The sequence below is a fragment of the Andreprevotia lacus DSM 23236 genome (assembly GCF_900176275.1).
Classification (GTDB): Bacteria; Pseudomonadota; Gammaproteobacteria; order Burkholderiales; family Chitinibacteraceae; genus Andreprevotia; species Andreprevotia lacus.
Genome location: NZ_FWXD01000015.1, coordinates 1 through 56,199 on the forward strand (window position 1 = coordinate 1; position 56,199 = coordinate 56,199).

The 56,199-nt window shown below is 63.4% G+C and carries 56 protein-coding genes (1 of these 56 only partly in view); 22 read left to right on the top strand and 34 right to left on the bottom strand.

Translation table 11 applies throughout. From position 1 onward, the window contains the following. Window positions 1-83: 83 nt before the first annotated feature. Together B9A19_RS13015 and B9A19_RS13020 are read right to left on the bottom strand one after the other, a co-directional pair. Window positions 84-527, bottom strand: a complete 444-nt coding sequence (locus B9A19_RS13015) for a hypothetical protein (protein ID WP_139798826.1) — start codon at window positions 525-527, stop codon at window positions 84-86. A 7-nt stretch (window positions 528-534) separates the two neighbouring features. After that, window positions 535-1,071, bottom strand: coding sequence for a carboxymuconolactone decarboxylase family protein (locus tag B9A19_RS13020; RefSeq protein ID WP_084091239.1), 537 nt, complete (start codon window positions 1,069-1,071; stop codon window positions 535-537). Between the two features lie 113 nt (window positions 1,072-1,184). Here B9A19_RS13020 and B9A19_RS13025 point away from each other — a divergent pair, with 113 nt between their 5' ends. Next, window positions 1,185-2,081 carry a LysR family transcriptional regulator gene (locus tag B9A19_RS13025; protein ID WP_084091240.1) on the top strand — a complete coding sequence of 299 codons (897 nt, stop codon included), beginning with the start codon at window positions 1,185-1,187 and terminating at the stop codon, window positions 2,079-2,081. Between the two features lie 271 nt (window positions 2,082-2,352). On the opposite strand, the gene B9A19_RS13030 is transcribed toward B9A19_RS13025, so the two are convergent. From B9A19_RS13030 to glyQ, 6 genes are read right to left on the bottom strand one after another with little or no spacing between them, the layout of a single operon-like run. Next, entirely contained in the window at window positions 2,353-3,030 is a 678-nt protein-coding gene (locus B9A19_RS13030) for a M48 family metallopeptidase (RefSeq protein WP_176216925.1), read from the bottom strand. Next, window positions 3,014-3,757 (bottom strand): lysophospholipid acyltransferase family protein, encoded by a 744-nt coding sequence (locus B9A19_RS13035; protein WP_084091242.1) that lies wholly within the window; start codon window positions 3,755-3,757, stop codon window positions 3,014-3,016. The genes B9A19_RS13030 and B9A19_RS13035 overlap by 17 nt, the downstream gene beginning before the upstream one ends. Next, window positions 3,757-4,302 (bottom strand): D-glycero-beta-D-manno-heptose 1,7-bisphosphate 7-phosphatase, encoded by a 546-nt coding sequence (gene gmhB / locus B9A19_RS13040; protein WP_084091243.1) that lies wholly within the window; start codon window positions 4,300-4,302, stop codon window positions 3,757-3,759. Before gmhB ends, B9A19_RS13035 begins: the two co-directional genes overlap by 1 nt. Before the next feature lie 60 nt (window positions 4,303-4,362). Next, entirely contained in the window at window positions 4,363-6,423 is a 2,061-nt protein-coding gene (gene glyS / locus B9A19_RS13045) for a glycine--tRNA ligase subunit beta (RefSeq protein ID WP_084091244.1), read from the bottom strand. A 6-nt stretch (window positions 6,424-6,429) separates the two neighbouring features. Further along, window positions 6,430-6,921, bottom strand: a complete 492-nt coding sequence (locus tag B9A19_RS13050; protein WP_084091245.1) for a surface-adhesin E family protein — start codon at window positions 6,919-6,921, stop codon at window positions 6,430-6,432. A gap of 10 nt (window positions 6,922-6,931) precedes the next feature. Further along, window positions 6,932-7,828 (bottom strand): glycine--tRNA ligase subunit alpha, encoded by an 897-nt coding sequence (gene glyQ, locus B9A19_RS13055; RefSeq protein WP_084091246.1) that lies wholly within the window; start codon window positions 7,826-7,828, stop codon window positions 6,932-6,934. Window positions 7,829-8,025: 197 nt separating this feature from the next. Here glyQ and B9A19_RS13060 point away from each other — a divergent pair, with 197 nt between their 5' ends. The 8 genes from B9A19_RS13060 to yaaA all read left to right on the top strand — a co-directional run bounded on the left by B9A19_RS13060 (window position 8,026) and on the right by yaaA (window position 16,798). Then, the gene (locus B9A19_RS13060) at window positions 8,026-9,921 is read left to right on the top strand and encodes a lytic transglycosylase domain-containing protein (RefSeq protein WP_176216927.1); all 1,896 of its coding nucleotides are present in this window, start codon (window positions 8,026-8,028) and stop codon (window positions 9,919-9,921) included. 31 nt (window positions 9,922-9,952) lie between these two features. Further along, window positions 9,953-10,888 (top strand): complex I NDUFA9 subunit family protein, encoded by a 936-nt coding sequence (locus B9A19_RS13065; RefSeq protein ID WP_084091248.1) that lies wholly within the window; start codon window positions 9,953-9,955, stop codon window positions 10,886-10,888. A gap of 13 nt (window positions 10,889-10,901) precedes the next feature. Further along, entirely contained in the window at window positions 10,902-11,153 is a 252-nt protein-coding gene (locus B9A19_RS13070; RefSeq protein ID WP_084091249.1) for a hypothetical protein, read from the top strand. Window positions 11,154-11,157: 4 nt separating this feature from the next. Next, window positions 11,158-12,147 (top strand): 2-hydroxyacid dehydrogenase, encoded by a 990-nt coding sequence (locus B9A19_RS13075; RefSeq protein ID WP_084091250.1) that lies wholly within the window; start codon window positions 11,158-11,160, stop codon window positions 12,145-12,147. A gap of 93 nt (window positions 12,148-12,240) precedes the next feature. After that, complete coding sequence (locus B9A19_RS13080; RefSeq protein ID WP_084091251.1) at window positions 12,241-14,421, top strand: PAS domain-containing sensor histidine kinase; 2,181 nt, start codon at window positions 12,241-12,243, stop codon at window positions 14,419-14,421. Continuing rightward, window positions 14,405-15,022: a response regulator transcription factor gene (locus B9A19_RS13085; RefSeq protein WP_084091252.1), complete on the top strand. Its 618-nt coding sequence runs from the start codon at window positions 14,405-14,407 to the stop codon at window positions 15,020-15,022. Before B9A19_RS13080 ends, B9A19_RS13085 begins: the two co-directional genes overlap by 17 nt. A gap of 83 nt (window positions 15,023-15,105) precedes the next feature. Further along, window positions 15,106-15,906: a substrate-binding periplasmic protein gene (locus B9A19_RS13090; protein ID WP_084091253.1), complete on the top strand. Its 801-nt coding sequence runs from the start codon at window positions 15,106-15,108 to the stop codon at window positions 15,904-15,906. Between the two features lie 127 nt (window positions 15,907-16,033). After that, window positions 16,034-16,798, top strand: a complete 765-nt coding sequence (gene yaaA / locus B9A19_RS13095; RefSeq protein WP_084091254.1) for a peroxide stress protein YaaA — start codon at window positions 16,034-16,036, stop codon at window positions 16,796-16,798. Between the two features lie 69 nt (window positions 16,799-16,867). On the opposite strand, the gene B9A19_RS13100 is transcribed toward yaaA, so the two are convergent. The 4 genes from B9A19_RS13100 to asd all read right to left on the bottom strand — a co-directional run bounded on the left by B9A19_RS13100 (window position 16,868) and on the right by asd (window position 21,153). Then, entirely contained in the window at window positions 16,868-17,935 is a 1,068-nt protein-coding gene (locus B9A19_RS13100; protein ID WP_084091255.1) for a LysR family transcriptional regulator, read from the bottom strand. A gap of 465 nt (window positions 17,936-18,400) precedes the next feature. After that, the gene (locus B9A19_RS13105; protein ID WP_139798827.1) at window positions 18,401-18,829 is read right to left on the bottom strand and encodes a hypothetical protein; all 429 of its coding nucleotides are present in this window, start codon (window positions 18,827-18,829) and stop codon (window positions 18,401-18,403) included. Between the two features lie 78 nt (window positions 18,830-18,907). After that, on the bottom strand, window positions 18,908-19,987 hold the full coding sequence (locus B9A19_RS13110; RefSeq protein ID WP_084091257.1) for an HPP family protein: 1,080 nt from the start codon (window positions 19,985-19,987) through the stop codon (window positions 18,908-18,910). Between the two features lie 59 nt (window positions 19,988-20,046). After that, window positions 20,047-21,153 carry an aspartate-semialdehyde dehydrogenase gene (gene asd / locus B9A19_RS13115; protein WP_176216934.1) on the bottom strand — a complete coding sequence of 369 codons (1,107 nt, stop codon included), beginning with the start codon at window positions 21,151-21,153 and terminating at the stop codon, window positions 20,047-20,049. Window positions 21,154-21,302: 149 nt separating this feature from the next. On the opposite strand from asd, the gene dtd reads away from it, so the two are divergent. From dtd to B9A19_RS13130, 3 genes are all read left to right on the top strand, one after another. Next, window positions 21,303-21,755, top strand: a complete 453-nt coding sequence (gene dtd / locus B9A19_RS13120) for a D-aminoacyl-tRNA deacylase (RefSeq protein ID WP_084091259.1) — start codon at window positions 21,303-21,305, stop codon at window positions 21,753-21,755. Window positions 21,756-22,110: 355 nt separating this feature from the next. Further along, window positions 22,111-22,404 carry a hypothetical protein gene (locus tag B9A19_RS13125; RefSeq protein ID WP_084091260.1) on the top strand — a complete coding sequence of 98 codons (294 nt, stop codon included), beginning with the start codon at window positions 22,111-22,113 and terminating at the stop codon, window positions 22,402-22,404. Then, window positions 22,371-23,717 carry an MATE family efflux transporter gene (locus B9A19_RS13130; RefSeq protein WP_217807063.1) on the top strand — a complete coding sequence of 449 codons (1,347 nt, stop codon included), beginning with the start codon at window positions 22,371-22,373 and terminating at the stop codon, window positions 23,715-23,717. Before B9A19_RS13125 ends, B9A19_RS13130 begins: the two co-directional genes overlap by 34 nt. Here B9A19_RS13130 and B9A19_RS13135 read toward each other — a convergent pair whose 3' ends face one another. The 11 genes from B9A19_RS13135 to B9A19_RS13185 form a co-directional block, all read right to left on the bottom strand. After that, window positions 23,718-24,332, bottom strand: a complete 615-nt coding sequence (locus B9A19_RS13135) for a flavin prenyltransferase UbiX (RefSeq protein ID WP_084091261.1) — start codon at window positions 24,330-24,332, stop codon at window positions 23,718-23,720. Between the two features lie 39 nt (window positions 24,333-24,371). Next, complete coding sequence (rapZ, locus tag B9A19_RS13140) at window positions 24,372-25,229, bottom strand: RNase adapter RapZ (RefSeq protein WP_084091262.1); 858 nt, start codon at window positions 25,227-25,229, stop codon at window positions 24,372-24,374. Next, entirely contained in the window at window positions 25,226-26,170 is a 945-nt protein-coding gene (hprK, locus tag B9A19_RS13145; RefSeq protein ID WP_084091263.1) for an HPr(Ser) kinase/phosphatase, read from the bottom strand. The genes rapZ and hprK overlap by 4 nt, the downstream gene beginning before the upstream one ends. Before the next feature lie 16 nt (window positions 26,171-26,186). Continuing rightward, complete coding sequence (gene ptsN / locus B9A19_RS13150) at window positions 26,187-26,654, bottom strand: PTS IIA-like nitrogen regulatory protein PtsN (protein WP_084091264.1); 468 nt, start codon at window positions 26,652-26,654, stop codon at window positions 26,187-26,189. Window positions 26,655-26,804: 150 nt separating this feature from the next. Further along, complete coding sequence (gene hpf, locus B9A19_RS13155; protein ID WP_084091265.1) at window positions 26,805-27,134, bottom strand: ribosome hibernation-promoting factor, HPF/YfiA family; 330 nt, start codon at window positions 27,132-27,134, stop codon at window positions 26,805-26,807. Between the two features lie 25 nt (window positions 27,135-27,159). Continuing rightward, window positions 27,160-28,584, bottom strand: a complete 1,425-nt coding sequence (locus tag B9A19_RS13160; protein WP_084091266.1) for an RNA polymerase factor sigma-54 — start codon at window positions 28,582-28,584, stop codon at window positions 27,160-27,162. A gap of 141 nt (window positions 28,585-28,725) precedes the next feature. Continuing rightward, window positions 28,726-29,472 (bottom strand): LPS export ABC transporter ATP-binding protein, encoded by a 747-nt coding sequence (lptB, locus tag B9A19_RS13165; RefSeq protein WP_084091267.1) that lies wholly within the window; start codon window positions 29,470-29,472, stop codon window positions 28,726-28,728. Next, window positions 29,469-30,005, bottom strand: a complete 537-nt coding sequence (gene lptA / locus B9A19_RS13170; RefSeq protein WP_176216928.1) for a lipopolysaccharide transport periplasmic protein LptA — start codon at window positions 30,003-30,005, stop codon at window positions 29,469-29,471. The genes lptB and lptA overlap by 4 nt, the downstream gene beginning before the upstream one ends. Further along, on the bottom strand, window positions 29,986-30,555 hold the full coding sequence (lptC, locus tag B9A19_RS13175; protein WP_084091269.1) for an LPS export ABC transporter periplasmic protein LptC: 570 nt from the start codon (window positions 30,553-30,555) through the stop codon (window positions 29,986-29,988). Before lptC ends, lptA begins: the two co-directional genes overlap by 20 nt. A 7-nt stretch (window positions 30,556-30,562) precedes the next feature. Then, window positions 30,563-31,078 (bottom strand): KdsC family phosphatase, encoded by a 516-nt coding sequence (locus B9A19_RS13180; RefSeq protein ID WP_084091270.1) that lies wholly within the window; start codon window positions 31,076-31,078, stop codon window positions 30,563-30,565. A 12-nt stretch (window positions 31,079-31,090) separates the two neighbouring features. Next, window positions 31,091-32,065, bottom strand: coding sequence for a KpsF/GutQ family sugar-phosphate isomerase (locus B9A19_RS13185; protein ID WP_084091271.1), 975 nt, complete (start codon window positions 32,063-32,065; stop codon window positions 31,091-31,093). Window positions 32,066-32,269: 204 nt separating this feature from the next. On the opposite strand from B9A19_RS13185, the gene B9A19_RS13190 reads away from it, so the two are divergent. After that, window positions 32,270-34,243: a monovalent cation:proton antiporter family protein gene (locus B9A19_RS13190; RefSeq protein ID WP_084091362.1), complete on the top strand. Its 1,974-nt coding sequence runs from the start codon at window positions 32,270-32,272 to the stop codon at window positions 34,241-34,243. Here B9A19_RS13190 and B9A19_RS13195 read toward each other — a convergent pair. The 3 genes from B9A19_RS13195 to B9A19_RS13205 all read right to left on the bottom strand — a co-directional run bounded on the left by B9A19_RS13195 (window position 34,240) and on the right by B9A19_RS13205 (window position 38,974). Then, on the bottom strand, window positions 34,240-34,818 hold the full coding sequence (locus B9A19_RS13195; protein WP_217807064.1) for an alpha-ketoglutarate-dependent dioxygenase AlkB family protein: 579 nt from the start codon (window positions 34,816-34,818) through the stop codon (window positions 34,240-34,242). The genes B9A19_RS13190 and B9A19_RS13195 overlap by 4 nt on opposite strands. Before the next feature lie 48 nt (window positions 34,819-34,866). Next, window positions 34,867-37,491: a chemotaxis protein CheW gene (locus tag B9A19_RS13200; protein ID WP_084091364.1), complete on the bottom strand. Its 2,625-nt coding sequence runs from the start codon at window positions 37,489-37,491 to the stop codon at window positions 34,867-34,869. A gap of 322 nt (window positions 37,492-37,813) precedes the next feature. Further along, the gene (locus B9A19_RS13205; protein ID WP_084091272.1) at window positions 37,814-38,974 is read right to left on the bottom strand and encodes a Do family serine endopeptidase; all 1,161 of its coding nucleotides are present in this window, start codon (window positions 38,972-38,974) and stop codon (window positions 37,814-37,816) included. Between the two features lie 43 nt (window positions 38,975-39,017). Between B9A19_RS13205 and B9A19_RS13210 the strand changes: the two genes are divergently transcribed. The 7 genes from B9A19_RS13210 to B9A19_RS13240 all read left to right on the top strand — a co-directional run bounded on the left by B9A19_RS13210 (window position 39,018) and on the right by B9A19_RS13240 (window position 44,450). Continuing rightward, window positions 39,018-39,749 (top strand): Nif3-like dinuclear metal center hexameric protein, encoded by a 732-nt coding sequence (locus B9A19_RS13210; protein ID WP_245804343.1) that lies wholly within the window; start codon window positions 39,018-39,020, stop codon window positions 39,747-39,749. Between the two features lie 6 nt (window positions 39,750-39,755). Further along, a complete protein-coding gene (locus B9A19_RS13215; protein WP_084091273.1) occupies window positions 39,756-40,259 on the top strand; it encodes a hypothetical protein in 504 nt (167 codons plus the stop codon). Between the two features lie 134 nt (window positions 40,260-40,393). Further along, complete coding sequence (gene petA, locus B9A19_RS13220) at window positions 40,394-40,978, top strand: ubiquinol-cytochrome c reductase iron-sulfur subunit (protein WP_084091274.1); 585 nt, start codon at window positions 40,394-40,396, stop codon at window positions 40,976-40,978. 15 nt (window positions 40,979-40,993) lie between these two features. Further along, window positions 40,994-42,346, top strand: a complete 1,353-nt coding sequence (locus B9A19_RS13225) for a cytochrome b (RefSeq protein ID WP_084091275.1) — start codon at window positions 40,994-40,996, stop codon at window positions 42,344-42,346. A 10-nt stretch (window positions 42,347-42,356) separates the two neighbouring features. Then, complete coding sequence (locus B9A19_RS13230; protein WP_084091276.1) at window positions 42,357-43,133, top strand: cytochrome c1; 777 nt, start codon at window positions 42,357-42,359, stop codon at window positions 43,131-43,133. 212 nt (window positions 43,134-43,345) lie between these two features. Beyond that, window positions 43,346-43,951 carry a glutathione S-transferase N-terminal domain-containing protein gene (locus B9A19_RS13235; protein ID WP_084091277.1) on the top strand — a complete coding sequence of 202 codons (606 nt, stop codon included), beginning with the start codon at window positions 43,346-43,348 and terminating at the stop codon, window positions 43,949-43,951. A gap of 67 nt (window positions 43,952-44,018) precedes the next feature. Then, window positions 44,019-44,450 carry a ClpXP protease specificity-enhancing factor gene (locus tag B9A19_RS13240; protein ID WP_084091278.1) on the top strand — a complete coding sequence of 144 codons (432 nt, stop codon included), beginning with the start codon at window positions 44,019-44,021 and terminating at the stop codon, window positions 44,448-44,450. Window positions 44,451-44,512: 62 nt separating this feature from the next. Here the strand turns inward: B9A19_RS13240 and B9A19_RS13245 are convergent, their stop codons facing one another. The 4 genes from B9A19_RS13245 to purM all read right to left on the bottom strand — a co-directional run bounded on the left by B9A19_RS13245 (window position 44,513) and on the right by purM (window position 48,703). Then, complete coding sequence (locus B9A19_RS13245) at window positions 44,513-45,784, bottom strand: RsmB/NOP family class I SAM-dependent RNA methyltransferase (protein ID WP_084091279.1); 1,272 nt, start codon at window positions 45,782-45,784, stop codon at window positions 44,513-44,515. Window positions 45,785-45,805: 21 nt separating this feature from the next. Beyond that, complete coding sequence (locus B9A19_RS13250) at window positions 45,806-46,963, bottom strand: DUF3108 domain-containing protein (protein ID WP_084091280.1); 1,158 nt, start codon at window positions 46,961-46,963, stop codon at window positions 45,806-45,808. Then, window positions 46,964-47,560 carry a phosphoribosylglycinamide formyltransferase gene (purN, locus tag B9A19_RS13255; RefSeq protein ID WP_084091281.1) on the bottom strand — a complete coding sequence of 199 codons (597 nt, stop codon included), beginning with the start codon at window positions 47,558-47,560 and terminating at the stop codon, window positions 46,964-46,966. Between the two features lie 105 nt (window positions 47,561-47,665). After that, window positions 47,666-48,703, bottom strand: a complete 1,038-nt coding sequence (purM, locus tag B9A19_RS13260; protein ID WP_084091282.1) for a phosphoribosylformylglycinamidine cyclo-ligase — start codon at window positions 48,701-48,703, stop codon at window positions 47,666-47,668. A 104-nt stretch (window positions 48,704-48,807) separates the two neighbouring features. On the opposite strand from purM, the gene B9A19_RS13265 reads away from it, so the two are divergent. Beyond that, the gene (locus B9A19_RS13265; protein ID WP_084091283.1) at window positions 48,808-49,902 is read left to right on the top strand and encodes an AI-2E family transporter; all 1,095 of its coding nucleotides are present in this window, start codon (window positions 48,808-48,810) and stop codon (window positions 49,900-49,902) included. 24 nt (window positions 49,903-49,926) lie between these two features. Beyond that, on the top strand, window positions 49,927-50,604 hold the full coding sequence (gene hda / locus B9A19_RS13270) for a DnaA regulatory inactivator Hda (protein WP_084091284.1): 678 nt from the start codon (window positions 49,927-49,929) through the stop codon (window positions 50,602-50,604). A 68-nt stretch (window positions 50,605-50,672) separates the two neighbouring features. Here hda and B9A19_RS13275 read toward each other — a convergent pair whose 3' ends face one another. From B9A19_RS13275 to B9A19_RS13290, 4 genes are all read right to left on the bottom strand, one after another. Continuing rightward, entirely contained in the window at window positions 50,673-51,470 is a 798-nt protein-coding gene (locus B9A19_RS13275) for a prohibitin family protein (RefSeq protein ID WP_084091285.1), read from the bottom strand. A 123-nt stretch (window positions 51,471-51,593) separates the two neighbouring features. Next, window positions 51,594-52,175, bottom strand: a complete 582-nt coding sequence (locus B9A19_RS13280) for a C39 family peptidase (protein ID WP_084091286.1) — start codon at window positions 52,173-52,175, stop codon at window positions 51,594-51,596. Window positions 52,176-52,229: 54 nt separating this feature from the next. Beyond that, the gene (locus B9A19_RS13285; RefSeq protein ID WP_084091287.1) at window positions 52,230-52,991 is read right to left on the bottom strand and encodes a copper homeostasis protein CutC; all 762 of its coding nucleotides are present in this window, start codon (window positions 52,989-52,991) and stop codon (window positions 52,230-52,232) included. A gap of 4 nt (window positions 52,992-52,995) precedes the next feature. After that, on the bottom strand, window positions 52,996-56,199 hold the 3' portion of the coding sequence (locus tag B9A19_RS13290; protein WP_084091288.1) for a hybrid sensor histidine kinase/response regulator. 2,601 nt of this gene lie beyond the right edge of the window; the window shows 3,204 of its 5,805 coding nt (coding positions 2,602-5,805); the start codon falls outside the window, past its right edge — the gene reads right to left on this strand; its stop codon occupies window positions 52,996-52,998.

Genomic DNA, 56,199 nt, shown 5'->3' on the forward strand with positions numbered 1-56,199 from the left:
TACCCGTACCGCGGCGCGTTCTGCGCCTTGCGCTCCATCCCGAACTACCCCGAACGCAAGCGTGAAATAAGTGTTAACAGGCCCTAGGCCTGCCAAGCCACAGCCGCAGGCAGCCGGCTCAGCCCCCAGGTGGCCAGCGCCATGGCTGCAACGGCGGCCGCAATCGCCAGCAGCGCAGCCATATCCGCCCCGCGCAGGGCCAACAGGCCGAGCATGGCCAATGCCGGTGGATGGCCGAGGCCCAGTGCCTGCAAGATCACGAACACGGCCACGGCACCTGCCAGCAAGGCAGGCAGACTGGCCGGCCACAACGCATGCAGTACCAGCCCTGCCAGCACACACAGCAGATAGGCTACCCCCGTCGCCCGTATCGCAGGCAGCCCGGCATTGGCCAGCAGCGCCGCCGTTGCCAGCAAAGGGGGCAAATACCCTGGCTGCCCGGCTCGGCTCAGCAGCACCGCAGCCAGCGCAGCCGGCACGGCAAAGCGCAAGGACTTGCCCATCAATGCAAGACGCTCAGTCATCATGCCGCCCTCAAGGCAACAAATCGGGCGGTACCGGGAAATCCAGCGCCGGCTCGGCCAATTGCTTGAAATAGTTGGACAGCACGTTCAGCGCCACATGCGCGACGATCTCGCCGGCTTCGGCCTCGCTCCAGCCTTGGGCAAACAATGCGTCGCGTGCCGCAGCTTCGGCATGACCGCGCCCGTTCAGCTGCGCGGCGACGAAAGTCAGCGCGGCGTGGATCCTCGGGTCGGTCGAGCGACCATGGCGCGTATCGTTCAGGTCATCCGCGCTCATGCCGATCTTCTGACCACGGAACACGTGTGCGGCTACGCAGTAATCGCAGTGATTGAGCTGTGCGGTCAGCAAGGCAATGCGCTCGCGCATGCGCACATCAAGCACGCCGTGCTGCAACTGGTCACGAAAGGCCAGGTAGCCAGCCAGCGCGGCCGGGCTATTGGCCATGGCGCGATACAGATTGGGTGTACGCCCGAGTTGCTTTTGCGTCTGGGCGAGCAAGTCTCCGGCCTGGCCGGTGGTGGTGGCGGGGTCCAGCAGGGCAAACATGATGTGCTCCTTGGCGGGTGAGTCATGACCCCAGTCTAGGGACACCCACTTACCCGCGCAGCACATGATCTGCAGATCAGTTATGCTGAATCTGCATCAATCAGGATGAATACATGCAAAACGGCTTGCTCGAACACATCCGCAGCTTCGTGGCGATTGCCGACGCCGGCAGCATGACGCGTGCCGCCATTGTCAGCGGCATCGCCCAGACCAGCCTGAGCCGCCAGCTGGCCGCATTGGAACAATCGCTGGGCTGCGCGCTACTGCAACGCTCTACCCGCGCGCTCAGCCTGACCGAAGCCGGCCGCAACTACCTGCCGCTGGCGCGCCGCATGCTGGCACTGGCCGATGAAGCCGCACTGGCCGTGCAGGCGCCGGCTCAGCTGCAAGGCGTGCTGCGCGTGGCGTGCTCCAACGGCTTTGCCCGCCATTTGCTGATCCCCGCGCTGCCACGCTGGCAACGGCTGCATCCACAGGTCGAACTGGAACTGCTGCTGTCCGACCGGCTCAGCCCCCTGATTGAGGAAAGCGCCGATCTGGCAATCCGGCTTGGCACGCTGGCGCCATCGGCGCTGGTCAGCCGGCCACTGGGGCGCGTGCCACGCATCGTGGTGGCCACACCCGCCTACCTGCAGCAGCACGGCACGCCGCACAGCCCCGCCGAACTACAGCAGCATGATTGCGTGGTGTATACGGATAGCGAGCAAGCAGGCCGCTGGCTGTTCAGGCAAGGCGATGAAGAAACCCGCGTGGCCTTGCGCGGCCGGCTGCGCGTGTCGACGGTGGATGCACAATATGATGCGGTGCTGGCCCATCTGGGGCTGGCAGTGATGCCGGCATGGTTCTGGGCACGTGCGCTGCTGGAGGGACAGGTGGTGCAACTGTTGGCGGATTACACGCTGCCGGAACAAGCCATACAGGCCGTCAGCGCCCAGCGGGCCACCAATGGCAGCAAGGCGCGGGCATTCAGCGATTTTGTCGCGACCCTGCTGCCGACCGCATCGGATTAAGGCTTAGGGCCTGTTAACACTTATTTCGCGCTTGCGCTGGGCCGCAAAGAGGTCAGCTACAAGGCACGCAACGCAGGCAATAACCGGTTATTGCCAAGGCGCGTAACGCCGTAGATGGCCTCTTTGCGGCCCAGCCCTGCGAGTTCGGGGTATTTCGGGCGGTTCGCTGCGTTGCAAACCGCTTGCGGTACCCGTACCGCGGCGCGTTCTGCGCCTTGCGCTCCATCCCGAACTACCCCGAACGCAAGCGTGAAATAAGTGTTAACAGGCCCTAGGCGAGCAGCGCCTGCGCATGCTGTTTCAACCACTCGCGTTGCTGCTTCCAGTTCGGGCAGGCTGCCGCGACGATGGCCCAGAAACGGGGTGAGTGGTTCATTTCAGCCAGGTGCGCCAGCTCGTGGATGATCACGTAGTCGATCACCTCGGGCGGCGCCTGCATCAAGCGCCAGCTCAGGCGTACGTCACCTGCCGCCGTGCAGCTGCCCCAGCGCGTGCGGGCGCTGCTGAGCAACACGCGGCGCGGGTGCAAATTCATGCGCTGCTGCCACACCTCGACCCGCTGCAGAAAATACGGCCGGGCGGCACGCTGGCAGAAACGCGCCAGCGCGAGTGTCAGCGCTTCGGGCTCATCGGGCGCTGCCAGTGCCAGCGTGTCGGCAGCCAGCCTGGCGCGTGATGCACCGGCCTGCAGGGTGCGTGGCTGGCCCTGCCAGAGGATAGTGCTGCCGGCGGCCAGGCGGGCTGCCGGCGGTTTGGGCGCCTGCAGGTGGCGCATTATCCAGTCGGCCTTGAGGCGGATGACCCGCTCGGCCTCGGCCAGCGGTGCGCGGGCCGGCAAGGTAATGGTCAGGCCATCGCCGGCAATGCGCAGGCCCACCGAACGGCGGCGTGCGCTGCGCTTCAGCGTGTAGGCAAGTTGCTGACCGTCCAGCTCAAGGCTGTGCCGCATCACGGGGATACTTGGGGCCGCGCTCGGTAATGGCCGCCATCTGGTTCTCGATCCAGTATTCGACCTCGGCCATGATTTCATTCGCGGCGCGATTGGCGGTCGGAATCGGCTTGCCGATGCAGACCGTGACCGTGCCCGGCCATTTCAGGAAGGAATTGCGCGGCCAGAACTCGCCCGAATTGAGCGCCACCGGCAGGATGGGCACATGCAACTCGTTGGCAAGGCGCGCACCGCCCTGGCGGTATTTGCCACGCTGGCCCGCCGGCACGCGGGTGCCCTCGGGAAAGATCAGGATGGAAAAGCCCTTGCCCAGCCGGTCCGTGCCCTGCGCCATCAGCATCTTTTGCGCTTCAGAGCGATTGCCACGGTCGATGGCGATGGGCGACAGCGTGCGCAGCCCCCAGCCGAAGAACGGAATCTTCAACAGCTCGCGCTTGACCACGAATACCAGCGGCGGCAGCAGCTCTTGCAGCGCCATGGTTTCCCATGCCGACTGGTGCTTGCTCATCACCATTACCGGCACATCGGGTACGTTTTCGCGGCCGATCACGCGGTATTTGACGCCACAGGTCACCCGCAGCCAGAAAATCATGATGCGCGACCAGCGCGAGACCACCTTATAGCGCAGCAGTGGTGGCAGCGGCAGGATCAGGAAACAAAGCAGTGCGTACGGCGGGGTTACCACCAGCATGCCCAGCCAGTACAGGGCGGAACGAAGCCAGATCATCAATGGGCCTGTCGTTTGAGCAGAAAATCGGTGAATTGCGCCAGGTCGTCGAACACGGCGGTGGCCTCGGGCAAACCGCCCTTGGCCACGGTGTCCTTGCCCTTGCCGGTGCGCACCAGCGCCGGGCGGCCGCCAGCAGCCACAACGGCCTCCAGATCACGCAGGCTGTCGCCCACCATCCAGGTTTCGGCCAGATCGGCATGGAAGCGGCGCGCGATGTCGTGCAGCATGCCCGGCAGCGGCTTGCGGCAATCGCAGCCGGCATCGGGCGTGTGCGGGCAGAAGAAGATCGCGTCGATATGGCCGCCAAAATCCTGCGCGGCGCGCTGCATCTTGGCGTTGATGCGATTGAAGGTATCCACGTCGAACAGGCCACGGCCGATGCCACTCTGGTTGGTGGCAACCACCACCATCCAGCCGGCACGCGTCAGCTCGCCGATCGCTTCCAGGCTGCCGGAAATCGGCAGCCACTCCTGCGGCGATTTGACGAAATCGTCGCTGTCTTCGTTGATCACACCATCGCGGTCGAGTATCAGCAGTTTCATGGCGCTATGCGGCATTGTCACCTTCCGGCAGGCCGGGAGATTCCCCGGCCATGCACTTCATCATTCAGCCAGCAGCGACAGTTCTGCAACCCGATTCATCAGATCGGCCAGCGCGGACAGCAGCGCCAGACGGTTGCCACGCACCGCCAGATCGTCGGCCATCACCATCACGCCGTCAAAGAAGGCATCGACCGGCGCCTTGAGCGCAGCCAGCTGCTTGAGCGCACCGGTGTAGTCGTGCGCGGCCAGTGCGGCTTCGACCGGCGACTGCAATGCAGCCAGCGCGTCGTACAGCGCCTTTTCCGGCACCTCGCCAAACAATGCGGCGTTGATTGCCGGGATGCCGCCTTCGACCCTCTTGAGGATGTTGCGGATACGCTTGTTGGCAGCGGCCAGTGCAGCGGCTTCCGGCAGCGCCTTGAATTCGCCCACAGCCTTCAGGCGCACCAGCACTTCGTCAAAGCGCGGCGGGTTGAGCGCCAGCACCGCCTCGATGTCGGCGGCCGGGTATTCGGCGGCCAGATAGTTCTTCAGGCGGTCGGCCATGAAGCCTTGCACGCCATCGACGGTTCCTTCGGCCACCACGCCGGCCGGGAAGGTTGCAGCAGTCGCGGTCAGCAGCGCGCGCAGGTCCAGCGGCAGGTCGAGCAACTGGCGCACCACGCCCAGCGCTGCGCGGCGCAGGCCGAACGGGTCTTTGTCGCCGGTCGGGATCAGGCCAATGCCCCAGATGCCGACGATGGATTCCAGCTTGTCGGCCAGCGAGACCGCCTGCGCCACGGCGCCCTGCGGCAGGGTGTCGCCGGCAAAGCGCGGGTGGTAATGGCCTTCGATGGCGTTGGCAACGACGTCGCCTTCACCGTCGAGGCGCGCGTAATACATGCCCATGATGCCTTGCAGCTCGGGGAATTCACCGACCATGTCCGACACCAGGTCGGCCTTGGCCAGATAGGCGGCGCGTTCGCTCACGGCCCTGTCGGCGCCCAGCGCCGGGCCGATTTCACCGGCGATCTTCTGCAGCCGTTCGACACGTTCCAGCTGGCTGCCGATCTTGTTGTGGTACACCACGGTGCGCAGCGCCGGCACGCGCGATTCCAGCTTTTTCTTCTGGTCTTGTTCATAGAAGAACTTGGCGTCGGACAGACGCGCGCGAAGCACGCGCTCGTTGCCGCCGATGATGGCCGACGAATCAGCCGCCTCGATATTGGACACCAGCAGGAAGCGGTTCATCAGCTTGCCAGCGGCATCGAGCAGCGGGAAATACTTCTGGTTCTGCTGCATGGTCAGGATCAGGCATTCCTGCGGCACCTTGAGGAAATCGGCCTCGAAGCCGGCCTCCAGCACCACGGGCCATTCCACCAGTGCGGTCACTTCATCGAACAGTGCCTCGTCGGCGGCAATGGTGGCGCCCAGACGGGCTGCCGCAGCGTGCAGCTTGTCGCCGATCAGTGCACGGCGGGCGGCAAAGCTCGCCACGACCTTGCCTTCTTCGAACAGTTGCTTGGCGTAGTGATCGGCATGATCCAGCGCCACATCGCCCTTGGACAGGAAGCGGTGGCCGCGCGTCACGCGGCCCGATTCCAGATGCAGCACCCTGGCCGATACCACGTCGGCACCGTGCAGCACGGTCAGGCCGTGCACCGGGCGGATGAACTGACCATCGCGATCACCCCAGCGCATCATCTTGGGTGCGGGCAGTTTTTTCAGTGCTGCTTCGATCAGGCCGGACAACACGGCAGCCAGCGGCTCGCCCGCCTTGGTGCTGCGGAAAATGAACACGTCCTGCTTGCCGTCCGAGCCTTGCTCCAGCGCCTCGACCGCCACGCCGCACGAGCGGGCAAAGCCGGCCAGCGCCGGGGTCGGCGCGCCATCCTTGTAGCCCGATGCCACGGCCGGGCCCTTGCGCTCGATCTTCTGCTCCGGCTGCAGCGCAGCCACGTGCGGAATGCTCACCGCCAGACGGCGCGGGCTGGCGAACGCGTGGAACTCGACGCCGGCATCGACAAAGCCGAGCTTGGCCAGGTCATCGAACAGCGACCTGGCAAAGGCTGCGCCGAGCTTGGGCAGCGCCTTGGGCGGCAGTTCTTCGGTAAACAGTTCAATCAACAGCGTTTGCGTCATCGTGTCTTACTCTTCGGATTTTTTCTTGGCTTCTTTGTCGGTCATGATTTTGCAGACCTGACGGACAAAATCGCCGCCATAACTATCGGCAGGCTGATCGGCGAATTCCCACTGGTAACCGGGCACGTCGTAACGGGCGACTTCCACGCCATCCTCGTCGCGCAATTCAACCGCGATGCCGGCCATGCGGCCACTCGGGCAATCGATGGCCTGACGGGTGTACTTGTTGCGGTACTTGCCCTTGGACTGGCCATCGACCTGGTCGGCCTTGAATTTCTGCCACATCCACACATAGGTGTACTTGGGCGAGCCCTTGTCCTCGTCGGCGTTGTGGCTGACCGATTCGGCGTCCACCCACATCTCGAAGTCCGGCATGGTGCCGTACTTGCGCCATTCGGCATTTTTTTCGGGCACCGGCGACGGGCCGTCCAGCTTGTCGTCGAACTTGCCGCAAGCGACCAGCAGCAGACAAACCAGCAAGACGGCCAGTGGCTTCATCGTCGTTTCCTCAGCCGGCAGCCTGTTGGCACATCGGGAAGCCGAGTGCCTCGCGGCTGTCGTAATAGGCCTGCGCCACCTGCCGCGCCAAGGTGCGGATGCGGCCGATATAGGCCGCGCGCTCGGTCACCGAGATGGCGCCACGGGCATCCAGCAGGTTGAAGGTGTGCGCCGCCTTCAGGATCATTTCATAACCCGGCAAGGCCAGACCGGCGTCGAGCAGGCGTTTGGCTTCGGATTCAAAATTGCCGAACAGATCCAGCAGCAACGGGGCATTGGAATGCTCGAAGTTGTACTTCGATTGCTCCACTTCGTTCTGGTGATAGATGTCGCCGTAGGTCACGACCTGACCATTCGGGTACTTGGTCCACACCAGGTCGTAGACGTTTTCCACGCCCTGCAGATACATGGCCAGGCGCTCGACACCGTAGGTGATCTCGCCCAGCACCGGCTTGCAATCGAGGCCGCCCACTTGCTGGAAGTAGGTGAACTGCGTCACTTCCATGCCGTTCAGCCACACTTCCCAACCCAGGCCCCAGGCACCCAGGGTCGGGTTTTCCCAGTCGTCTTCAACGAAGCGGATGTCGTGCACGGTCGGGTCGATGCCCAGCTTTTGCAACGAGCCCAGATACAGCTCGAGGATGTTGTCCGGGTTGGGCTTCAACACCACCTGGAACTGATAGTAGTGCTGCAGGCGGTTGGGGTTTTCGCCGTAACGGCCGTCCTTGGGACGGCGGCTCGGTTGAACATAGGCGGCGTTCCACGGCTCGGGGCCGATGGCGCGCAGGAAAGTGGCGGTATGGCTGGTGCCAGCGCCCATTTCCATATCATAGGGTTGCAGCAGCGCACAGCCTTGCTCGGCCCAATAGCGTTGCAAGGTCAGCAGGATTTCCTGGAAGGTCAGCATGATTGCGTACAGACTCTGGCATCTTCTAAACCCACTGATTCTACTTGCTTTGTGCCTTGCCGACCAATCCGCCGCCTGCCGGGTGCGACGTCTTGTGCATGACAGCAATCACGCGAACCCCTATGCTTGCCGGAACTTATGGCTCTTACGCCGTTCTTTCCGCAACGCGCCCCACTGCATTGCCTGCGATATCACCGATGAAATTCCTGCTCCCCTCCCTGCTGCTGGCCGTTGCCGCCCATGCCAGCGCCCAGATCGACATGCTCACGCTGCGCGAAGCTGCACGCAGCCGCGACCTGCCCCGCATCAACCAGATGCTGCAAGGCGCGCGCGGTGAAGTTCTTGAGGTTTATCCGCAGTATTACTGGTATTCGCTGCAGCTCGCGCAGATGAATGACAGCGACCTCAAGCCCTTCTTCGACCGCTTCGAGGGCATGCCCATGGCCGACCGCCTGCGCAGCGACTGGCTGAAAGAGCTGGGCCGCCGCCAGGACTGGCTGGCGTTCGACGTGCATTATGCCAAAGCCGATGCGCCCAGCGTCGAGCTGCAATGCCTGGCAGGCCAATCTGCACTGGCCAAGGGCGACCTGACTGCGGCAGTACGGCTGCGCCCGCTATGGTTCTCCGACCAGTCACGCCCGGAAAGCTGTGGCCCGGTGTTCGATGCATTGTTCGATGCCAAGCAGCTGGACAACGATGACGTATGGGTCCGCGTGCGCATGCTGCTGGCCGCCAACAAGCCTGATCTGGCACGGCAATTTGCCAGCCGGGTCGGCACACCGGCCGCACTCGCCGTCAAACCAATCGCGTTGGCCGCCAACAGCCCGGACAAGGCGCTACCCAAGCTGACCGGCAACGACCGCGGCACGCGTGAAGCAGCGTTGTTTGCCATCCAGCGGCTGGCGCGCAACGACCTGGACAAGGCGGCGGGCTGGCTGGAAAAACTGGGCAAGGACTGGCCCGAGGCTGACCGCCGCTATGGCTGGCAAGAGCTGGCGCAGATCGCCGCCCGCCAGCATGCGCCACAAGCCAGCGACTGGTTCGAACGCGGCGGCATGAAGGACCTGGACGAGGCCGGCCGCTTCTGGGCGGTGCGGGCCGCGCTGCTGGCGGGTGATCAGAAAGCGATTCTGGCGCGCATCAATGCCATGCCGGCCGATGACCTCAAGCTCACCGTGTGGCGCTATTGGCGTGCCATGGCGCTGCGTGCGATGGATCGCCACGACGAAGCGACCCCCATCCTGGCCGATCTGGCCGGCGGCGAAGATTACTACAGCCTGTTGGCGCGCGATGCGCTGGGCAGCGTGGCCGACGCTCCATCGCCCCCCATCACCGCCAGCGAAGAAATCATCCGCACCGTGCAGCAGCGCCCCGGCATCCAGCGTGCGTTGGCGCTATACGCGCAGGACTGGCGCGTGGAAGGCCAGCGCGAATGGGCCTGGGCGCTGCGCGGCCTGACGCCGAGCGAGCAAGTGGGTGCAGCCATCATTGCCGAACGCAACAACCTGCTCGATCGCATGATCTATGCCGCCGAGCGCACGCCCGGCAAGGTAGATCCACACCTGAAATACCCCACCCCGCACAAGGAACTGGTACAGACCGAAAGCCGGGGCAATGGCCTGGACGCTGCCTGGGTCTACGGCCTGATCCGGCAGGAAAGCCGCTTCATGGTCGCCGCACGCTCGGGCGTTGGCGCCTCGGGCTTGATGCAGCTGATGCCGGCCACTGCACGCTGGGTGGCCAGCAAGCTGGGCATCAAGCACGTCACCCCGGCTGATCTCAATAATATCGAAACCAATGTGCGCTTTGGCGCCTTCTACCTCGGTTATATCCAGGAACGACTGGAAGGCCATGCCGTGCTGGCTACTGCCGGCTATAACGCCGGGCCTGGCCGGGCACGCAACTGGCAGGGCAATCAGCCCATGGATGCGCGGGTGTATATTGAAACCATCCCGTTTGACGAAACCCGCGATTACGTGAAGAAGGTGATGGCCAATGCGCAGCATTACGGCTATCTGCTGGGCGAACCGCTGACCATCAGCCAGCGCCTGGCCACGATACCGCCCAAGGGGGGCTCCATCGACGCACCTTGAGGGCCTGCACGCAACAGACTGCGAGGACAGCATGAAGCAAATCGTCTTGATCGGCGGCAGTGGTTTCATCGGCAGCCACCTCGCGGCACAGCTGGCCGCGCAAGGCCATCGGATCATCATCCCGACGCGCCGCCCCGAAGCGGCGCGTCAGACCGTACTGCCGAATGTCGAGCTGCGCCGCGCCAACGTGGCCGACCCGCAGCAACTGGCCGCGTTGCTGGCCGGCGCCGACGTGGCAGTCAATCTGGTCGGTATCCTGCAAGGCAGCGAGGCTGACTTCGAACGCGCCCACGTCACCCTCACTGCCCGCATCATCGCCGCTTGCCAGGCGGCGGGTGTGCGCCGCTATCTGCACATGAGCGCGCTGGGCGCCGATAGTGCCGGGCCATCCCGCTATCAGCGCAGCAAGGGCCGGGCCGAGGAACTGGTGCGCGCCAGCCCGCTGCGCTGGACCATTTACCGTCCCTCGGTGGTGTTCGGCCGGGGCGACAGCTTCATCACGCTGTTTGCCGGGCTGTGCCGGCTGCCGCTGATTCCGCTGGCGGGTGCTCATGCGCAGTTCCAGCCGGTATGGGTAGAAGATGTCGCGCGTGCCTTTGCCGCCGGTGTGACGCGCGATGACCTGATCGGCGCCACGCTCAATCTGGTCGGCCCGGACATCATGACCCTGGCCGATATCGTGCGGCTGGCCGGCCGCACGGTGGGCAGGCCGCCCGTGATCGTGCCATTGCCCGACTGGCTGGCCCGATTGCAGGCAAGCTTGATGGCGATCATGCCGAATCCGCCCGTCAGCCACGATAATCTGGATTCAATGACTATCCCCAATACCGACCCGGCCGGCTTTCCGGCTACCCTAGGCTGGATTCCCGCCTCGCTGGCCGTGATTGCCCCCGGCTATCTGCGCGGCAGCCACTACGACGAATACCGCCGCCACGCCGGGCGTGGCCGCGAACGATTGCATCCATAACCTGGAGTGATTCATGGCCGTTCTCGTCATCCGGCATTTGCCGCCCGATACCCACCCTGATGCGGTGGTCGACCTGCTGCGCGAACTCGGCTATTCCGAGCCGGTCGGCAAGGTCACGCTGTGCGACGGATCAGGGCAGCCATGGGCCGTCATCACGCTACCGATCAGCCGCGTGGCCTGTGTGGCCGTCGCCGGCATGCTCAATGGCCGCTTCTGGAACGGACAGGTGCTGGAGGCTGAACAAACCCATGTCTGGCGCGAGTAAAGCCATGCGCATCGCCGTTTTCGACAGCAAACCCTATGACAGGCAGGCGCTAAGCCGCGCCAACACCACGCAGCAGTACGAGCTGGTGTTCTTCGAGGACCGCCTCAACCAGCAAACCGTGCCGCTGGCGGCCGGTTTCGACGTGGTCTGCCCCTTCGTCAATGATCGCGTTGATGCCAGGACCATCGCCGAGCTGGCGCGGCTGGGCGTCAAGCACGTGGCGCTGCGCTGTGCCGGCTTCAACGGGGTCGATATCGCTGCCGCCAAGCAGCACGGCGTGGCGGTCACCCGCGTGCCGGCCTATTCACCCGAGGCAGTAGCCGAGCACGTGTTCGCGCTGCTGCTGACGCTGGTGCGCAAGACACATCGCGCCTACAACCGCGTGCGCGACGGCAACTTCTCGCTCGACGGGCTGGTAGGTTTCAACCTGCACGGCCGCACCTTTGGCGTGGTGGGCGCGGGCAAGATCGGCCAGGCCACGCTGCGCATTGCGCGTGGCTTCGGCATGCAGCTGCTGGCCTATGATCGCTCGCCCGACCTCAAGCACGCGGCTGAGCTCGATTGCGAGTTCGTCCCGCTGGAGCGCCTGCTGGCCGAGGCCGATGTGGTCAGCCTGCATGCGCCGCTGTTCCCTGAAACGCGCTATATGATCAACGCCGATTCGATTGCCGCGATGAAGCAGGGTGCCGTCATCATCAACACCAGCCGGGGCGGGCTGATCGACTCGGCTGCACTGATTGACGCACTCAAGGACGGCAAGCTGGGTGGCGTGGGGCTGGATGTCTACGAGTACGAAGAAGGCGTGTTTTTCGAGGACCTGTCCGGCACCGCACTGCAGGACGACATGCTGGCGCGGCTGACCACCTTCCCAAATGTGGTCATTACCTCGCATCAGGGCTTTCTTACTGACGAAGCATTGGCCAATATTGCAGATACGGTGATCGGCAACGTGGCGGCTTTTGCTGCAGGCCGGCCGCTGAGCAACGCGGTCTGATCAGGAAGCAGCACCATCAATCTCACGCACAGTTTCAGTCGTCTGCAACGCCGCTCCAGCTGGCTGGCCCTGCTGCCGGGCCTGCTGGCGGCCTTGTTCGCGCTGGCCTTTGCCGCCTATCTGCTGCTGACGCGTGAGGAGGTCGAAACCCAGCGCAGCAACCAGCTCGAGCAGGACATGCTGTGGCAGAAGCAGGCCATAGAGCAGCAATTGCGCACCGATACCGATGCGCTATCCGGCCTGGCCGCCACCTTGTATTCCAGCCTCGATTACACCGTGCCGCTATTCCAGGCGCGCGCGTTGTCGCTCACGCAAAACAGCCCTGAGGTGGTCGGCCTGACCATACAGGATGCGCAAGGGCACATCGTCTGGCGGGCAGCGCAGGCGTGGCAGACGCTGCCGTTCAAGGGTGAACCGGGCTGGGGCGACATCACCGAGCAGGACCGATCGCCGCTGCTGCAATACGCGGTCACCACGCCGGACCGGCAGCACTTCGTCGTCGCCACGCTGGCGCTGGACCGGCTGCTGCAACAACAGGTGCCGTGGTGGATTGCCCAGCGCTATCAGGTGGCGCTGATTGATGCCCGGCAAAACATGATCGCAGCCAAATCACACCGTCAGCTCGACCCGTCCGGCGTTTTCAAGAGCGTGGCGCTGGACATGCCGCCGGTAGGGCTTTCGCTGCGCGCCGAGGTGTATTACGGCAACGAGCGCCGCACCTTTGCCGATTACCTGCCGTGGCTGCTGTTCGCGCTGGCCGGTGCGATTCTGGCGACCACCCGCTTGCTGCAGAACCACATGCGCCAGCACGCCGACGCGGTGCTGCAACTGCGCAGCGAAACCGCGCTGCGCGAGGCGATGGAAAACTCGCTGGTCACCGGCATGCGCGCCATGGACATGACCGGCCGCGTGATCTACGTGAACCGTGCCTTCTGCGACATGGTGGGCTTTGACGAGGCCGAGCTGTTGGGCCACCAGCCGAATATGCCCTACTGGCCGCCCGAGGAACTGGATCGCTGCCAGGCTGCCAGTGATGCAATCCTGGCTGGCCGGCTCGACCCCAACGGTTTTGCGGTGCGCTTTATGCGCAAGAGCGGCGAGCGCTTTGATGTGCGGCTTTACGCCTCCAAGCTGATCAATGGCGAGGGCCGCCAGATCGGCTGGATGGCCTCGCTGTATGACATCACCGAAATTCGCCGCGAACGGCAGGCGCTGCAGGCCTCGCACGAACGCTTCGTCACCGTGCTGAACGGGCTGGATGCGGCGGTAGCGGTATCGGATGCGCAAAGCGGCGAGCTCTTGATGAGCAATCACCAGTTCGACCGGGCCTTCGGCCTACCCGACTGGCGTGGCCGCTGCTGCGTGGTGCCCTTTGTGCCGCGCCGCGCCGAACCACCGGTCGATGCTGAATGGTTCGACGGTTATCGCGAGCACTGGTACCAGATCAAGAGCCGCCAGAGCGTATGGGTGGATGGCAGCGCAGTGTGGCTGGAAATCGCTACCGACATCACCGCGCTCAAGACCGCCGCAGCCCGCGAACGGCGCCAGAACGAAACGCTGCAGCAAACGGCACGGCTGATCTCGATGGGCGAAATGGCCTCCAGCCTGGCGCACGAGCTGAACCAGCCGCTGGGCGCGATTGCCAGCTATGCCAGCGGCTGCCGCAACCTGCTGGCCGCGCCGCAGCCCAATCTGCCGCAGCTGTCGCAGGCGATCGACAAGATGGGCGAACAGGCCAAGCGGGCCGGGCAGATCATTCGCGGCATCCGCGAGTTCGTGCAGCGCCGCGCGCCGCACCGCAAGCGTTGCCATATCGATGCACTGCTCGACACCGTGCTGGGGCTGCTGGGGCACGAAATCACCCGGCGTGGTGTGCAGGTATCGTTCCGCGAGGACAGCCAGCTACCGTCGCTGTATGCCGACCCGGTGATGCTGGAGCAGGTGATTTTCAACCTGATCAAGAATGCGCTCGAAGCAATGGAGGCCACGCCGCCGACGCAACGCATGCTCAATATCGACCTCGCGCGCGATGGCAACCTGCTACGCGTAGTGATTGCCGACCGGGGGGCTGGTATTGCGCCCGAGCAACTGGAACAATTGTTCAAACCGTTTTTCACCACCAAGGATGCCGGCATGGGCATGGGGCTGAACATCTGCCGCTCCATCATCGAGCACCATCAGGGCCGCTTGTGGGTGGAAGCCAATCATGGCGGCGGCAGCCGCTTCATTTTTACCGTGCCGTTCAACGAGGATTCCGATGCCATCGAACCCTAACCGTATTGCCATCGTCGACGACGACGACGCGCTGCGCGACGCGCTGGCGTGGCTGTTCTCCACCCGCGATCATGAAGTACAGAGCTTTGCCAGCGCCGATGCCTTCCTCAAGGACTACAGCCCGGACCGCTTCGGCTGCATCCTGCTGGATGTGCGCATGCCGGGCATGAGCGGGCTGGAGCTGTTCCAGAAGCTCAAGGAATACACCTACCTGCCGCCCGTCATCTTCCTGACCGGCCACGGCGACGTGCCGATGGCCGTGGGCGCGCTCAAGGATGGCGCCACCGATTTCGTCGAAAAGCCGTTCAATGACAACGACATCGTTGATCTGGTGGAAAAAAGCCTGGTGGCCGATCAGGAGCACCGCAGCCAGTGGCAGGCCAAGAATGCGGTCGAGATCCGCCTTGAATCGCTCACCCCGCGCGAGCGCGAGGTGATGACCCTGATCCTGACTGGCAGGCTCAACAAGCAGATTGCCGATGACCTGTCGATTTCGATGAAGACGGTGGAAGTGCACCGCGCGCGCATTCTGGAAAAAATGCACGTCAAAACCGCGATGGAACTGGCCGCATTGCTGCGCGATGCCGGCGTGGAAACCTGATCCGGCATCATCACGCAGCCGTGGCTACACTGGATGGAGCAGCCGGCGCACCCCGCACCGGCCATCCCGCCGAGGCGCCCGAGATGAAGCTGCGCATACCGTTGCACCAGCTGCGCCAGCGCGCGCGCCGCACGGCCGCCGCGCTGCTGCTGGGCGGCTGCGCCGGCAGTGCAGCTGCGGCAGACGTGGTACGACTGGGCGGCGACGATGCCTTCATCCCGTATACCAATCAGCAATCGGCCGATGGCGGCATGCTGGCCGCGGTGGTCCGCGCAGCCTTCCGCGCCGCCGATATCGACGTGCAGCTGGACTGGCAGCCGCCCGCACGCAGCGAGCTGGATATCCGCAGCGGCCGGCTGCATGCCGGCTTTCCGGTTTACCGCAGCCCGGCGCGCGAACATGACTTCGATTTTTCCGACCCGGTTTTCCACACCCGGCAGACCGTGTTCGCCCGCCCCGGCTCCCCCATTTTGCTGGCCGAACCGCGCACGCTGGCTGGCAAGCTGCTCTGCCTGCCAGCGGGGGAAACACCCAACGAGCGCCTGCTGCCTGCCATCGCCAAAGGTGTGCTGCGCCTGACTCGCCCGGCCAGCATCAGCCATTGCGCACGCATGGTGGCGGCAGGGCGTGCCGATTTCTTTGTTGCCGACGTGTATCAGGGGCAAACGCTGCTGCGCCAGCACGACATCAACACGCTGGCGGTCGGCGCAACCGTCGAGGACACCCCGCTTTACGTGATCTTCCGCCGCCGCGATCAGGAAGCACGTCAGCTGCGCCTGCGCTTCAACCAGGGCCTGGCGGCCATACAGCGCAACGGCGTCTATGCACGCATCCTCGCGCAATACCCGCTGATGGCGGGCGAGCGCGAACGCGCAGCGCATTGACGGCTCTGCCACCGCCAGTCGCAACAGGCCGCTCGGTGAATAACCCACATCAAAAGCCCGGCAATCGGGCGTAAACTGCCGCCTTTACCGCACTCACCGCCGCCCGCGTTCCGCAGCGGCCCTGCCCATGCTGATGTTGATCTCGCCAGCCAAGACGCTGGATTACCAATCGCCACTGCCCACCCCGCACCACACCGAGCCGGCTTTTCTGCCACAGGCCCAGCGGCTGATCGACGTGTTGCGCCCGTTGCCGCCGGCCGAGCTGTCGCGACTGATGCAGATTTCGGACGAGCTGGCGGTGCTCAATGCCGGCCGCTACCAGAGCTGGCAGACGCCATTCACGCCGGCCAACGCACGCGCAGCGGTGTTTGCCTTCATGGGTGATGTGTATGAGGGGCTGGACAGCCATTCACTCGATGCCAGGGGGCGCGACTATCTGGAAAAGCACCTGCGCATCCTGTCCGGCCTGTATGGCCTGCTCAAGCCGTTCGATCTGATCCAGCCCTATCGGCTGGAAATGGGTACGCGTCTGGTCAACCCGGCCGGCAAGGATCTGTACGCGTTCTGGGGCGAGACGATCACGCAAACCATCAATGCCGGCAAACCCGGCGTGGTGGTTAACCTGGCCAGCGAGGAATACTTCAAGGCAGTGAAACCCAAACTGCTGAATGCACCGGTGATCACGCCGGTATTCGAGGACTACAAGGGCGGGCGCTACAAGATCATCAGCTTCTACGCCAAACGTGCACGCGGGCTGATGGTGCGTTATGCCGCGCTGCATGGCGTGTGCGATGTGCAAGCGCTCAAGCAGTTCGATTTCGAGGATTACCGCTTCGTGCCCGAAGCGAGCGAGGACAAGACCTGGTTGTTCCGCCGCCGCTTACAGGATTGAGTACACCTGAAACGAAAAAACCCGGCTTGGCCGGGTTTTTTCATGGCAGTTCATGGCAGGACGGGGCGCTTAAACCGCGCGGTAACCCGGGTAGAAACTGCCCACGCGCGGGAATTCGCGCGGGGCATCGTCCTTGCGCGTGGGGGCCTCGGGCGGCAAGGGGCGCATCTGCTTGACCGCAGACAGATCGACCGGTGCATGCAGTTGCTCGGCCTGCCAGTTGCGGAATGCGCCCTGCAAGCCTTCACAGATGGCGTTGCGCAGCCAGATGTGGGCCGGATCATTATGGCGGCGCGCATGCCAGAACAACGACAGCGTGAGCTGTGGCACATCGAACGGCAGCGGCAGGATCACCACGCCATCGCGCGCACTGCGGCGCAGCATGTGCTCGGGCGCGGTCAGGATCAGGTCGCTGCCAACCAGCACCGTCATTGCGGCATCGATCTGGCTGACCTGCAGCGAAACTTGCCGCGCGGCACCCAAGGCCAGCAGGCGGTCCTCCACCAGCCGGCGCATGTCGTGCCCCAGTTGCAGCTGCATGTGCTGCCAGCGGCAATACTGCTCGACATTCATGCCCTCGCCGGCCCGCAAGGCCGGGTGGTCGGCACGCAGCGCACAGCACAGGCGGTCGCGGAACACCACCCGCTGATAGACATCGGCCGGGGCATTGCTGCTCAACGCCAGCAACAGGTCGGCGCCATCATCGCCCAGCCGCTCGAAGGGTTGTGCATCCAGCGTTGCGATATCCAACCCCAGTTGCGGCGCACGTACCAGCATGCCGGGCAGGATGCCGGGCAAAAAGGCGGTTTGCGCGAAATCGACACAGGCCAGCCGGAAGCGGCCGCGCGCCTTGGCGGGGTCGAAATCGGTGGGCACCACCAATTGATCAATCTGCTGCAGGATGGTGTTGAGCGGCGTGCGCAATGCTTCTGCACGCGGCGTGGGCGCAAGTTTGTTGGCGGCGCGCACGAACAGAGGGTCGTCAAACGCTTCACGCAGGCGGGCCAGCGAGCGGCTCATGGCCGATTGCGTCACGCCCAGCGTATCGGCGGCCCGCGTCACGCTGCCATGCGTCAGCAACGCATTCAGACAAAGCAGCAAATTGAGATCGAGGGGTACCTGGCTGGTGGGCAGCATGGCCGTCTCCGAATCTTGTAGTCGTTTTTATGGCAATACATGAAACGCATTATTACCACAGCGTGACCGGGGAGGCATGCATGGCGCGCATATCACATATGCGTAGCACGCCACACCACCACTGCAAGGGGCGCAACAGCACAGGCAGGGACACCGGGCGTTGCCGCCGGCAGTAGGCGCGCAAACGCATAGCCTACGCGGTTGGTAGCGGTTTGCCCAGCAAGCTGCGGCCGGAATGGCGGCAGCATCGGCAACCCCTGGCCGGCGCTGATCCGGGCCGATCAGCGGCGCATGCACCCGGCGCATGCGCGGCATGCCTGACGGCGGATGGCCGCCGTGCCGGGGCGGAGCTACATTCAAGGCCGAGCAGACCTCTCCATCCTTGCTGTCCTGCAGCAGCCCCGCACATGCGGGGATTTTTTTGCCCACCGCCACCCGGCATCGCGGGCAGACAGGCGCTCTTGCCTACGCAGCGGCCTTGGCCGGCTTGCGTACCGGCGGCACCTCGACGCCACGCAAGGGCTGCGTGCGCCGCTCGCCCAGGCCGTGGCGAATGTTCAGCGCGTGATACTTGGCCAGCGCGATGCGGTCTTCCTTGGGGATGTGCTCGTCGTGGTAGGCGGCCTGGATCAGCTCTTTCTGCACGAAGGCCAGCTGGCGCGCGAGCAGGTCGCAGTCTTCCATCTTGGTACCACGGTTCATCTCGGCCACGATGAGCAGCGCATCACGCTTGAGGCGGTAAACCACCGAGCGGCGCAAGGGGTGATGGCGGTCTTCATCTGCGCGCGGCGCAGGGCGCGCCATCAGCTCGGTTTGCGGAAATGCAGTCGCTGGCCCTGCCGGCGGGGTATCGCCATAGTGGCCTGCCAGTTTGCTTTTAAGCCATGCGAGCATGCGTACCATCCCGTCCACAAGCGCAGTATGTTAGAGAACCGTAATTCTAACGTCATGCAACGCTGTTTGAAACGTTTGTTACAGCGGTACAGCCGTGGCAGGTGTGTTGGCCAACACAGCCAGCCAGTCGGTCTGGCTGATCACGCCCTGCAGGCGGCCGTCCTCGGCCAGCACCGGCAGGCAGTGCAGCTCGTGGGCCAGTACATCGGCCAATGCGCTGGCAAGCGGCGTATCGGCATGCGCGCTGAACAGTGGCGGCCTGCGCAGCATGGCTGCCGTTGCGGCCGGCTCGGCGCCCAGCAGGTCAAGTGCATCGAGCAGCCCCAGCAATACGCCGTCGTCATCAACCACGGCCAGTTGGTGTACGCGATGTTGCTGCAGCGCAACAACCATCTGCCTGGGCGTGGCATCACCCGTCACGGAGCAGACATCACGCGACATGATGTCGGCACAGCGCAACACATCGAGCGAACGCCCCAGTTGCAGCGCACGCTGCACCAGCTCGGCCAGCTCGGCCTCGCCCAAGTCAAGCAGGTGCGGCTGGCCCGCCAGCGCCTGCTCCAGCACCGCAGCATTGATGCCGCCACGCTGCGCCGGCGCGGTGTCGGCCGTCTTGTGCGGGTTGGCCGGCGCAACGAACGGGTAGCGCCGCGCCGGCAGCAGGTTGTTGACGATCAGCCCCGCCAGCAGCATCAGCGCCACGTTGAGCGCCACCGGCACCAGCACATAGCTCCAGCCCAGCGCATGGATGGTCGGACCGCCGATCACCGCCATCAGCGCCGTGGCGCCCCCGGGCGGGTGCACGCAACGCAGCGCCATCATCAAGCCCAGTGCCAGCCCCACCGCAATGGCAGGGGCAAACCAGTGCCCGGCAAACAGCCACTGCGCAGCGACACCAGCCAACGCCGAGACCAGATGCCCCATGAGCAGCGACCACGGCTGCCCCAGTGGACTGGTGGGCAGGCCGAACACGATGACGGCACTCGCCCCCATCGATGCCACGATGATGGCGGCCGCGGTACCCGGCACAAAGCAGAGCGTGACGGCAGCAATCAACGCCAGTGCAATGGCACCACCCAGCGCGGCATACAGCCATTCGCGCGGCGGCATTTTGGGGAGCACGGGCAAAAAGCCGCGCCAACGGGAGGAAGCAGACATGGGGGATTCCTTGCAACGAAAAAACCGGGCATTGCCCGGTTTTTTTCAAATGTGCCGACTTACTTGTCGAGCAGGATGCGCAACATGCGGCGCAGCGGCTCGGCAGCACCCCACAGCAGTTGGTCACCGATCACGAAGGCCGAGATGTATTCTGGGCCCATGTTGAGCTTGCGCACGCGGCCCACGCCCACTTCCAGGCCGCCGGTGATGGCTGCCGGCGTCAGTTCCTTGACCGAGATTTCACGGTCGTTCGGCACCCACTTCACCCACGGATTGCCCGACTTGATGATGGCTTCGATCTCGGCCAGCGGCAGGTCTTTCTTCAGTTTCAGCGTCAGCGCCAGGCTGTGGCAGCGCATGGCACCGATGCGCACGCACAGGCCATCAACCGGGATGGTCTGCTCGGTGCCGAGAATCTTGTTCACTTCGGCCTGACCCTTCCATTCTTCCTTGGACTGGCCGTTGTCGAGCTGCTTGTCGATCCACGGGATCAAACCGCCAGCCAGCGGGGCGCCGAAGTATTCGGTCGGCACATCGCTGCGGATGGTTTGCGCCACCTTGCGATCGATATCCAGAATGGCCGACGACGGGGTGGCCAGCTCATCAGCCACGGCACCGTACACCACGCCCATGCCCTTCAGCAGTTCGCGCATGTGGTTGGCACCACCGCCCGACGCCGCCTGATAGGTCATCGACGACACCCACTCGACCAGACCTTGCTTGAACAGACCGCCCACGCCCATCAGCAGGATGGAGTTGGTACAGTTGCCGCCGATGTAGTTCTTCACACCCTTGGTGAGCGCGTTCTGGATCACGTCGTCATTCACCGGATCAAGGATGATGACCGCATCGTCTTCCATGCGCAGCGTGGACGCGGCGTCGATCCAGTAGCCAGTCCAGCCAGCAGCACGCAGCTTGGGGAACACCTCGGTGGTGTAGTCGCCACCCTGGCAGGAAATGATGACGTCCATCGCCTTGAGCTCGTCGATCGAGGTCGCGTCGCGCAGCGTGCCGGCAGCCTTGCCGAAGTTCGGCGCAGCAGCACCCGCCTGCGAGGTAGTGAAGAACACCGGCTCGATCAGATCGAAATCCTTTTCTTCCTGCATGCGCTGCATGAGGACCGAACCCACCATGCCGCGCCAACCGACAAGACCCACGCGCTTCATCATCAATTCCTTTGAAATCAATAGAAAATCCTGAACCGGATATCTTAGTGAAATTCCCGATTGCTGACCAGCACCGGCCGTCGAACCCACCCTGCACGGTGTCGGCGGCTTGCGCTATGCTATGCAGCTCCTTGATGAGAGACAGTGTAATGCGGGTACTGTTACAACGGGTGCAGCAGGCATCGGTGATGGTGGACAGCGAGGTGGTCGGCAAGATCGAGCGTGGCCTGTTGCTGCTGTGCGGCGTGGGCCACAGCGATACCGAGGCCGACCTGGTCTGGATGGCCGGCAAGGTCAGCAAGCTGCGCATCTTTGACGACGACAACGGGGTGATGAACCGCTCCATCCTCGATAGCGGCGGCGAGATCCTGGCGGTGTCGCAGTTCACGCTGTTCGGCGCCTACAGCAAGGGCAACCGGCCATCGTGGGGCAGTGCGGCGCCGGGTGAAATCTCGCAGCCCATGTTCGAGCGCTTTGTGCAGTTGCTGGAAGCGCAGCTGGGCAAGCCCATACCCACCGGGGTCTTTGGCGCCTATATGCAGGTGGCGCTGGTGAACGACGGGCCGGCCACCCTGCTGCTGGACTCGAAAAACCCGGAATAAGCGCGGTTTTCCCTTCTGTCGGGCTGACCAGGCTTGCACAAGGGAAATCCCGCACTTGCGATGCCGCACGCGCGGTAGCAGAATCGTTTCAACACAGCGCCGATTTGATGTCCCAGCTTGCGGGGCGCTGCCAATAAATCCTGCTAAAGCGTGCGAGCGAAACCCGCGTCTTGCACGCGGGTTTTTTCGTTTGCGCCGCCATCTTGCGGTAGCAAACCACGATTACGGTGCGGATGCCGACTCATCCGCCGCGCCTGATTTAAGCGACAACTTGCGGGGCGCGCCCGTTGACCCGGGAAAGTACCGCTAAAGCGTCGGCCGCATGGGCGGCCGTCGAACCGTTACGGAGGCTGCCATGTACGATTGTCTGCATCACGAAGAATCCACCCCGCGCCTGCACGGCCCCGCCCACGCACCGCGCCACCGCCGCTGGCTGCGCTTGTCGGGCCAGTGCGATCTGGTCAGCCAGGCAGCACGCCACTTTGCCGCACTGGGCTTTGCGCACGAGCGGCTGTCTGACGGCAGCCTGCTGGTCTACGATCTGTCGGTGCATACCGCGCTGGCGCTGCAACAGGAATGGCCGCAACTGATCGGCCACTACGAAACCCCGCTACGATGTCTGAACACCACCGCTTCAAAGATGAACTGAAAGCAATCTGGCAGCTGGGCTGGCCCATCATGGTGGGCCAGCTGGCAAGCACCGGCACGGCATTTGTCGACGCGGTGATGGCCGGCCATGTATCGGCCGACGATCTGGCCGCTGTGTCCATCGGCGCTTCGGTGTGGGTGATGCTGCTGGTCACGCTGATCGGCCTCACCTTGGCGGCCAGCCCGCTGATCGCACACGCGGTCGGCGCGAACGAACGGCAGCGCATTCCCGGCATTGCGCAGCAGGCGCTGTATCAGGGCCTGCTGTGGGGCGTGCTGGCCTTGCTGGCTGCGCGGCTTGCGCTGCCGGTATTCGATCTGCTCAACCTGGCGCCCGATGTGGCGCACAAGGCGCGCGAATTCCTCAAGGCCATTGCGTGGGCGCTACCCGCCTTTGCACTGTTCCGTGTGCTGTATGGCTACAGCGCCAGCCTGAACGCCACCAAGCCGATGATGGTGATCGCGCTGATCGGCCTCGCGGTCAACGTGCCGGCCAACTACGTGCTGATTTACGGTCATCTGGGCTTTCCCGCCATGGGTGCGATCGGCTGCGGCTGGGCCAGCGCCTTCGGCATCTGGTTGACCTTGCTGTTGATGCTGGCATGGCTGCACGTCTCGCCGGCCTATCGCGACACCTTCCCGCTGCGTCACTGGCAGCGTATCGACTGGCAGCAGCAATGGCAGTTGCTCAAGCTCGGCCTGCCCATGGGGGCAATGTTCTTCGTGGAGGTCAGCGCGTTTTCCGGGCTGTCACTGCTGATTGCCAAACTGGGCACGGTGGCAGTGGCGGCACACCAGATCGCACTGAATATGGCGTCGCTGATGTTCATGATTCCGTCCGGCCTCGGCACCGCAATGACGGTGCGCGTGGGGCAAGCACTGGGCGCGGGTGAAACCGCCTATGCGCGCTTCATTGGCTGGACCGGCATCCGCATCGGCCTGGTGGTGGCCGCCTCTACCATGCTGTTCATGGTGTTGGGCAGGCACTGGATCGCCAGCTGGTATACGCAGGATGGCGCCGTGCTGGCCGCTGCCGGCACGCTGGTACTGCTGGCCGGTATTTTCCAGCTGGCAGATGCAACGCAGGTGATCGCCGCCGGCGTGCTGCGCGGCTACAAGGTCACGCGCCGGCCGATGCAAATCCATCTGGCTGCGTTCTGGGTCATCGGCATACCCGGCGGCTACCTGCTGGCCTTCAATGCCGGGCTGGGTGCGGCAGGGTTCTGGATTGCACTGGTGCTGGCGCTGGCCTTTGCCGCCGGGGCGCTGGTGTGGTTGTTCCACAAACGCAGCAAGGCTGCGCTGGCCGGCTGATTACGCGCTGGCGTCGTCGCCCCAGCGCTGCATCAGCTGGTGCGGCACGCCAAGCTGGTCGAGGATGCGCGCCACGACGAAATCGACCAGATCACCAATGGTCTGCGGGTGGTGATAAAAGCCCGGATTGGGCGGCAGGATGACCACGCCCAGCCGTGCCAGCTTGAGCATGTTCTCCAGATGCAGTGCCGAGAACGGCGCCTCGCGCGGCACCAGCACCAGTGTCTTGCGCTCCTTGATCATCACGTCCCCTGCCCGCTCCAGCAGGTTGTCGCTGTTGCCGTTGGCGATGGCCGCCAGCGCCCCCATGGTGCAGGGCACCACCACCATGCCATCACCGGGGTTGGACCCGGATGCCATCGGCGCAAACCATTCCTGCTGGCCCCACACGGTAAGCTGCTTTTCATCTGCCACCTGATACTGCGCGCGCAGCAACTTGCCCAGCTCCTCGGCGCGGCCGGGCCAGGTCAGCCCCAGCTCCTGCTTGGCTACAATCTGCGCGGCCTGCGTATACAGCACGTGGACCTTGCAACCAGCAGCCAGCAAGCATTCGAGCGTGCGCAAGCCGTACGGCAGGCCGGAGGCACCAGTAAAGGCAATGGTAATGGTCTTCATGGGGACATCCTATGCCAGCCAGCCGCCAGCTGGTGGTGTTCAGGCGTGAAACTGCTCGCGGTGGCGCACCAGCACTTGCCGGGCTGCACCAAAGTGTTTGCCCAGTTGCTCGGCCAGATAGACCGAGCGATGCTGGCCGCCGGTGCAGCCGATGGCCACGGTCACATAGCTGCGATGATCACGCTCGAACTCGGGCAACCAGCGCTCCAGAAAGCCCAGTATGTGAGTGAGATACTGACCCACTTTTGGCTCGCGCTCCAGAAAGTCGATCACCGGCTGATCCTTGCCCGTCAGCGGCCGCAATAAGGGATCGTAGTGCGGATTGGGCAGGCAGCGCACGTCAAAGACGAAATCCGCATCCAGTGGCAAGCCATGTTTGAAGCCGAACGAGGCAAAAATCAGCGTCAAGCGCGAACGGTCCAGCGCAATGAAATCACGCACCCACGAGCGCAGCTGATTGGCCGACAGCTCACTGCTGTCGATGCGATGCGCCAGCCCGGCAAAATCAGCCAGCAGTTCGCGCTCCAGCGCCACACTCTCGGCCACGGTGAGTTTGTCGCCGGCCAGCGGATGGCTGCGGCGCGTCTCCGAAAAGCGCTTGATCAGCGTTTCATCGTTGGCTTCGAGAAATAACAAGCGGATATCGAGATCCAGCTCGGCCAGCGCCGCGTAGTGATCAGGAAAGCTGGAAAAATTGTGCGAACTGCGCACATCGATGCCGATGGCCACGCGCGGGTAACCGTCCTCGTCGAGCAGTGCCACGGTTTGCGCCAGCAACGGCACCGGCAGGTTGTCGATGCAGAAATAGCCAAGGTCTTCGAGCGCACGCAGCACCACGCTTTTGCCTGCACCAGACAGCCCCGACAACAGAATGAGCTGCTGCTTGGGCGCGCTCATTCGCCCATTTCCATAAAGCGCTGGTGGCGCTCGATGAACTCGCGCGTCGAATCAATGCCACGCAGTTGCAGGATGTAGTTACGCACGGCTGCCTCGACCAGTACCGCCAGGTTGCGGCCGGCCGCCACCGGCAGCACCAGCTTGCGCACCGGCACCCCCAGAATGTCTTGTGTCGCCGCCTGCATCTGCAATCGGTCGATCGGCGCCAGTGCATCGCCACCGGCCTTGGCCAGATGCACGATGAGCTTGAGGGTTTTCTTGGGCCGTACTGCGGTTTCGCCGAAAATGGTGCGGATATTCAGCACACCAATCCCGCGCACTTCGAGGAAATCGCGCAGCATGGGCGGGCAACGACCTTCCAGCGTTTCCGGGTTGGTGCGGTAGACCTCGACCACATCGTCGGCAACAAGGCCATGGCCACGTGAGATCAGTTCCAGTGCCAGCTCGCTCTTACCCATCGACGATTCGCCGGTCAGCAGCACGCCGACTTCGAGCACGTCGAGGAATACACCGTGCAGATGGGTGGATACCGCCAGCGCCTTGGCCAGATAGTAGCGCAGCACGTCCATCAGATAGGGCGACTGCTCCGGGCTGGTCAGCAGCGGTACATGGTGGCGCTCAGCGCCTTCGCGCAGCGCATCGGGCACGGTCAACCCGTTGGCAACGATCATGGCCGCCATTTCGCTGGCAAACAGCCGGCCCACCGATTCCTTCTGCGCCTCGGGCGACAGGCCGAGGAAGTACTTGGTCTCGGCAATGCCGAGCACCTGGATGCGGTTGGGATGGATGAAATTCAGGTGCCCCACCAGCGCCAGGATCGGCTTTTGCTCGCTGGCGTCGTTGGACAACAGGTTGTTGGCGCCGGACTGGCCGGCCACCCAGGTCAGCCGCAGCTTTTCGGCGTTATCGATGAAAAGCTGGCGAACGGTAATCTGCGGCATGGTGTCTCGCTGCGGGTCAGAAGCCGGCGTACGGCTCCCAGGTACTGATCAGCTTGTACGCCTCGCCCGGCTCGGTCAAGACCGCCAGCTGATCGCGCACCGACCTGTCGGAGAAAAGCTGCGCCAGCTCGGACAGGATTTGCAGGTGCAGGTCGGTGGCGGCGGCAGGCACCAGTAGCACGAAGATCAGCGAGACCGACTTGCCATCGGGCGCATCGAACGGGATCGGCGTCTGCAGGCGCAAAAAAGCACCGGTGGCTTCCTTCAGCCCCTTGATGCGGCCGTGCGGAATGGCCACGCCCTGCCCGAGGCCGGTAGAGCCGAGCTTTTCGCGCGCGAACAGGCTTTCGAAAATCACGCTGCGCGCAATGCCATGGCTGTTTTCAAACAGGATACCCACCTGCTCGAAAACACGTTTCTTGCTGCTGGCCTCGAAGTCGAGGAACACATTGCCGCTGGGCAGGATTTTGGAAAGGAGGCTCATCCGGAACAACCCGCCCCGCCGCTGCGCGACGGGGTTAGACATGAAAAGAAGCGCCATTGTAGCGCCACACCCGGCAAACAAAAACGGGAACCCGTTTTGTATGGATTCCCGTTGGTTGGGTGCGACGCTTTCGGGCGTCAAAACAAGGATTTACTCGGAAGCCGGCACCGGCTGGTGCTTGAGGGCCTCACCGCGGTGATCCATCAACTTTTCCTTGTACTTCACGATCTGGCGATCCAGCTTGTCGGTGACCAGATCAATGGCGGCGTACAGATTTTCCTCCCCCGCCTCAACGTGGATATCCTTGCCGCGCACGTGCACGGTTACCTCAATCTTCTGTTCCAGCTTCTCCACCGACAAGATGACACCGACGTCGATGACGGAGTCAAAGTGGCGCGTAACACGATCCAGCTTGCCGATGATGTATTCACGGATTGCCGGGGTCACTTCGAGGTGATGGCCGCTGATGTTGAGGTTCATAGCCTTACTCCTTGCGTGTGAAGCACTACAAAGTCTTGCGCAGATTGACCGGAGGGATGTTCATCGCCTCCCTGTATTTGGCAACGGTTCGCCGCGCAACCGCGACCCCTTGCCCGGCCAGCGCTTCCGCGATGGCACTGTCCGATAACGGCTTGGTGGTGTCCTCCTGTGCAATAAGCTGGCGAATCTGGGCTTTGATGGCCGTGGCGGATGCCTCGCCGCCCGCTTCGGTTTCGACGTGACTGCCGAAAAAGTACTTGAATTCAAAGATGCCACGCGGCGTGAGCATGTATTTCTGCGTGGTCACGCGCGAGATGGTGGATTCGTGCAGATCAAGCTCGGTGGCAATGTCGCGCAGCACGAGCGGGCGCATGGCAATCTCGCCATGCTCGAAGAAGGCGCGCTGGCGCTCCACGATGGCTTCGGCCACGCGCAGGATGGTTTCAAAGCGTTGCTGCACGCTTTTCACCAGCCACTTGGCTTCTTGCAGTTCCCGGGCGAGCGAGCCGCCCTCGTTGCGTTGCAGAATTTCCGCGTACATCCGGTTGACCCTGAGCTTTGGTATCGCAGCCATATTGAGCCGTACCCGCCAGCGGTTGCGCTGCTTGTAGACCAGCACATCAGCGACCACATACCGCGCCGCTTCACTGGACCACTGCGCCCCCGGTCTGGGGTTGAGGCTCACAATCAGCGACTGGGCCGCCTTGAGTTCGGCGTCGTCGCATTTCAGCTGCCTTTTAAGCTTACTGTAGTCCCGTGCGGCCAATAAATCGAGGCAGTTTTTTACCAAAACGAGCGCCAGATCACGCACCTGACCAGCGGGCTGTGCCCGCAATTGCAGTTCCAGGGTATGTGCCATGTCGCGCGCACCCACACCCAGCGGGTCAAGTTGCTGCAAGCGCACCAGCGCAATCGAGAGGTCATCGACTTCCAGTTCGGCCGCATCTACCAGTTCGTCCGGAAACAGGGCAAACAGTTCCTCTGCCGTGTAGGGCAGGAAACCGTCGTCGTCGAGCAGCTCGATCAAAGCGGTAAGCACTGCGCGGTCGCGCGTGGGTAGCGTCAGCAACCCGACCTGGGCCAGCAGGTGTTCGCGCAGGCTCAGCTCGCGCGCCACATTGGTGGCCGGGTCGAAGGCATCGTCGTCATCACCGCTGCGCTCGCCACTGCGGCCTTCCCACGACCATTCCTCGTTGCCGCCGTACTCTGGCTCGGGGCCATCGGCGCTGGACTCGGCCGGGTTGACCTCGTCGGCACCGCCCGCCTCGCCCTCGCCAGGGGCATCACTGCCATGCTCGGCGTTGACTTCCAGCAGCGGGTTCTCGGCCAGGAAGCGGTCTATCTCCTGCTGGAAGTCGAGCGTGGACAACTGCAGCAGCTTGATCGACTGCTGAAGTTGCGGAGTCAGGTTGAGTTGCTGCGACATGCGCAGCTGCAGCGACTGTTTCATTGATTTGATCATAACCGAAGCCGGAGCCGCTGTTGCCAGCAAAAATTGATCCAGCTCAGCCCAAGTCCACAAAACCTTGGCGGAAAAAAGAAAAAAGCCAGCACGCAGGCTGGCTTTTTTCCGACATCCGGCGATCCGGAATCACATCCGGAAATGCTCGCCCAGGTACACCTTGCGCACCTGCTCGTTCTGCACGATCTCGTCCGGGTGCCCCGAAGCCATCACCGCACCTTCCGAAATGATGTAGGCACGGTCACAAATACCCAGCGTTTCGCGCACATTGTGGTCGGTAATCAGCACGCCGATGCCGCGTTCGCGCAAAAAGGCGATGATGCGCTGGATATCCATCACGGCAATCGGGTCCACCCCGGCAAACGGCTCGTCCAACAGGATGAAGCGCGGCTTGGCGGCCAGTGCACGGGCGATCTCGGCGCGGCGGCGCTCGCCGCCCGACAGGCTCATGGCACCGCTGTCCTTGAGGTGACCGATGTGCAGATCATGCAGCAAGGCATCCAGGCGCTCGTCGATGGTCTGCTGCGACGTTTCATGCAGCTCCAGCACCGCGCGCACGTTCTGCGCCACGGTCATCTTGCGGAAGATCGACGCTTCCTGCGGCAGATAGCCGATGCCCAGCCGTGCGCGTTCGTGCATGGGCAGGCGGCCGATATCTTCGCCGTCGAGCGTGATCTCGCCGCCACCCTTGGCCACGAGGCCAACGATCATGTAAAAGCTGGTAGTCTTGCCCGCGCCATTGGGGCCGAGCAGGCCGACCACTTCGCCGGCGTGCACGTCCAGCGACACATCGCGCACCACGGTGCGCTTCTTGTAGCTTTTCATCAGGCCACGCGCCGACAGGCGACTGGGGAACTCGCCGGCAGCCTGGCTCATTTTGCCTCCGGCTTGCTCGCGGCAGCGGGCTGGCTGGCGCTCTTGGTCTTGGGCTGGAAGGTGATGTTGACGCGGCCATCGCCGCTCTTGCCGCCTTGCGCCTCGTAAATTTCGGTGGTGGTGTTGTAGGTGATCACGTCACCATACACTTCGTCCTTGCCGCGCTTGACCCAGGCCTTGTCGAACAGCTTGAGCGTGCCGGTATCGCCGTAATACTCGAAGCGCAGCGCTTCGGCATCCACCCATTCACCGCTGTCGAGCTTCTGCCTGAAATGCACCGGCGCCCCATTGCCGCTCATGAACTGACTACCCTGCGCATCTTCGCGGCTGGTCAGCCGTTCCGAGCGCAATGTCATCGTACCCTGGGTCACAATGACGTTGCCGCTGGCCACGCGCACCTGGGTTTTCTGGTCCGCCTTGAACTGGTCGCTCTTGAGGTTGACCGGCTTCTCGCGGTCGCCGGTTTCGGCATGGACCGTCGCAGCCAGGGCCAATACCACCAGCAGCGGCCATTTAACGCCGTTTTGCTTCATACACACCAACCACATTCGATTTGAGGAAAAGGGTTTGCTGCTTCATGTCGGCTTCGAATCCTACACCCGACACGTGATAACTTTTCGAATCCGCCCGCACCGGGTCGGCGGACCAGGCGAAATCCTTGTTGGTATCGAGCCAGACTGCACTGCCATTCACCGTCAGGGACTCGCCGCCCGGCGGTGCCGCGCGCTGCAGCGCCACGGTGCCGGGAAACCAGATGCGTGAGCCTTTCTGCTCGGAGCGCGCCTGCGGGCTGACGACAATCAATTCAGGCTGGCCCGGCGCGGTATAGCGCAGATGTGGCTGGTCGAGCCAGATGGTATCGCCCTCGGGCAGGTGGCGCATACGGTCGGCGGTCAATCGTGCCAGCGGCTGGCCATCTACGCCAAAGCGCACGCTGACCGCACGGCTGGCGATCAGGTCGGCCTCGTAGGGCTTGGCCTGCCGCGCCAGGGCCGGCAGGTTGGCCGCGTCGTTCAGCACCCAGACCAGCCCGCCCAGCATGATGAGCAGGGCAACCGGCAGGATACGCGTGGTTCCAAGCATCGCCGGCTCAGCGCAGGTATTGCGCCAGCACGCCGTCCAGCGTGCCTTGCGCCTGCATGATGTATTCGCACACCTCGCGCACCGCACCGTTGCCGCCGTGATGCACGGTCACATAGTGCGCGTGCTTGCGCACGATGTCGGGCGACTGCGGTACAGCGACGGCAAACGGCACGCGCGTCATCACCGGCAGGTCGATCACGTCGTCGCCCATATAACCGCACTCTGCTGCCGTCACGCCGGCAGCGGCCAGCAGCGATTCAAACGCCAGCCGCTTGTCGTGCGCGCCCTGATAGACGTAATCAATCTTCAGGTTGTCGGCACGGTGCTGCACCAGCCGCGACTGGCGGCCGGTGATGATGGCCAGCTTGACGCCGGTTCCGGCCAGCATGCGCAGGCCGTGGCCATCCAGCGAGTTGAACGCCTTCAATTCCTCGCCAGCGTCGTTGTAATACAACGCGCCGTCGGTCATCACGCCGTCGACATCGAAAATCATCAGCCGCACGTTGCGGGCCAGTTCAGTCATTGCCTTTCCTTGTCATACCACGCGGGCACGCAGCAGATCATGCATGTTCAGCGCACCCACCAGTGTGCCGTTATCGGTCACCAGCAGGGCAAAAATACGGCGTTTTTCCATCAGCGCCACTGCCTCGGCCGCGAGATGATCGGCGCCAATCGCCACCGGCGAGCGCCCCATCACCTGCCCCACTGGCGTGGTCATCACATCGATGCCGCGATCCAGCGCGCGGCGCAAATCGCCATCGGTAAACACGCCGATCAGCTTGCCGGCGGCATCGGTCACCGCAGTCAGGCCCAGGCCCTTCTTGCTGATTTCCACCAGCGCATCGCGCAGCATGGCGTGCTCGCTCACCACCGGCAGCGCCTCGCCGCCATGCATCACGTCGCGCACGCGCACCAGCAGCTTGCGGCCCAGACTGCCACCGGGGTGCGAACGGGCAAAATCCTCGGCATTCAGGCCGCGTGCGTCCAGCAAGGTCACGGCCAGCGCATCGCCCAGCGCCAGCGCCGCGGTGGTGCTGGCCGTCGGCGCGAGATTGAGCGAGCAGGCCTCTTGCGCAACGCCGGCATCCAGCCACACTTGTGCTTCACGCGCCAGGGTCGAATCGGCATTGCCCGTCATGGCAATCAAAGGCACACCCAGCCGTTTCAGGCTGGGCAGCAGGGTAATCAGTTCGTCGCTCTCGCCTGAATACGACAGCGCCAGCACCATGTCATCCGGCGTGATCATGCCCAGGTCGCCATGCGCGGCCTCGGCCGGGTGCATGAAAAACGACGGTGTACCGGTGCTGGCAAGGGTCGCAGCGATCTTGCGTGCGATGTGGCCGGACTTGCCGATACCGGTGACCACCAGCCGGCCACGGCAGCCCAGCACCAGTTGGCAGGCTTGTTCGAAGCGCGCGTCAAGACGGCTTGCCAGCGCCGCAATGGCTTCGGCTTCTATGTGCAACACGCGGCGGGCGTGCTCCAGCGTCTGGATCGGGGGGGGCGTCATCCCGAGAGTATAAAAGAGCCGGGCTGCGCCTCGCCAGCAAGCTACAGGTAAATTCTGCCGCCAGCGGGTTTTGTGGCGCGGTCGGTTATACTCGATTCAAGACTGTGCACGCCTTGCTGCATGGCGCACAGTCCGTGCACAGAACAACATACTGCTGACCGTGCTGCGCAAATCGGCACAGTCCGCGCAGACACGACCGACTTCATGCCCGTACACCTGTCCTCCCTGCTGCTTCTGCTTGCTGCCGCCGTTTTCAGCGTGGTGCTGTGCCGTTTCTTCAAGCTGCCCGCCATGCTGGGCTATCTGTTTGTCGGCCTGCTGGTGGGGCCGCATGCGCTGGGTCTGGTGGCGTCGTCGTCCGAGGCCACGCACCTGGCCGAATACGGCGTGGTCTTCCTGATGTTCACGCTGGGGCTGGAATTCAATATCGCCAAACTCAACGCCATGCGTCGCGTGGTGTTCGGGCTGGGCTTTGCACAGGTAGCGACCACCGCCGTACTGATCCTGGGCCTTTCGCTGTTGATGCGGCTGGACTGGAAGGCCGGGCTGATCCTGGGCGGCGCCATGGCGATGTCGTCGACCGCCATGGTGTCCAAGCTGCTGGCAGACCGCAATGAACTCAATTCGCCGCACGGTCGCAACGCCATCGGCATCCTGTTGTTCCAGGATCTGGCCGTGGTGCCGCAGCTGATCATGATCCCGGCGTTGAGCCAGCCGGGCGAGCAATTGCTGACCGCGCTGGCCATTGCTGCCGCCAAGATCGTTGCCGTGCTGGTGTTGCTGCTCTACGTCGGCCAGAAGCTGATGCGACCGTGGTTCAACCTGGTGGCCAAGCAGCATTCGAGCGAGCTGTTCATGCTCAACCTCTTCCTCGTCACGCTGGGTATTGCATGGCTGACCGAGCAGACCGGCCTCTCGCTGGCACTGGGCGCTTTCCTCGCCGGCATGCTGATTGCCGAGACCGAATACCGCTATCAGGTGGAAGACGATATCCGCCCCTTCCGCGATCTGCTGCTGGGGCTGTTCTTCGTCACCGTGGGCATGACGCTGGATTTCGGCGAGGTATTTGCCAACTGGTATCTGGTGCTGCTGGTGGTCATTCTGCTTGGGCCGGTCAAGATCGCGCTGATTGCCGGGCTGTCGCGGCTGTTTGGCAGCGGCGCCGGCGCCGGCTGGCGCACCGGCTTTGCACTGGGCCAGGGTGGCGAGTTCGCCTTCGTGCTGCTGGCGCTGGCCACCACCTCGGGCAAGCTGGTACCCGACCCGGTGCTGCAGGCCACCATCGCCGGCATCGTGCTGTCGATGCTGATCACGCCCTTCATCGTGATGCACAGCGACAAGCTGGTGCTCAAGCTGGTCAGCTCGGAATGGATGAGCATGGCCGCCAACCTGCACCAGATCGCCGTGCGTTCGATGGGTACCAGCGGCCATGTCATCGTGTGCGGCTATGGCCGCAGCGGCCAGTCGCTGGCGCGCATCCTTACCCAGCAGGACATTCCCTTCTTTGCGCTCGATCTGGACCCGGAAATGGTGCGCGAAGCCGGCGCCGCCGGCGAATCGGTGGTGTATGGCGACGCCGCCAAGCGCGAAGTGCTGATTACCGCCGGCCTGCAACGCGCACGTGCGCTGGTGGTCACCTATGCCGACACGCACTCGGCGCTGAAAATCCTTGAAGTGGTGCACCAGATCCGCCCCGAGCTGCCAGTGATCGTGCGCACCAGCGATGAAAGCGACATCGACAAGCTCAAGGAAGCCGGCGCCGCTGAAGTGGTGGCCGAAATCATGGAAGGCAGCCTGATGCTGGCCTCGCACACGCTGATGATGCTGGGCACGCCGCTCAACCGCGTGCTCAAGACCATCCGCGAGGTGCGTGAAGCGCGCTACGAGATGTTCCGTGGCTTCTTCCGGGGCCTGAACGAGCATCTGGACGACACCGACCGACCGCAACAACGGCTGCACACGGTGCACCTGACCGCAGGCGCGGCCTCGGTCGGCCGCCAGCTGGGAGAATTCGACCTGGCCGCCATGCATGTCGAGGTGAAAAGCGTGCGCCGCCGCCACATGCACGCCGCCCAGCCCGACGGCACGCTGCAACTGGCCGACGGCGACGTGCTGGTGCTGCTGGGTGAGGCGGAAAATCTGGCGGCGGCGGAAATGCTGCTGCTGCAGGGTAGCTAGGCAGTAGTACCCTGATCGTAATCCGAGGGGCAAATTGCACGAAAAGTCAGGCTGATGCGGGCACCGGCGCCTTCAGCCTTGGGTACGGCATGCAACCAGTCTTGCTGCATCTCTTGGGACATATAGAGCAGGGAACCGTTTTCCAGCGGAAATACGAACTCGCTGCTTCTGTCGTGCTTGCTCCGGAAAACCAGATCGCGCTCCGCCCCTAGGGAAACAATGGCAATCCCTGTGGTCGGCGCCAATTCCGCGCTTGAATCTGAATGAAAGCCCATCGAGGCACTGCCGTCCGGATAGAAGTTCATCAGGCAGTTATTAGGCATGAAGCCAAGCTCCAGTTTCAGTGCCTGGCAGACTTGCTGCAGCGCATCCGGCATGGGCGCTGCCGGATAACTGATTTGCGAATAATTGTAGGCCACACCAAAACTGGCTGTTTTGCGCGCCCGCATGCGCTCATCCCAGACCGTGCCATCCAGAAATTGCCGGAAAAGTACATCGGCATCAGGGACAAAACGCGGGCAAATCCGGATCGGTGGCGGCAAAGTCATGGCGCAAATCTTCTGCTTGGTAATCAATTAGCAATCCATCGTGCCCGCATCACAACGCCGTCTCAAGAAAACAAACTAACTCAGCATCAACGGGTTTGCCCCCCGCCGCTCCTCCAGCATCGGGGCTGACCAACCCGGCACATTTGGCCGGCCCAGCACGCGGTCGCGGATGCGCTCTACCGACAGCACCACCAGGATGCCCTCGCGCCCCAGCGCCGGGTCGGGGCGGACGGCGCTTTCGGCCAGTGGCATCTGGCCGGGAAAGAGACCGCCGATGGCGTCGATCTGCCGCAGCGGAATTTCCAGCGTTTCGGCCAGCGCATGCGCCAGCAGGCCGAACTGCGCACCATCCTCGCCCTGCACGATCACCACCTGGCGGTATTCGCGCTCGGCGGCGCTGCGGCCATAGCGCAGCTCGTTCTTCAGGTCGAACACCGGCACCGGCCGCCCCTCACGCATCAGCACACCGCGCGCACTTTCCGGCAATCCGGGCAGCCCGGTGATATGGGTGGCGTCAACGGCTTCGATGACCTGCTGACAGGGAATGCCCAGCCATTCGCCACCGATGTGGAAGGTGGCTACTTGCGCCACCGGCTCGTTGCGCTCGGGCGCGCGGGCGTGGGCATTGCGGATACGGTCATGCTGCGCCGGTGCTACGGCCTGCTGCACGCTGCCGAGCGGAATCAGCACCAGCGCCGTCACTTCGTTGCGATAGCCATCATCGCCGCCCTTGTATTCACGATACCCGGCCGACGGGCAAGCACCGGCGGCGTAATACTGGCGGTCCAGCACGATGATCCCGGCGCTGCGCTGCGTAGCGGCACGCTGCAGCCATGCGGCATCGAGCGCCAGCCGGCTGCCTGGTTGATAGTGCGCATCGGAGCCGGCCAGCACCTCGCCATTGCGGCCGATGAACAGCGCTGCGCCGCCGGCCTCGGCATGCTGGGCCGGTACGGCGTCGTGCAGCATGGCGGCAAACTGCGGCGCGCTATCGAATACGATGCCGATGCCGCCCACTACCTCGTCGCTGTCCGACGCGAAAATGGCGGCCGCATAGATATAGGTGTGCCTGCCGCCATACAGCGGCGTGGCAGCAAACGCCGACACCGCGTATTGCTGCGGCTGCGCCAGCAGCAGGGTGCGCGCCACCCACTCCTCGCCCACCGGCTGGCCGACGCGGCCGGCAAAAGTGGGGTTGGAAACCGCCACCACCACGCCTTGCCGGTCGAACACCAGCAGGTTGTCGTACACGGTATACAGACTATTGATGTGCTTGAGCGTGGCGGTGATGGCCTGCCGCGTGGCATCGCTGCGCGGCGCAGCGGACAGCAGCTCGGCAAAGCTGTGTGTCTGCGCCCACCAGCGGCAATCGTTGGCGCGTTCGTACAGATTGCGGTCCATGATGTCGATGGCCAGTGCAGCGCAGAATTCGCTCTCGCTCAGCACGGCAGCGATTACCGTTTCGTGCAGATTGGCGATGGATTGCGCGAATACATCGCTGGTTTGCAGGCCGGTACGGCCAATTTCGCCCAGCAGCACTTTGGAGAAAGTCGGGTTGCCGCTCTGCTCGTCGCGGCTTTGCCGCACGCGGCCATTCCATACCGAGCGGTTCAGCTCGCGCTGGATTTGCTCGGCCTGCTGCGGAATTTCGCGCAGCGAGGCAGAGAACAGAGCCGGGCTGTGCATCACTGCCGCGAGCAGCTCGCTGGCCTGCCCGGCCAGCCGGCCATGACCGGCATCGGCAAACGCATGTTCCAGCGGTACCATCACGTGGCCCAGCCAGCCAGGGCCGCCATAGCCCTGATAGCCCGTGCTGGCGCGCGTCACCGCCAGATATTCACGCCCACCCAGCCGGGTTACGCGGCAGTCTTCGTCACACACCGGGGCAACGCGCGTGCCCGCAGGCAACTGCAGGGCATCGGATGCAGCGACTACCGCGCCATCCGGAGTAATCAGCGCCACCACATACCAGTCATCGTGCTGGCGCAGGTTGGCAAAGATGCGCGCGCACTCGTTGTCGAGCCGGAAGCTCAGGCACAACACACCCAGCACCCGGCCCTGCTCGTCGCAAATGCGGTAGGCATAGCACAATACACTGGTGCGGGATGGAAACAGATCCAGCGCACCGTGATACTCGACATAGGGCTGGCGCGTCTGCAGCGTCTCTGCCAGCAGCCCGGCCGACGTGGCAACCACTGCAACGCCCTCGTCCAGCCGCGCCAGCACACGGCCATCGGGCGCCAGCAACACCACGTCGTCATACACCGAATATTTGCGCACGTAGTCGTGAAAGCGGCCAACCAGCGCGGCGCGCTCGCCAGCCACAGCACCCGGGTTATCCAGCTGCAGGAAGCGGCGAACCTCGTCGTCCAGCGCCAGAAAACCGATATCGGCGGTACGCTCGAACAGATTGCGCGTGAGGATGTCGATGGCGACCTGCGCCCGCGCCTGCATGTCCTGCACCAGCTTGCGGCGCATTTCCTGCCCCATGCTGTTGAGCAGTACCGAGGTCAGCTCGGCAAAGGCATGGCGCGTGGCGCCCATGTCATTGGCCATGCCGGACAACTGCCCCAGCAGGGCAAGGTTGTCCCACACCGCCTGCAGGCGCTGCAGCGATTCTCGATACTCGTTGACGCTGTCCATATGGCGGATCAGCGGCAGCAAACGGCTGTCGAGGGAAATGCCTTTGTAGCTCGTCATGCCCGGCTCCGGAGAGATCATCTGGCCGGCCATCCATGATGGCGGCCCGTTGCCGGAGCAAGCACATGCCATGCCTGCGGCCTCACGACCACGAGCTGCACATGCGGGCAAAGACATAATTGTTTGTAGTCAGACAATTAGCGCTTACTGTATGTAAACACCGCGTGCGGGATGCCATGCCACACACGCACCGGCATCGCGCCACGTACCCATTCCAGTGCAGCAACAGCACCATTTCCGGGCAGGGCTGCGACGGGGCACGCACGGGCCAGATACAAAAAAGCGGGCTGCAGCCCGCTTTTTCATCCTCGCCAGCGAGGCGTCATGGGTTCAGTTTCGGGCGTTTGCCGATATGCACCTTGAAAGTCTGCAACTGGCCGCTGCGATAGGCCTGCATATCCACTTCCTCGTCGGGCTTGAGCGCGGCAATCAGGTTGAGCATGGCCGACGAATCAGCCACCGGCTGGCCTGCAATCGATTGCAGGATGTCGCCTGCGCGCAGGCCGGCGCGGTCAGCCGGGCTGCCGCCCACCACGCGGGCAATCAGCGCCCCCTGCACATCCTTGAGCTTGAACGATGTCGCCAGATCGGGCGTGACGTCCTGCGCCTCTACACCCAGCCAGCCGCGCGTCACCGCGCCATCCTTGATGATGGCCTCCATCACCTGCTTGACGGTCGATGCCGGAATGGCAAAGCCGATGCCGAGCGAGCCGCCGCTGTTGGAATAGATGGCACTGTTGATGCCCACCAGGCTGCCCTTCACATCGACCAGCGCACCGCCCGAGTTGCCGGGGTTGATGGCTGCATCGGTCTGGATGAAGTTCTCGAAGGTATTGATGCCCAGCTGCGAGCGCCCCATGGCCGACACGATGCCCATGGTCACGGTCTGCCCCACGCCGAACGGGTTGCCGATGGCCAGCACGGCATCGCCCACCTGCACCTTGCTGACGTCGGCAAATTCGATCACCGGCAGCTTGTCCAGCTCGATCTTGATCACCGCGATATCGGTATCCGGGTCGGTGCCGATCACCGTGGCCTCGGCGGTACGACCGTCGGCCAGCGCCACCTCGATCTCGTCGGCGGATTCGACCACGTGATTGTTGGTGACGATATAGCCCTTGTCCGACACGATCACGCCCGAACCCAGGCTGGATGCGCGCGGGGCGTCATCCCCACCGAAGCGATCACCGAAATAGCGTTTGAAGAACGGGTCGTTCAGCAGCGGATGCTTGCGCGACTTCACCGCCTTGGCGGTGTAAATGTTCACGACGGCAGGCATCGCGCGTGCAACCGCGCCATGATAGCTGGCCACACCGCCCTGCACCGGCACAGCTGGCGGCACCGCCGGCACCGTGCTTTCCTTGTGCGGCGGGGGCAGCAGCGCGCTGCCCGGGCGCCATTGCGGGTAGAGCGTGGTGAGCGCGAACCAGACGGCCAGCCCCACGGTGGTGGTTTGTGCGAAAATCAGCCAGAGTTTTTTCATCGTTTCAATCAATGGGTTTGCGCCAGTGCTGACACGGAATAGCTTGGAAAATTATATCGGACAACTTTTATCCGTTGACCGCTTTCGTGATTACGCGCCCAACGGTCTGCAGATCGAGGGCCGCGATGAGATCAATGTGGTGGCGACAGCCGTCACTGCAAGTCTCGCCGCCATCGATGCCGCCATCGCCGTTGGCGCCGACGCACTGCTGGTACATCACGGCTACTTCTGGAAAAACGAAGCCCCGGCAATACGCGGCAGCAAGAAAGCGCGCATCGCAAAGCTGCTCGCCCACGATATTAACCTGTTCGGCTATCACCTGCCGCTTGATGCGCATGCGGAGCTGGGCAACAACGCGACACTGGGCGCACTGTTGGGGCTGACCCCCACCGGCCGTTTCGGCGAGCAGGACCTGGCCTGGCTGGGCACGCTGGATCAGCCGCTGCCGCTGGCGGCGTTTGCCGCCCGCGTGGAGCAACAGCTCGGCCGCGCGCCGCTGGTGCTGGGCGAGCCCGACAAGCCCATCCATCGCGTGGGCTGGTGCACCGGTGGCGCGCAAAGCTATTTCCACGAAGCCGCCACGCTGGGCATTGATTGCTTCATCACCGGCGAAGCATCCGAATTCGTCACCCATCTGGCGGCCGAGACCGGCGTGGCCTATCTTGGTGCGGGCCACCACGCCACCGAACGTGGCGGCGTGCGCGCGCTGGGTAACCATCTGGCGCAGTCGCTCGGCCTGGCCGTGCACCATCTTGACCTTCCCAATCCGGTATAACCACGCATGACGCTGATTTTCTTTCGCCCCCTGTTCAAACGCACGGCCCTGCTGGCCCTGATCGGCGCACTGGCTGCCTGCGGCACACCTGCGCCCACCGGCAAGCCGGCAGTGATCATCGCCACACCCACGCCGGTGCCCAGCGGCCCGACGCCGGTGCCGCGCCCGTCGCCCGAGGCACAACCGCCGTCGGCCACCATCAACGGCCGCAGCGCCAATGCCGTGCTGGACGACATCGTGCGCTATCGCACCGGCCGTGGCATGACGCTGAAAGTGCGCACCGGCAACCGGGTGGAATTCAGCATGCAGGTGCAGAAGGTCAAGGTGCCCACCGAGGCACGCATGCGCTACCAGCTGACCACGGTGAACGGCGCGCTGCAACTATCGGCCCGCGTGTTCCAGGTGCTCAATCCGGGCACCAGCCGCGAACAGATCAACGAAATCACTAATGACGTTGCCGGCCAGCTTGAACACGAGCTGTCGGGCTATGCGCAAAGCGAGCGACACTGACCGTAACACCGGCTTTGAGTTCCCTTGCTGCTCGGGTAGAATTCGGCCGTTTAGCCTCGGAAGCCGTGCGTCCGGATTGTCGCGCCTAACAATTGATACAGCGGCGAGCGGATTGCTTTCATCAGGGATAAGGTATGAGTGATCAACAAGTAGACAACAGCAAGCGGCGGTTCCTGCTGCTTGCCACCAGCGGCGCTGGCGCCGTGGCTGTGGCCGGCGTGGCAACCCCGTTCATCGCCAGCTTCTTCCCGTCGGAGCGCGCAAAAGCCGCCGGCGCACCGGTCGAGGCCGACATCAGCAAGCTCGAACCCGGTCAGAAGATCGACGTCGAATACCGTGGCAAGCCGGTGTGGGTGGTCAAGCGCACCCCGGCCATGCTGGAAAGCCTGCCCAAGCTGGACGGCAAGCTGGCCGACCCGAAGTCGGACGGCAGCGACCAGCCTGAATACGCCAAGAACGAGCATCGCTCGCTCAAGCCGGAAATCTGGGTAGCTACCGGTGTGTGTACCCACTTGGGCTGTTCGCCGACCTTCCGCCCCGATCTGGCCCCGGCCGACCTCGGTGCGGACTGGCTGGGCGGCTTCTTCTGCCCCTGTCATGGCTCCAAGTACGACCTGGCCGGCCGCGTCTATTCCAGCATGCCCGCGCCGCTGAACCTGCCGATCCCGGCGTACAAGTTCCTGTCCGACACCCGCCTGCTGATCGGCGAAGACAAATAAGGTCCGGAGAGCCCCATGAGCAAACTAGAACAAATCGGCAAGGACACCCTGCAGTGGGTGGACGACCGTTTCCCGCTGACGGCGTTGTGGAAAGAGCACGTCTCTGAATACTACGCGCCGAAGAACTTCAATTTCTGGTACTTCTTCGGTTCGCTGGCCCTCTTGGTGCTGGTGATCCAGATTTTGACCGGCATCTTCCTGACCATGAACTACAAGCCGGACGGTACGCTGATTCCGGGCACCAATGTGTCTGTGGCGTTCGCATCGGTTGAATACATCATGCGTGACGTGGGCGGTGGCTGGATCATCCGCTACATGCACTCCACCGGCGCCTCGATGTTCTTCGTCGTGGTTTACCTGCACATGTTCCGCGGCCTGATCTACGGCTCGTACCAGAAGCCGCGCGAGCTGGTGTGGATCTTCGGCATGCTGATCTTCCTGTGCCTGATGGCCGAAGCCTTCCTCGGCTACCTGCTGCCGTGGGGCCAGATGTCGTTCTGGGGTGCGCAGGTGATCGTGAACCTGTTTGCGTCGATCCCGGTGATCGGCCCGGACCTGTCCACCTTCATCCGTGGCGACTTCGTCGTCTCCGACGCCACACTGAACCGCTTCTTTGCGCTGCACGTGATTGCCGTGCCGCTGATCCTGCTGGCACTGGTGGTGGCCCACCTGATCGCGCTGCACGAAGTCGGCTCGAACAACCCGGACGGCGTCGAGATCAAGAAGAACAAGGACCCGAAGACCGGCATCCCGCTCGATGGCATCCCGTTCCACCCGTACTACACCGTCAAGGACATCTTCGGCGTTGCCGTCTTCCTGGCTGTATTCACCGCCATCGTGTTCTTCCTGCCGAACGTGTTCGGTTACTTTCTGGAAGACAACAACTTCATCCCGGCCGACCCGCTGAAGACCCCGCCGCACATTGCGCCGGTCTGGTATTTCACGCCGTTCTACGCCATCCTGCGCGCGATTCCGTCCTTCCTGGGCACACAGGTATGGGGCGTGCTCGGCATGGGCGCCGGCGTGGTGGTGATTGCCTTCCTGCCGTGGCTGGACCGCAGCCCGGTGAAGTCGATCCGCTATCGCCCGACCATCTACAAGGTGATCCTCGGCCTGTTCCTCGTTGCCTTCATCGGTCTGGGCATCCTCGGCGCACTGCCGCCGACGGGCACCCGCACCTTCCTGTCGCGCGTGTTCTCGGTGATGTATTTCGGCTTCTTCCTCGGCATGCCGTTCTACACCAAGCTGGGCCAGACCAAGCCGGTGCCGGAGCGTGTTACCGACACCAACACCAGCCGCCAGGTCTGGTTCCTGTTCTGGTGTGCCGTAACCCTGCTCGGCGCTGCCGTGTTTGCCAAACTGGTTTAAGGAGACGACCATGATCAAACATTTCCGTCGTTTCCTGCTGGCTGCCGCACTGATCGCTGCACCGGCTGCATTCGCCAACGAAGGCGGCCCGCATCTGGACAAGGCACCGCTCAACCTGCGTGATGCCGAAAGCCTGCAAGCCGGCGCCACCGTGTTCGCCAACTACTGCCTGTCGTGCCACGGCGCGCTGAACATGCGCTACAACCGCCTGCAGGACATCGGCCTGACCGAAGCGCAGATCAAGGCCAACCTGATGTTCGCCAGCGACAAGGTCGGCGACCAGATGAAGGTGGCCATGCAGGCTGCCGATGCCAAGTCGTGGTTCGGCGCTACCCCGCCCGATCTGTCGGTGATCGCGCGTTCGCGTGGTGCAGACTGGCTCTACACCTATCTGCGCACCTTCTACCGCGACGAAAGCCGCCCGACCGGCTGGAACAACTCGACCTTCGACAAGGTCGGCATGCCGCACGTGCTGTGGGAGCTGCAAGGCGTGCAGGAAGCCGAGTACAAGGTAGAGAAGAACGCCGAAGGCAAGGAAGAGAAGCATCTGGAAGGGCTGAAGCTGGTGAAGCCGGGCCTGATGACGCGCATCTCCGAAGACGGCAAGTATGACCAGTCCGAATTCGACAAACGCGTAGGCGATCTGGTGAACTATCTGGTGTTCATGTCGGAGCCGGCCCAGACCAAGCGCGAACAGATCGGCTATACCGTGCTGCTGTTCCTGCTCTTCGTGCTGGTACCGCTGACGTATGTGCTGAAGAAGGAATACTGGCGCGACGTGCACTAAGACGACGCGAGCAGTATGAAAAAGGCGCCCTGCGGGGCGCCTTTTTTTATGGCATGCCGGCGCAGCAGGCTGTGGAAATCTGCTTTTTCGCCGCAGCGAAAAATTCGGAAAACCCCTTATCATTCAAGGAACTAAGCAACACAAGCTGGCTTATCCACAGCACTTTTCGGTAGAATCGCTGTTTTGCAATTGTCCACAGGAAAATCCGCGCCATGATGAAGCTGTATTCCGGCACCGCCTGCCCCTTCAGCCACCGCTGCCGTATCGTGTTGTTTGAAAAGGGCATGGACTTCGAAATCATCGACGTGGACATCCACAGCAAGCCGGAAGACCTGGCCGTGATGAACCCGTACAACGAAGTGCCGGTACTGGTCGAACGTGACCTGACCCTGTACGAATCGGGCATCATCAATGAATACATCGACGAACGCTTCCCGCATCCGCAACTGATGCCGGCCGACCCGGTGATGCGTGCGCGCACCCGTCTGATGCTGTTCAACTTCGAGCGCGAGCTGTTCATCCACGTGAAGACACTGGAAGACGGCAGCAGCACCAAGAAGGCACTGGAAGCCGCCCGTGTCGCCATCCGCGACAGCCTGACCCAGATCGCCCCGGTATTCGCCAAGCAGAAGTACATGCTGGGCGAAGAATTCTCGATGCTGGATGTCGCCATTGCCCCGCTGCTGTGGCGCTTTGACCACTATGGCATTGAAGTCACCAAGGCCATGGCGCCGCTGATGAAGTACGCCGAGCGCCTGTTCAGCCGCGAAGCATTCATCGAGTCGCTGACCGCCAACGAAAAGGCCATGCGCAAGTGATCTAGAGTGAGTAGTGTGGCACCCTCCACCCGAGGGTGCTGCTGCACTCATTTTTTACGGAGCCAACATGCAATCCGTTTCGACCAAGCCTTATCTGATCCGTGCCTTGCACGAATGGTGCTCCGACCATGGCTTCACCCCGTATCTGGTCGTATCGGTGCGTGGCAAGATGCAAGTGCCGATGGAGTACGTGAAAAACGGCGAAATCGTGCTCAACATCAGCTACAACGCCACGCGCAACCTGAGCCTGGGTAACGATTACATCAGCTTCTCGGCCCGCTTCAACGGCGTATCGCGCGACATCAGCATTCCGGTGGGTGCCGTGGTGTCGATCTTCTCGCGCGAGAACGGCGAGGGCATGGGCTTTGAGTATGAAGAAAGCCCGGCCGACGCCAGCGCACTGGAAACCGCACCGGAGAGCAAGCCGGACGACGACAGCAACGAGCCCCCCCCCGGTGGCCGCCCCGGCGGCAAGCCGGCGCTGCGCATCGTGAAGTAAGCGCACCGCCAATAAAAAACCCGCCAACCGGCGGGTTTTTTATTGCGGGCATCAACAGCCAATCAGGCTGCGGCAGCACGCTTGACCATCACGGCAGCAAAGAAACCGTCTGCCGCATGTTGTTGCGGCCACAGTTGCAGCACGGGGCCAGCCAGCGCGATATCGATCTTTTCCTTGGCCAGCAGCTCACGCACGTCCAGCAGTTCAAAGTCCGGGTGTGCCGCCAGGAAGGCATCGACCACATCCTTGTTCTCGCTCGGCAGGATGCTGCAGGTGGCATACACCAGCCGGCCACCGGTTTTCACCAGCCGCGCGGCAGAGGCCAGAATGCTGGCCTGCTTGGCATTCAGCTCACGCACGCTTTGTTCGCTCTGGCGGAATTTCAGGTCCGGGTTGCGACGCAGGGTGCCAAGGCCCGAACACGGTGCATCCACCAGCACCGCATCCATCTTGCCAGCCAGGCGCTTGATTTTCTGGTCGTTTTCGCTGGCAATCAGTTGCGGCTGCACATTGGACAGCCCCGAACGCGCCATGCGCGGCTTGAGGTTGGCCAAACGCTTTTCCGAGATATCAAAGGCATACAAGCGACCGGTCGATTGCATCATCGCACCGATGGCCAGTGTCTTGCCGCCGGCACCGGCACAGAAATCCGCCACCATCTGGCCACGCCGCGCGCCGGTCAGCAACGCCAGCAGCTGGCTGCCCTCGTCCTGCACCTCGAAGCCACCGTTCAGGAACAGCGTGTGCTTGTTCAGCGCCGGCTTGCCGAAAATGCGCAGGCCCCACGGCGAATACGGCGTTGGCTTGGCATCGATGCCGGCAGCAGCCAGCTCGGTGGCGACGGCATCGCGCTTCATTTTCAGGATATTCACGCGCAGGTCGAGCGGTGCAGCCTGCATCAGCGCACGGCCGGTTTCCAGGATATCCGCCTCGGCCATGCCGTCCGCCTGCAGCGCGGCCACCGCCCACTCGGGCAGGCTGGCTTGCACGTGCAGCGGCGCGCTCGACCAGTCCACGGCCTTCCAGTCCTTGGCCTGCGCCAGGCGCTTTTCGTCGAAGATGCTTTCCATCTCGCGCATATTGCGCTTCTCGATGGCGGCGAAATAGGCAATCAACCATTCGATCACGCCGGCCTTTTCGCCGGTCAGCCACTGGATGCGTGGCAGGTGGCGCAGCAGGCCGAATACGGTCTCGGCAATGGCGGCGCGATCGCGCGCGCCCAGCTGGCGTTCATCGCGGAAATAACGCGACAGGATCACGTCGGCCGGGGCAGTAAACGGCAGCACCTGGTGCAACACGTCCAGCGTGGCGTCGAATTGGGTACGGTTCAGCATGGTTCTCTCTCGGCAGTTGCACTAGCGGCGCAACCCGCCATTCTGTCTTTGTTGATTGGGCGAATACAGCACGGTTTCGCCGTTGATGGTGATCTGGCTGGCCCAGATGTTGAAGGTGTTTTCCTTGCCCAGGGTCAGGTGGATGCGCACCGGCATATTGTTCCATTCCGGCGCCAGCCAGAACTCGAACACCCGGTCTTCAAACTCGCCGCGCAGCAGGATGGCGTCGATGCGCTTGTCACCCAGGGTCAGCGTGCCCTCGCCGCGCAGCTCGAATTTCACGTCGCGGTACAGCTTGCGGCCGCTCACCATCGAGAAGGTGAAGTTCTTCATTTTCGAGCCCTGCAGCGCAAACTGGAACGCAGCCGAGAACAAATCCTGATCGCCGAGCTTGAGCGCCTCGAGGCTGGTCTTGCCATCGTCGTTAAGCTGCACGTTCTGCGCATCCCAATCGAAGGTGGCCTCGTTCAGCAGCTTGCCGTCCTTGGTATCGGAAAAACGCTGCGGGATCACGCCAGTCTTGCCCACCTTGCCCTCGCTGACGATGTCGCGCGTGCGTCCGAACAGCCCGCCGTGCAGGCTGAGCTTGTACTGGCCGTGGTCAACCTCCCACAGCATCTTCACCGGCACCGCAGTCCACAGATAGGTGATCTCGACCTTGCGCGGGAACTGCTTCTCGCGCGGAATCTCCGGTTGCGGCGTCGGCAGGGTTTCCGGTGCAGACGGAACAACCGTCGGCGCTGCAGCCACCATGCTTGCCGCCGGTGTGACTGGCTGGGGGGCACTGGCGACCACGGCAACACCACTGGCGGTGCCTGCAGAGGCCACCGCACTGGCACTGCTGGCAGTAGCAGCAGCCACGGCGCTGGCAACCACCTTGGTCTTGCCCGCTTTGGCTGCCGCCACCACCCGCCTGGCCGCCTTGGCCTTGGCCGGTGCCGGGCCGAACTGCACGCTCAGTTGCTCGGCCGGCTTCACGCCGGCCAGCGTATGCGCCGGTTCATCCTCGGGGATATCCATGCTCGTCAGCGACTTGGTCGGCTTGCGCAGTGTCAGCGGCTCATCGCGCTCCCACGCGTCGGCAAAGCGCAGCAGGGTATCGCCGCCGATGCTGAGGATGTGCAGCAGCAGGGACGCCATCAGCGCCCACATCATCCAGCGTCGGCTGCGCGTCTGCATTCAACCGCTGCGCTTGACGCGATTGCCGTCGATCAGCAAGCGACCAGCGACAAAGTCAGCCACCGCCTGCGGATACAGCCGGTGCTCTTCCTTGAGCACGCGTGCTGCCAGCGCATCGGGCGTATCGTCGTCCAGCACCGGCACAGCGGCCTGCGCGATGATGGGGCCGTGATCCAGCTCGGCGGTGACGAAGTGCACGGTACAGCCGGCAAACTTCACACCCTCGGCCAGCGCGCGCTCGTGCGTGTGCAGGCCGGTAAATGACGGCAGCAGCGACGGGTGGATATTGATCAGCCGGTTGGCATAGTGGTTGACGAAACCGGCCGTCAGGATGCGCATGAAGCCGGCCAGCACCACCAGATCGGGCGCATAGCCGTCGATCAGCGCCACCAGCGCGGCATCAAATGCCTCGCGGCCCGCAAACTGCTTGTGATCCAGCACGGCGGTGGCGATACCGCGCTCGGCCGCCCAGGCCAGACCACCCGCATCGGCGCGGTTGGCGATGACTGCCGCAATGCGGCCGCCCGGAACCTGGGCATCGACGATGGCCTGCATATTGGAGCCACGGCCGGAAATCAGGATGACGATGTTTTTCATGAAAACCTGAACAAACGTTGCGCGCTCGCGCATAGAAAAGCGATGGGGCGCTCGCGCGCCCCGAACGAAGCGCCGCACGCGGCGCTTCTCGCTGCAAATATCACCTTAGGCGATTTGCGTCTGGTGTTCGTCGCCATTGCGGGCACGGATCACACCCAGCGTGTAGACGGTTTCGCCCTCGGCTTCCAGCAGCGCCTTGGCTGCGGCTGCGTCTTCGGCAGCCACGATCACCACCATGCCCACGCCGCAATTGAAGGTGCGGTGCATTTCGTCGGTGGCAACATTGCCTTCCTTCTGCAGCCACTGGAACAGCTTGGGGAAGGTCCAGCTCTTGGCATCGATCTGCGCCACGACGTTGGACGGCAGCACGCGCGGCACGTTCTCGGTAATACCACCGCCGGTGATATGCGCCATGCCCTTGACGGTAAGCTGTTCGATCAGCTTGAGGATGGGCTTCACATAAATGCGTGTCGGCGCGATGACCACGTCGGCCAGGCTCTTGCCGTTTTCAAATTCGGCGGCGTAATCCGCATCGGTGAGATGCAGGATCTTGCGCACCAGCGAATAGCCATTGGAATGCGCGCCATTGGACGCCAGGCCCAGCACCACGTCGCCCACCTTGATGTCGTTGCCGGTGATGATCTTGCTCTTTTCGACCACGCCGACGGCAAAGCCGGCCAGATCGTATTCGCCCACCGGGTACATACCCGGCATTTCAGCGGTTTCGCCGCCGATCAGCGCGCTGCCCGACAGCTCACAGCCCAGCGCGATGCCACGGATCACTTCGGTCGCGGTATCCACGTCCAGCTTGCCGCAGGCAAAGTAGTCGAGGAAGAACAGCGGCTCGGCACCCTGCACCAGGATATCGTTGACGCTCATGGCCACCAGATCCTGGCCCACGGTGTCGTGGCGGTTCAGCTCGAACGCCAGCTTGAGCTTGGTGCCCACGCCGTCGGTGCCGGACACCAGCACCGGCTCCTTGAACTTCTTGCTGATCTCGATCAGGCCGCCAAAACCGCCGATGCCGGACAGCACTTCCGGGCGCATCGTGCGCTTGGCAAACGGTTTGATATTTTCGACAAGCTGGTCGCCGGCGTCGATATCGACACCCGCATCGCGGTAGCTCAGGCTTTGGGAACTCATGCACGGCCTCGTGGTGAAATCTGGGGTTTGCGGTGAAACGGGCGCTTTCTCGGTTAGAATGGCGCCCAACCCACTGAAAACGCGGTAGTTTACCGCATCCCGCGATGAAACGCCTGCCCGCCCGCCACACGCACGCTTTCCACCCGCTCTGGCCCTATCTGCTGATCGGGGTTCTGGCCATCGTTTGCTACCGTTTGCTGCCAGTGCTGATGCCGTTTGCGGCGGCAGCGATACTCGCCTACATACTGCATCCGGCCCAGCACAAGCTGGTGACCCGGGGGGTCAATCCCAATATAGCCGCACTGCTGGTGATGACCAGCGTGCTGTTGCTGTGCCTGCTGCTGCTGGTGATCGTCGCGCCTTTGCTGATCGACCAGTTCCAGATTCTCTACGCCGCCGTTCCCAAGCTGGCCGAGCGCGCCTCTACACACTGGCTGCCAGCGCTGAACGCACGCTTCGGCCTGCAACTGGGTATCGATACGCAAACACTGAGCACCTGGGTGAGCAGCCACAGCGCCGAACTGAAAAGCATTCTGCCCAGCCTGGCACAGCAACTGGGCAGCAAGGGCATGGCGCTGGTCAACCTGTTGGTGAACCTGGCACTGGTGCCGGTGGTGCTGTTCTATGCGCTGCGCGATGGCAACCGCCTGTTCCCCATGCTGCAAAGCTGGGTGCCGCGCCGGCTGGTGGGGCGCGTCAACCGGCTGTTCCGCGAGTTCGACGACGTGCTGTCCGAGTTCCTGCGCGGCCAGCTCACAGTGATGCTGGCCATGAGCGTGATTTATGCCGGCGGCCTGTGGGCCATCGGGCTGGAGGGCGCGCTGCCGGTGGGCATCGTGTCGGGCATGCTCACCTTCATTCCCTATCTCGGCTCGTTCACCGGCCTGTTGCTGGCTACGCTGGCTGCCGCCAGCCAGTACGGCAGCTTTGCCGGGCTGTGGCCGGCCTGGCTGGTATTCGGCATCGGCCAGACGCTGGAAGGCAACCTGATCACACCCAAGCTGGTGGGTGACCGTATCGGCCTGCACCCGGTCGCGGTGATCTTTGCGCTGCTGGCCTTTGGTCAGCTGTTCGGCTTTGTCGGCGTGCTGCTGGCGCTGCCGATGGCGGCGGTGCTGCAGGTGGGTTTGCGCCACCTCAAGCGCATGTATCTGGCCAGCCCCACCTACCGGCGCGCCCAACGCCGTGCGGTGCGCTGATGCGAGTGCGGTAGAATCCCGCCAATGAAACAACTGGTGCTGGATCTGCGCCTGGCCACGCCGCCGGGCTTTGATGATTTCGTGCGCGGCGACAACGCCGAGCTGCTGTTCATGCTGAGCGAGTGGGCCGCGCGCAGCGAGCACACGCGCTTCATCTATCTGTGGGGTGAATCGGGCGCTGGTAAATCCCACCTGCTGCAGGCTGCCGCCGGCCGGCTGGGTGATGCCGTCCATGTCGATGCAGCCACTACCGCGCTGCCCTGGCCGCTGGCTGCAGATGCCAGCCTGATCGTCGACAACGTGGGCGCGCTCGATGCCGAGCAGCAAATCCGCCTGTTCGACCACTACAACACGCTCAGGGAAGGCAGCGGCCGCCTGCTGGCCGCCGGCCCGCTGCCCCCCATGCTGCTGCAACAGCAGCTGCAATTGCGCGACGACCTGACCACCCGGCTGGGCTGGGGGCTGGTGTATCAGCTCAAGGCACTGTCCGAACCTGACCGCATCGCCGCGCTGAAGCGCCACGCACGCAAGCTTGGCTTCGAGCTGGGCGACGACGCAGCAGACTACCTGTTGCGCCACGCGGCGCGCGATCTGGGCAGCCTGTCTGCATTGCTGGAGCTCGCCAACGAAAGGGCACTGTCACTCAAACGCCAGGTGACCATCGCGCTGGTGCGCGAGGTGCTGCACCCGCCGGCAGCGTAGGCAGCAAACAAAAACCCGGCTTTGCCGGGTTTTGTTTTCGGTTGGCCTGCAGCGGCCATTGACCGGCATCACTGCTGGGGATTGATCGAGATCAGCGGTGTGGCGCCGCCCGATACGGTCGGCAAGCGGCCATCCCACTTCTCGATCGCCAGGCGCTGGTTTTCCACCGCGCGCAGCTTGAGCAACTCCGCCGTCACTTCCTGCTTTTGCAGGCGCAGCGATTCAGCTTCGGCCTTGGCCGAGGCGATTTTCTGCTCGGCTTCCACCTGGATGCGCTGCAGGTCACGCTCGGCCTTGAGCTTGTTCTGCTCGGCAGTCACCTTGGCTTCAATCGCCTGATTGAAGGCGGCCGAGAAGCGGAAGTTGGTGATGCTGAACTGGTCGACCAGAATGCCGTACGGCGTCAGCCGAGCCACCAATGCACGGGAAATCTGCTCGCGCACCTCTTCACGCTTGGTGATCAGCTCCTCGGCGGTATAGCGCGCCGTCACCGACTTGAATACTTCGCTGACAGCCGGATCGATCAGGCGGTTTTCCACATCTTCGCCAATACGCTGGTAAACGGTACTGACATGCGCCGGGTCAAGGTGATAGTTGAGCGCGATCTTGGTGACGACCTGCTGCAAGTCACGCGAGGCAGCGTCGCCCTCGGTTTCGGCCTTCTGCACGCGCACGTCGATACGCACCACGCGATTGGCCAGCGGCATGATCAGGTGGATGCCCTCGCCCAGCGGTACCGGGTCTACCTTGCCGAAGGTGGTCACCACGCCACGCATGCCGGACGGCACGATGGCAAACGGTGCGAGCAGAAACAGCAAGAAACACAGAACGACAAAACCGATGGCGTACTTGGCAAGCGGGTGCATATGATTTCCACGTGATGAAGGAAATCAAAGCATAGAAGGCTGGCCCGAACAGGCCAGTAAAAATGGTATAAAAATGCTGCAGCGCAAGGCGCGATGCGCGCCCAAGTGGGCGGACCAGTCGGGCTAGCGCGAGGGCTGCGTCAGGCAGGTCTGCCTGATCGCTTGCGCACCGTGATAGTTGCGCGGGAAGCCGTCAAACGGCAGCACGGCCTTACCATACGCAGAGTCTGCAAGCTCGATAAGGGGCCGGGCGCTATCGCTCATGTCGTAACCGACGATGACCACGGGGTGGCTCACTTGCACAGCCTGCCAGGCGATGCTGGTTACAACCGGACGACCTGCATTGATTTCCGCCACGATCTGGGCCAACGCCATGCCACCTGCATGCTGCTCGTGAAGATTGTCGTGGTGGGCCAGCGCGTTTCCAACCGAATAGGGTTGATCGCAAGCGACGCTGGACGCAGCAACAGCCTGGCAGCACATGGTTTGCCCAAACGCCCAGTTAGCCAGCATGCACTGTGTAGTCCGCGACGTCTGATCGTAATAGGCAGCCACGCTGGCCGCCACCGCAGCCCAGGCCCAATTGCGTTGCTGCTGCTGTTGCATGCTGAACACTAGCCGTTGGCTGAGTGGCGCGGATTGAAGCCCCGACCCCGTTTCGGTTTGGCTTTCGATATGCGCTTGCGCGTCGGCAGGCTTGGTCATCACGGGCTTCCTTGGTTGATTGGCATCCCCCCGACCAGCCACAAGCAGTCTGACTCAGTCTGCCTGCAAGGCCTGATTGGCCAGCGCAATGATCTCGCGCGTCAAGGCGGCCGAGGTTTCCAGCACACTGTATTCATCCAGCCCCGGCCCGCCCATTTTCACCCGCTCGTTGCGGTAGCGCATGCCGCTGGGCAGCGGTGCGCGGGCAGAGGTATGGAACTCATTGCAGCCGGTCTGGCGCACCAGCTCGGCGATATTGTTGGCGCGTACGCCTGCACCGGGCATCACGTTCAGCCGGTCGCCGGCCTGCTCGCGCAGTTGCGCCAGCAGCGTAGCGCCTTCCAGCGCGCTGGGTTCCTGCCCGGATGACAGCAGGCGGTTGCAGCCGCAGGCGATGACGTCTTCCAGCGCCTGTTGCGGGTTGCGTGCCACATCAAAAGCACGATGGAAGGTGACCTGCATCGGTGTGGCCAGCTGCACCAGCTCGCGCGTGCGCGCTACGTCGATATCGCCATCTGCGGTCAGCAGGCCGATCACCACGCCATCCACACCGATCTTCTTGCAGGCGAGGATGTCGCGGCGCATCACTTCGAACTCGTCATCCGAATAGAGGAAATCGCCACCGCGCGGGCGGATGATGACGTTGAGCGTGATCCACAGTCGATCCCGCGCGGCGGCAATGGTGCCGAAGGACGGCGTGGTACCGCCCTCCAGCAGGTTGTCGCACAGCTCGACCCGGACTGCGCCGCCTTCCTGCGCTGCCAGACAGCTGGCCAGCGAGCCGGCACAGATTTCCAGCGTAATGGCGGTGCTCATGGGCCTATTCCCCGGTGAAGCCGCGGATGTGGGCCAGCAGCTCGTCTTCCTGATACGGCTTGCCGAGGAAGGCGTTCACGCCCAGCTCCATCGCATAGTTCTTGTGCTTTTCGGCCGTGCGCGAGGTGATCATGATGATGGGGATGGTCTTGGTCACATCGTCGTTGCGAATGTTGCGCGTCAATTCGAAGCCGTCCATGCGCGGCATTTCGATGTCGACCAGCATCACCGCCGGTGTCACGTCCTGCAACTGCTGCAGCGCATCCACACCGTCCTTGGCCAATACCACCTGGAAGCCTTCGCGCACCAGCAGGCGCGAGGTGATCTTGCGCACGGTGAGCGAATCGTCCACCACCATCACCAGCGGCGCCTGATGCAGGGCCTCTGGTGCCGCGGCGGCCTTTTTCTGCGTCGGCGCCACTTCGCCCCGTTCCAGCAGTGCCAGCGGGTTGACGATGAGCACGATGTCGCCGTTACCCAGCACGGTGGCGCCGGCCACGCCCGGAATGCGCGCCAGCTGCGGGCCGATGGTCTTGACCACGACTTCGAGGTTTTTCACCAGTTCGTCGATGTGCAAAGCCATGCGTGCCGCGCCGCTGCGCAGCAGCAGCACGGTGGAGAAACGCTTCTGTTCCGGCACCGACTGGCCGTCGCCGATCAGGCGCGGGAAGTAGGCAAACGGATAACGCGAGCCCATCCACTCCATCGAACGATCGGTATACAGGCGCGCCAGCGCATCCTGCTTGAGTTCCTGCACCTGCTCGATCATCACCGACGGGATGGCCAGCAGCTGCGGGCCGGCCTTGACCAGCAACACTTGCGTGACCGCCAGCGTCAGCGGCAGATGGATGGTAAACGTGGTGCCCTTGCCGGTTTCCGAGTTCACATCAACGCGGCCGCCCAGGTTACCGATTTCGTTCTTCACCACGTCCATGCCGATGCCACGGCCGGAAATCTGCGTAACGCTCGATGCGGTGGAGAAGCCGGGTTCAAAGATCAGGTGCATCAGGTCGCGCTCGGTCGGCTCGGTGCCCGGCTTGATCAGGCCCAGTGCTTCGCCCTTGGCGCGGATGCGCGGCAAGTTCATGCCACGGCCGTCGTCCTTGAGCACCACCACCAGCTCGTTGCCTTCCTGGCGCACTTCCACCACGACTTCACCGAATTCCGACTTGCCGCTGGCCGCGCGTTCCTCGGCCGTCTCCAGGCCGTGGTCGATGGCGTTGCGCAGCATGTGCTCGAACGGCGAAATCATTTTTTCCAGCACGCCACGGTCGATTTCGACGCGGCCGCCGCGCAGTTCCAGGTTGACCTTCTTGGCCACTTCCTTGCCGGTCTGGCGCACCAGACGGTACAGACGGTCGGACACGCTGGAGAACGGCACCATGCGCACGCGCATCAGGCTCTGCTGCAGTTCCTTGGTCATGCGGTTTTGCGCGGTGAGCGCGGCACTGGAGTCATCCAGGCTCTTGAGCATGTTGTGCTGCACCGTCGCCACGTCGTTCACGCTTTCGGCAATGAAGCGGGTGATTTCCTGCAGGCGGGTAAAGCGGTCGAATTCGAGCGGGTCGAAGTTCTTGTGATCGTCCTCGATTTCCTTCACGCGCGCCTGCATCTGGCTTTCGGCCTGGATTTCCAGCTCGCGCAACTGACCGCGCAAGCGCGTGACGTTTTCGGTCAGGTCCAGCAGCGAGGTCTTCACCGTGAGCATTTCTGCTTCGATACGCGAACGGGCAATGGCCACTTCGCCGGCCTGGTTGACCAGCTCGTCCACCAGTTCGGAGCGTACGCGGATGGTGGTCTTGCCTTCGGCATCGGTCGCGCCGCCAAACAGCGGCTGCGCAATGCCGGCCACCTGCGTCGGCGCAGCGGCAGCCGGGGCGGTGCCATCAGCAGCCACCGGTGCCGGCGGCGCCTTGCGGCCGGTCAGCTGGTCATAAATGGCGATGATGAGGTCATAGTCGGCTTCCAGCTCGTCCAACAGCGCCACGCCCGGGGTTTCCGCGGCACTGGCCAGCAGGCGCGATTCCATTTCGTGCGTGGCCTGGCCGATGCGCATGGCACCCGACATGCGCGCGCTGCCCTTGAGGGTGTGCAGCGTGCGCTTGAGCGTGGCCACCGCAGCGGGGTCAGCCCCCTCGCGCAAGGTACGCAGCGCGTCGCCGATCTGCGGCAGCAGTTCGTCCGCTTCTTCGACAAAGACCGGCAGCAGTTGCTCGTCGACTTCGTCGACAATGGTCGCTTCCAGCTCGGCCTTGCGCTCGGCCAGCGATGCCGTGCCGGCAAGCACCAGCAGATCGGACAGCGGCGAGGCGGCATCGTGTACCGGCAGCAGCGGCTCTGCGGCCGCAGCGGCCAGGCTGTCGCTTTCCGCCACAGCCTCGTCAAGCGGAGCCTCGCCCAGCACCAGCTCGATATCCTCGGCAATAACCGGCAGCACATCAGCCACCGGCTCAGGCGTATGTACTTGCGGTTCGGCGTCGACGACGGTTTCCGCAACCGCGTGGGCAGTCGGCTCGACCACCAGCGGCAAGTCGACAGCAGCCAATTCTTCGTCTGCAGGCTCGTCCAGGGTCAGTGTCGGCACGTCTTCGTCAAGCTCGCCTTGCGCGATATCCAGCGCAGGTTCAGCAGCGGCAACGATCAATTCAGGCAGTACATCGGCGTCTGACGCCGGCACGGCTACGAGTGCCGGTGGCTCGTCGTCCAGCTTGATATCCAGTGCATCGAGCGACAGGTCGAAGCTATCGTCCTCTGCGACGGTTTGCGGCGCGGCCAGCGGCTCGACGGCGGGATGAACCGCTGCGTCCTCAACCAGCTCGACCTGCAGCGGTGCGTCGTCCAGCGTGAGTTCGATGGCCTCCAGCGCCGGCGCCTCGGCAACCAGCGGCTCGGCATGCGCTGTGGCGGCATGCGGGGCCTCGTCGGCAGCATCAAGGTCCAGCGAGATCAGCTCGTCCAGTTCTGCGGCTTCGGCGGCCGGCGCGGCCGCGTCGTCCAGTTGCGGGAAGCGTAATTCGGGATCGGTCTCGGCCGCGTCATCTTGCAATTCAATGCTCAGCGCTTCGTGGGCCTGCGGTTCGGCAACAAGCGCTTCGCCAGCGGCATGCGGAGCAGCACCATCTGCATCCAGCAGCATGTCGTCCAATGACAGATCCATCGGCTCGTCGTCAACAATGACGACCAGCGCGGACAATTCCGGTTCGGCATC

Coding starts and splice junctions, on each gene's coding strand:
- B9A19_RS13015 (WP_139798826.1), bottom strand. CDS start 527: ATGATGACTGAGCGTCTTGCATTGATGGGCAAGTCCTTGCGCTTTGCC.
- B9A19_RS13020 (WP_084091239.1), bottom strand. CDS start 1,071: ATGTTTGCCCTGCTGGACCCCGCCACCACCACCGGCCAGGCCGGAGAC.
- B9A19_RS13025 (WP_084091240.1), top strand. CDS start 1,185: ATGCAAAACGGCTTGCTCGAACACATCCGCAGCTTCGTGGCGATTGCC.
- B9A19_RS13030 (WP_176216925.1), bottom strand. CDS start 3,030: ATGCGGCACAGCCTTGAGCTGGACGGTCAGCAACTTGCCTACACGCTG.
- B9A19_RS13035 (WP_084091242.1), bottom strand. CDS start 3,757: ATGATCTGGCTTCGTTCCGCCCTGTACTGGCTGGGCATGCTGGTGGTA.
- gmhB (WP_084091243.1), bottom strand. CDS start 4,302: ATGAAACTGCTGATACTCGACCGCGATGGTGTGATCAACGAAGACAGC.
- glyS (WP_084091244.1), bottom strand. CDS start 6,423: ATGACGCAAACGCTGTTGATTGAACTGTTTACCGAAGAACTGCCGCCC.
- B9A19_RS13050 (WP_084091245.1), bottom strand. CDS start 6,921: ATGAAGCCACTGGCCGTCTTGCTGGTTTGTCTGCTGCTGGTCGCTTGC.
- glyQ (WP_084091246.1), bottom strand. CDS start 7,828: ATGCTGACCTTCCAGGAAATCCTGCTGACCTTGCAACGCTATTGGGCC.
- B9A19_RS13060 (WP_176216927.1), top strand. CDS start 8,026: ATGAAATTCCTGCTCCCCTCCCTGCTGCTGGCCGTTGCCGCCCATGCC.
- B9A19_RS13065 (WP_084091248.1), top strand. CDS start 9,953: ATGAAGCAAATCGTCTTGATCGGCGGCAGTGGTTTCATCGGCAGCCAC.
- B9A19_RS13070 (WP_084091249.1), top strand. CDS start 10,902: ATGGCCGTTCTCGTCATCCGGCATTTGCCGCCCGATACCCACCCTGAT.
- B9A19_RS13075 (WP_084091250.1), top strand. CDS start 11,158: ATGCGCATCGCCGTTTTCGACAGCAAACCCTATGACAGGCAGGCGCTA.
- B9A19_RS13085 (WP_084091252.1), top strand. CDS start 14,405: ATGCCATCGAACCCTAACCGTATTGCCATCGTCGACGACGACGACGCG.
- B9A19_RS13090 (WP_084091253.1), top strand. CDS start 15,106: ATGAAGCTGCGCATACCGTTGCACCAGCTGCGCCAGCGCGCGCGCCGC.
- yaaA (WP_084091254.1), top strand. CDS start 16,034: ATGCTGATGTTGATCTCGCCAGCCAAGACGCTGGATTACCAATCGCCA.
- B9A19_RS13100 (WP_084091255.1), bottom strand. CDS start 17,935: ATGCTGCCCACCAGCCAGGTACCCCTCGATCTCAATTTGCTGCTTTGT.
- B9A19_RS13105 (WP_139798827.1), bottom strand. CDS start 18,829: ATGCTCGCATGGCTTAAAAGCAAACTGGCAGGCCACTATGGCGATACC.
- B9A19_RS13110 (WP_084091257.1), bottom strand. CDS start 19,987: ATGTCTGCTTCCTCCCGTTGGCGCGGCTTTTTGCCCGTGCTCCCCAAA.
- asd (WP_176216934.1), bottom strand. CDS start 21,153: ATGAAGCGCGTGGGTCTTGTCGGTTGGCGCGGCATGGTGGGTTCGGTC.
- dtd (WP_084091259.1), top strand. CDS start 21,303: ATGCGGGTACTGTTACAACGGGTGCAGCAGGCATCGGTGATGGTGGAC.
- B9A19_RS13125 (WP_084091260.1), top strand. CDS start 22,111: ATGTACGATTGTCTGCATCACGAAGAATCCACCCCGCGCCTGCACGGC.
- B9A19_RS13130 (WP_217807063.1), top strand. CDS start 22,371: ATGTCTGAACACCACCGCTTCAAAGATGAACTGAAAGCAATCTGGCAG.
- B9A19_RS13135 (WP_084091261.1), bottom strand. CDS start 24,332: ATGAAGACCATTACCATTGCCTTTACTGGTGCCTCCGGCCTGCCGTAC.
- rapZ (WP_084091262.1), bottom strand. CDS start 25,229: ATGAGCGCGCCCAAGCAGCAGCTCATTCTGTTGTCGGGGCTGTCTGGT.
- hprK (WP_084091263.1), bottom strand. CDS start 26,170: ATGCCGCAGATTACCGTTCGCCAGCTTTTCATCGATAACGCCGAAAAG.
- ptsN (WP_084091264.1), bottom strand. CDS start 26,654: ATGAGCCTCCTTTCCAAAATCCTGCCCAGCGGCAATGTGTTCCTCGAC.
- hpf (WP_084091265.1), bottom strand. CDS start 27,134: ATGAACCTCAACATCAGCGGCCATCACCTCGAAGTGACCCCGGCAATC.
- B9A19_RS13160 (WP_084091266.1), bottom strand. CDS start 28,584: ATGAAACAGTCGCTGCAGCTGCGCATGTCGCAGCAACTCAACCTGACT.
- lptB (WP_084091267.1), bottom strand. CDS start 29,472: ATGAGCCAGGCTGCCGGCGAGTTCCCCAGTCGCCTGTCGGCGCGTGGC.
- lptA (WP_176216928.1), bottom strand. CDS start 30,005: ATGAAGCAAAACGGCGTTAAATGGCCGCTGCTGGTGGTATTGGCCCTG.
- lptC (WP_084091269.1), bottom strand. CDS start 30,555: ATGCTTGGAACCACGCGTATCCTGCCGGTTGCCCTGCTCATCATGCTG.
- B9A19_RS13180 (WP_084091270.1), bottom strand. CDS start 31,078: ATGACTGAACTGGCCCGCAACGTGCGGCTGATGATTTTCGATGTCGAC.
- B9A19_RS13185 (WP_084091271.1), bottom strand. CDS start 32,065: ATGACGCCCCCCCCGATCCAGACGCTGGAGCACGCCCGCCGCGTGTTG.
- B9A19_RS13190 (WP_084091362.1), top strand. CDS start 32,270: ATGCCCGTACACCTGTCCTCCCTGCTGCTTCTGCTTGCTGCCGCCGTT.
- B9A19_RS13200 (WP_084091364.1), bottom strand. CDS start 37,491: ATGACGAGCTACAAAGGCATTTCCCTCGACAGCCGTTTGCTGCCGCTG.
- B9A19_RS13205 (WP_084091272.1), bottom strand. CDS start 38,974: ATGAAAAAACTCTGGCTGATTTTCGCACAAACCACCACCGTGGGGCTG.
- B9A19_RS13215 (WP_084091273.1), top strand. CDS start 39,756: ATGACGCTGATTTTCTTTCGCCCCCTGTTCAAACGCACGGCCCTGCTG.
- petA (WP_084091274.1), top strand. CDS start 40,394: ATGAGTGATCAACAAGTAGACAACAGCAAGCGGCGGTTCCTGCTGCTT.
- B9A19_RS13225 (WP_084091275.1), top strand. CDS start 40,994: ATGAGCAAACTAGAACAAATCGGCAAGGACACCCTGCAGTGGGTGGAC.
- B9A19_RS13230 (WP_084091276.1), top strand. CDS start 42,357: ATGATCAAACATTTCCGTCGTTTCCTGCTGGCTGCCGCACTGATCGCT.
- B9A19_RS13235 (WP_084091277.1), top strand. CDS start 43,346: ATGATGAAGCTGTATTCCGGCACCGCCTGCCCCTTCAGCCACCGCTGC.
- B9A19_RS13240 (WP_084091278.1), top strand. CDS start 44,019: ATGCAATCCGTTTCGACCAAGCCTTATCTGATCCGTGCCTTGCACGAA.
- B9A19_RS13245 (WP_084091279.1), bottom strand. CDS start 45,784: ATGCTGAACCGTACCCAATTCGACGCCACGCTGGACGTGTTGCACCAG.
- B9A19_RS13250 (WP_084091280.1), bottom strand. CDS start 46,963: ATGCAGACGCGCAGCCGACGCTGGATGATGTGGGCGCTGATGGCGTCC.
- purN (WP_084091281.1), bottom strand. CDS start 47,560: ATGAAAAACATCGTCATCCTGATTTCCGGCCGTGGCTCCAATATGCAG.
- purM (WP_084091282.1), bottom strand. CDS start 48,703: ATGAGTTCCCAAAGCCTGAGCTACCGCGATGCGGGTGTCGATATCGAC.
- B9A19_RS13265 (WP_084091283.1), top strand. CDS start 48,808: ATGAAACGCCTGCCCGCCCGCCACACGCACGCTTTCCACCCGCTCTGG.
- hda (WP_084091284.1), top strand. CDS start 49,927: ATGAAACAACTGGTGCTGGATCTGCGCCTGGCCACGCCGCCGGGCTTT.
- B9A19_RS13275 (WP_084091285.1), bottom strand. CDS start 51,470: ATGCACCCGCTTGCCAAGTACGCCATCGGTTTTGTCGTTCTGTGTTTC.
- B9A19_RS13280 (WP_084091286.1), bottom strand. CDS start 52,175: ATGACCAAGCCTGCCGACGCGCAAGCGCATATCGAAAGCCAAACCGAA.
- B9A19_RS13285 (WP_084091287.1), bottom strand. CDS start 52,991: ATGAGCACCGCCATTACGCTGGAAATCTGTGCCGGCTCGCTGGCCAGC.